The organism is Enterovibrio gelatinilyticus (assembly GCF_028683095.1).
Taxonomy (GTDB): Bacteria; Pseudomonadota; Gammaproteobacteria; order Enterobacterales; family Vibrionaceae; genus Enterovibrio; species Enterovibrio gelatinilyticus.
The window spans coordinates 1-57,671 of sequence record NZ_JAJUBC010000011.1 but is presented as its reverse complement, the minus strand read 5'-3'; the positions used below and the strand labels follow the sequence as shown (position 1 = coordinate 57,671).

Sequence of the window (57,671 nt, the reverse complement as noted above, 5' to 3'; positions counted from 1 at the left end):
CCCATGTAGAAATGTCGTCTTGAGAGCCGTTAAGAATCGTCACTTTTAATTCGGGAAAGTGTTCGGCCAACATAGTAAACAGTATCTCAAATGTCTGCATGGGGACGGCTTCGTCCATGGCAACGGTAAAGGCGACGGGATCTCCCTGTGTGACGGCCATAGCGCGCGAATTCATGCGTTGGCACTGCTGCAGGATGGCTTTTGCATCCACCAACATTTCTTTACCGGCTTCAGTTAGCACTGGAAGCTTTGCGCTGCGGTCGAATAAGTCGAATCCAAGGTCGACTTCCAAGTTTGCGATGGCAGTGCTCACTCGTGATTGTGCCTTACCCAATTTACGTGCGCCCGCCGAGAAAGATCCTGCTTCTGCTGATTCTACAAAGGCTTTGAGCTGTTCAAGTGTCCACTGCATCGTGATGTCCAACCTATCCGTTTTTAGGATTGATTGTAACTTTTATCTATATCAAAACAACGTCAAAATCGCGCCTGTCTCTTTTTCCCTTTTAAAGTAGTCTTTTATGCATGCTATTGAACCAAAACCAAGTGAATCAATCACGAAAACGTTTTGGCGTTTTACTGTTCCTGCTATTGCGGCAATGATCGTTAACGGGCTCTATTATCTCGTTGACGGTATTTTCATTGGTCACTTTGTGGGTGCAGAAGGCTTAGAGGCGGTGAATATCGCATGGCCTGTCATCTCCATTGTGGGCGGCGCAGGCCTGATGATCGGCATGGGCGCAGGGAGTCTTATCTCTCAATATCGCGGTGAAGAAAATTTGGGTGCGGCTAGAAATGCGATGGCGACAGGTTTGTGGTTGACCGCTCTGTTTGGCGCATTGTCTTCGCTGTATATCTTTTTGCTTGGCGAACCGTTGGTTCAACTTCAAGGCGCAACGGGGCTTGCTGAAGGCTATGCCGTAGATTACTTATATACCTTTGCGTTTGGTGCTGTGCTCACGGTGGCGGCTTCTGCTTTACCTTTTTTGATTCGAAATGATGATAGCCCGATCGTCGCGACTGCCATGATGGTGGCTGGTGCACTAAGCAATATTGCGATGAACTATGTCTTCATTGGTGTATTGGGGTGGGGCCTCAAAGGAGCTGCAATGGGAACCATTGCGGCGCAGTTAATCACTGTCGTTATGGCGTTTGTTTATCTGTTTTCCAAGCATTCGGTGCTTTCAATATTTAAGCACCCAGCGAAGGGTAATTTGTCTGATGCGAAACAAACTATCGTGTTGGGTAGCTCGTCGTTGGCGATGTTTATGTATTACGGTGTGCTGGTTGCATTCCATAATAAGCTGTTTGTGATCTATGGTTCAAATGTCAGTGTGGCGGCGTTTGCGGTTGTTGGCTATTTGATGACACTTTACTACGTGGTCGCTGAGGGCATTGCCGAGGGCATGCAACCACAAGTCAGCTTTTATCATGGTGCGAAACAGTACCAAAATATTGCTAAAGTCGCGAAGCTTGCGACTATCGTGTCGTTAGCTGGTGGTGTGGGCTGGTTAGCAGTGCTAAACGTGTTCCCTGATACTGTGATTGGGTGGTTCAATTCAGGTAACACCGCGCTGATTCAAGAGGCGACAACCGGCATTCGTTTGCATCTGTCTGCAATGTATCTGGATGGGCTTATCATTCTCGCATCCATGTACTTCTTGTCTGTCGGAAAAGGCGGAACATCCTTAGCTATCTCCTTGGGCAACATGTTTATTCAACTGCCATTTTTAGCGGTATTGCCAAGAATGTATGGTGTAGAAGGGGTGTGGATGTCAATGCCACTGTCCAACGTGGTGCTCGCATCTGTAGTGATCCCCATTATGTGGCGACATATTCTTAAGCAACAACCTGATAAAGATTTACCCAATTTGGCTGTCGCATAACGACATCGGAAAAATGAAAGGGAGCTGTCGCTCCCTTTTCCTCAATGAGTCATCCTCTTTTCTAAATCAGAATTCTCCCCACTCTATTTCATCGTCATCTTCTTCTTTTTGAACTCGAATTGGCTTTTTGGGGATTGACCTCTTTTTGGTCGATTTGAACGTCGGAGATTTAATCTCTTCTTTCTTGCCTGTGATGGTAAAGAATTCAACGATAGAACTCATATCTTGAGCCTGTGACAGCATACTTTCGCCCGCTGTGGTTGCTTCTTCTACGAGAGCGGCGTTTTGTTGGGTCATGTTGTCCATTCGGGTAACCGCAATATTAACTTGTTCGATGCCTGAACTTTGCTCTTGCGCAGCAGTGCTGATATCAGACATTTTGTTGCTGACTTCTTCGACCATATTGACGATTTCTTGCAAGGTATCCCCTGACTCAATGACCAGCTCGGCCCCATCTTCGACCTTTTTGTTGGTATCACGGATAAGCTCTTTGATTTCTTTTGCCGCTTCTGCAGATCGCTGTGCCAAGCTCCTCACCTCACCTGCAACGACTGCGAAACCACGGCCTTGCTCTCCGGCTCTAGCCGCTTCTACGGCGGCATTGAGCGCGAGTAAATTGGTTTGGAAAGCAATTTCATCAATCACCCCAATGATGTCTGAAATCTTGTTACTCGCACCACTGATCTGGTCCATGGCAGTAATGGTTCTCATGACGACATTGCCGCCTTCTCGGGCTTTGATTCTGGCATCTTCACTGAGTTTGTTCGCCACTACTGCATTTTCAGCACTTTCTTTCACCGTGTCAGTCATGTTTTCCATGCTTGATGCGGTTTCTTGCAATGACGTGGCTTGGTCTTCAGTGCGTTGACTCAAATCGCGATTGCCAGATGCAATCTCATTGGACGAATTTGTAATGGTTTCGGATGCTCGACGAATATCACCAATCACCTGAGTGAGCTTATCAATACTGGTGTTAGCATCGGCTTTTAGCTGCCCAAATCGGCCACTGTAATTTTTCTCGATCCGCTGTGTGAGGTCACCTCTGGCCATTGCTCCCAGCATTCGCTGCATATCTTCCAGCGCCGTATCAGTATTGGTGGTGAGGGCATTGAGACCTTGAGCGAGTTTGAGCGTAAAGCCTGACTTCTCGCCGAGCGATAGCTGCTTGGAGAAATCCCCTTGTGCGGCAGCATCGATCATGGTGTCTATTTCCCGCTCAATAGCAACTTCATCGGTGCGATCTGTCCACTCAATGACAGTGCCTATTCTATCGCCCGTCTCATCGATAATAGGATTGACAGAAATTGCCATCATGCGACTGCCAACCGACAATTCAAGCGAATGTGTGTTGCTTAAATTATCGAGTATTCCACGTTGGTGTGATGGATTTTTGTGGAAAAAATCGATGTTTTTACCGAGTATTTCGTCAGGATTGAAATGGGGGATTACTTGTGTGAAATCGTCCTTTGCTTCAGTGAGCAGCGTTTGGTATGCGCGATTGAGGTAGATAATATTATAATTTTGGTCGGTTATCATGGTGTTGGTTGAGACGTTGTCGAGTGCTTGACGGACACGAGCATTTTCTTCCGCTTGAAGTTTTGTATCTCGTTCCAGTTCAGCTTTCATACGCTCTGAAGCTTCAACGTTTTCCAACGATGTGTTTGTAGCGAGTTTAATAGAGAGTAAATCGCCTTTAAGATCGGACTCTATTCGATGGCTGAAATCACCTTCGGCAAGGCCTTCCATCACTTTTTTGATATCGCAGATGGCTGCCTGCATGCTGTTCATGAGGGTATTGAAGGCACTGGCAGACTGGCCAAGTTCATCCTTGCTCTTCACTTCAACCCTTGACGAAAAGTCGCCTGACAGTGCCACTGCCTCTAAATTCTGCGTCAGGGTGAGTATGGGCATGGTCACTGACCGGGTAACCAAGAGCGCGATCACACTCACTATCATTGCACCGACAAGCAGTGCGATACCAATCATCCACTTAAGCGCAATGATTTGACCGAAAGCTTCATCTTCATCGATTTCTGCGATCAATGCCCAATCATTCTCACCAAACTTGATGGGGGCGTAAGCAGTTAAAACTCGGATGTCTCTGTAGTCCAGAACCACGTCGAAGCCGGTTTCATTGTTGAAGGCTCTTTCGGTTGCTAGTGTTTTCACCGTTCCATTTATAGGGTTAGAAAAGGACGCAATAATTGAGCGAGAAGTGCTGTCCAGATATGAATCAGAACGCATTAAAAAATCAGGGCCCACCAGATAAGTTTCCCCCGATTTGCCCATCCCTGTACGTTGCAGCATGATCTGATTGATCTCATCCATCGACAGTTGAAGTGCAGCGACGGCCAAAACATTGCCGCTCAAGTCGGTTATAGGAGCGCCAATCAGCGCAATCGGCGTATTGTCTTGAGGCTCATAACGCTGATAATCCTGTATAGTCAACGTGTTGTTTGCGACAACATCTTTATACAGCTTTGCCAATGGACTGCTTTTTAATGGGCCAGAGTTGAGGTTGGCGCCTAAGTCACTGTTTCTCTTCGCTGTAAAGACAACATGTCCCGTGTCTGCTTGAATGATAAATACATCTGAATATCCATATAGATTGATGAAATTTGTCAGGGTTTTACCGTTACTCTCCCAGATATCTTGGTATTCATAGGTATCGGTTGGAAACGCTTCGTTTTGTTCTACCTCTTCATCGCTTGCGTAGAATTGAAGTAATTTTTGAATTCTTTTTGTGTCTTCACTTTCTGCTAGAACCTGAGTGTCTTTAATGGCTCTTTCAAAGTAGGAAAGGATTTGATCTTTCTTCACCTCTCGCATACTCACAAGTTGTGCGAAAGCCTGACCTTGTAGCGCAGAACTTGATTGCGAGAGCGCTAAATAACCCACGATCAGTATTGGCAACACACCAATGAGTAAGAAGATCATAAGAAGTTTGATTTTTAGCTTTGAAAACATTCGATACCCTTTCTCACTAAAGAGGGACTGCAAACCGCCGTCCCCGTTTTATCCCATGACTTTTTCAGCCAACAGAATTTTTACTTTGTTGACCAGTGTGTTGGTTTGAGGCTGATTTCCCAAAGTGGAATATTTGCCATTTTGTATGGCGAGTAGTTCACTTGTTTGTTGACGGCTAACACTTTGTTTGGCGTAGGGACAAACAACATGTAGCCATTGTTATAAGCTCTACGCATGATTTTTTCGGAAATAGCGTCAAACTCAGGTGTGCCAACGGACTCTTTGAACATTTGTTCGATGTAATTGTCCATGGTGTTGTCTTGAAAAATCGTGCTCCATGCATTGTGGGTGCGGTAAACGAAGAATGCTGACCACGGGTGGTTGTAGTACCAATCGTCGTCGCCCCACACGAGCAGATCCCAGTCTTCCGTATTTTTTCTTGCATTGGTCGTGAGCAATTGACCAAACACATCTTTTTCACTGTTAGTGATGTTGAATTTGAGTTTGACGCCGACTTTTCTTAGGTCACGGTCGATGCCTTTCCATATGTACATAAACCGATCTTGGGTATATACGTTCAGTTCTAGTCCATCGAGGGTTTTCTTGAGTTCGTCGCGGATGGCTTTTGGATTTTCTACTTCAGAATAAGCTTTGAGGTTCTTCACGACTTTGTCGACGCCGGGGTAGAGCGGAGCTGCCAAAGTTGGGCTGATTTGTCCTTCGCCTTGATAGCTTTTTTCAAGCAGTCTTCTTTGGTCTAGCGCCTTATTGAGTGCAACACGTACTTCTTTGTCTAACAGCCGTTTGTTGCCTGTCCGCATATTGATATGAATAGCGATGTTATTAGTAGAAGGTGCTGATACTAACTTGGCGTATCGGGACTGAAGAACGCGCTCTTTTTCAGAGAAAGGGATTGGCATAATGTCGAGAGCATTGTCTTTGTCGAGAGTCATCTCGAGCGCCTTTTTAGAATCAAGTTCAGTGAAGATAGTCACGGTCTCAATTTTCGGGTATTCGGGGTTCCAATAATTCGGATTTGCCACCAAAACGGCTTTGGGTGTTTGACGATCCCCTTCAATGTAGCCTTCTTTGAGGATGTATGGCCCCAAGCCATAAGGACCAGGCTCAGCGAGATTTGGGCAGGTCGCTTTGCCATTCCAACCAAATTTCTCTAGATAGGTTTCTGTGTAGAACTGAATCCAAATGGCGTCATTGAGGAATTGGCCATACTTTTCTTTCAAATGAAAGCGCACGGTGTAGTTGTCCACCTTCTCAGCTCTGTCGAACACCGTATCTATTTTGGTGAACAAAAACGGCGCTTCCTTGAAGTACTTCATGTTGAGCAAAACTGCATCCGCATTAAATGGGGTACCGTCTTGAAACTTTACGCCTTGGCGAAGCGAAAATTCATAGGTGGTGTCATCCACTTTTCTGTGTGAGACCGCCATGTCGTAGTCCCAGCCGCGGTCATTGTCGGCGGGCCGCAAGAGGGCGCTATTAATTGAGTGAGAGATATACAAATAGGGCAGGCTAGGAATGAATACATTCAACTGTGAACCTATCGTTGGGGCAGACCATGCCAGTGTTGGAACAAACAAAGATAAAAATAGGCTTGTCGTGATGAATGAATGTAGACATTTCATATCAAATACCTGACCAAGGGTTGGGATTAAGCGTTGTTGAACAACGACGATTCTTTAAAAAAGTGTAGTTAATCAATGACTCATTTATGAGGCTCATGACTCAAAATTAGGTGTCTTATTCGTAATGCTCTGAATTTAAACATTTTATTTCCATGTTATTATCGAAGGGTTATGGCGCTAGTGGCTGGCGGATTTCTGTCTGTTTCCGAGTGCATGTTTCGGAGATCTGAAAAGTAATACGAGTAGTAAGTTGCTTAAGCGTTAAGATGAAAATCAACGTAAAAACAATCATTTTGGAGAATGGTATGAAGCTACTGGCTTTCGCGGCATCGAGCAGTAAAAAATCAATCAATAAACAATTGGTAACTCATGCGGTGAGTTTGATTGATGGTGCAGATTCTGAAATCTTGGACATTAACGACTATGAACTTCCGTTGTTTAGTACTGATAGGGAAGAAGAACTCGGTCATCCGGAAAAAGCACAGGAATTTTTCAACAAGATTGGTGAGTGCGATGCGTTGGTTATCTCGTTTGCAGAACACAATGGATCGTATGCGGCGGCATACAAAAACCTGTTTGATTGGGCTTCTCGCATTAACCAAAAAGTGTTTCAAGGCAAGAAAATGGTGTTGCTATCAACCTCTCCAGGGCCTGGCGGTGCGAAGAACGTATTGGCCGCGGCGTCTGCGTCTTGTCCCCATTTTAATGGCGACTTAAAAGCGTCACTTTCCATTCCTTCATTCTTTGATAACTTTGATGGTGAAGCTGGCGTGTTAAGCAACGATGCGTTATCTGCCGAATTAGCCGAAGCGATGAATAGGCTTCGTTAACAGAAAATGATGTACCCAAGCATCTTCAGGTTGTTTGGGTATAGATCTTATCGTTTAAGCTGGCTGGAGTTGTATTTATGTCAGCTTCAATAGGTCATCCCTGCCTCATTTCCCGCACCGCAACTGATTGGTTTATTTTCTAACGTTTTAATCGCAATTTCTTCGCTCATACAGCTAGCAGTAAGGAATGTTTGGCATACTCCTGTCGTCATGTGCATTTTTGTCACACTCGTTACTTTTACGGGACAGGCTGCACATGCTGTTTTGACTCAATAATCCCATTAAAAATAATTCAATTCCTTGTTGGTGTGGCGTGTAGTCAGCGAAAAGGGAAGGAGAGAACCATGATTAAACGGAAGTTATTGCTTCCCGCGCTTATTGGCGCTTCGTTACTTGCTGGATGTGGAGGACAAGAAACGGGTCAAAAAGGCGGTTTTTCACCGTTAGTGACTGCGCAGTCAGCCAAAGTCATCGATTATCAAGCGCAGCAAACCTTTGTTGGTCGTACTGAAGCGGTTGAAGACGTGAGTATCGTTCCGCAAGTGTCAGGCTACCTGACAGCGAGACATTTTAAAGAAGGTGAAATGGTTCAGGCTGGTCAGCCGTTGTTCCAAATTGACCCATCAATTTATGAAGCCAAGATGGCGAGCGCTTCAGCGGCTGTTGCTCAGGCAAACGCGGGTGTGACGAATACAAATCTTGATTTTAAACGCGGCGAAGATTTACTTCCTCGCGGTGGTATTAGCCAATCCGAATTTGACCGCCTCACTGCGGCAAAACTGCAAGCCGAGGCAGCGCTTAAATCTGCGGAAGCTCAACTACAAGCGGCAGAGCTCGATTTGTCCCACACTCAGATTGTGGCTCCTTTTACAGGACGAATCAGTGAAAGTCGCGCCAGTTTGGGCGATTTAGTTTCTCCTTCTACGGGCGTGCTTACCACCATCGTTAGCCTCGACCCAATGCAAGCGTCATTTTCAATGAGTGAGAAGCAACGGTTAAATGCAGGTGCTGACCGTGTCACTGGCGGTGGTCAAGGCAACAGTGGCCGAGTCGAAGTGTTCCTAAGCTTAGGTAAAGGCTACGACTATGAATACCCTGGTAAGTTGGATTACCTCGGTAACCGTATCGACACGAAGACGGGCACTATTGCACTTCGTGCTTCCTTCCCAAACCCTGAGCACCGTTTGCTGCCGGGTCAATATGTTGAAGTTATCGTGAAAGATAAAGAAACGACACCAAGCATTGTTGTGCCGCGTCTTTCTGTTCAAACCGATCTGGAAGGTGACTTCGTGATGGTGTTGCAAGAAGGCAACATTGCTGAGCGTCGTAACGTCAAGTTGGGCCCACAAACAGACCAGGGTGTGATTGTACTGAGTGGACTCAATGATGACGAACAAGTGCTGACTAAAGGTCTGCAACGCGTTCGCAATGGCATGACGGTTCGCCTTCAAGGGCAAGGGGCATAAGCTGATATGTTAAGTCGCTTTTTTATCCAGCGCCCTAAGTTTGCGCTGGTGATATCCATTATTCTGACGCTGGCTGGTTTCATCGCATTGTTGAACCTTCCTGTTGCAGAATATCCGCGGATCAGCCCGCCTTCTGTTAGTGTCAGTGCCGTTTATTCTGGTGCAAGTGCAGAGGTTGTTGAACAAGCCATCGCTGACCCGATTGAAACGTCGGTGAATGGCGTGGAAAACATGATCTACATGTCTTCCAAGAGTGCGAACGACGGCTCTTACAGTCTGAACGTGACCTTCGATATTGGCACTGACCCTGACATGGCGCAGGTCAACGTACAGAACCGTGTTGCTCAAATTGAATCAAAGCTACCGCCTGAGGTTCGTCAGGTGGGTGTGACGGTGAAAAAACGTTCGCCCGATCTGCTGATGGTTCTGAACTTCTACTCACCGGATGGTAAGTATGATGATCAGTTTTTGGTTAACTACATTAACTTGAATGTAAAAGACCAAATCGCCCGTGTGAAAGGCATCAGTGAAGTGAACGTGCTGGGTGGCGGCGAATACGCAATGCGTGTTTGGATGAATCCAGAGAAGATGGCCAACCTTGGTATTACGACCTCTGATGTGCGTTCAGTACTCGCTGAACAAAACGTTCAGGTGGCAGCGGGTGATATCGGTGCGCCACCGTTTAACAACGCACAGGAAATGACCTTTAAATTGGTGACGCAAGGGCGTTTAGGCTCTGCTGAAGAGTTTGAAAATGTTGTTGTTCGTGCGAATGCCGATGGTTCGATGGTCTACCTAAAAGACATTGCTGATGTTTCTTTGGGACGTAAGTTTTACACGGGCAACGGCCAGTTCCGCGATCAGCCAGCTTCTATCGTGATCTTAAACCTGCAATCTGATGCTAACGCTTTAGAAAGTGGTGGTTTAGTGATGGAGCGATTGGAAGAACTGTCTGGGAACTTCCCAGAAGGGATGACTTATGAAACCAGCTACGACACAACGTTGTTCGTGGCTGAGTCTATCAAGGGTGTATTGAAAACCCTGATAGAAGCGGTATTACTGGTTATTGCGGTAACGTATTTGTTCCTAGGTAGTTTCCGTTCGACGTTGATCCCCGTGGTTGCTATCCCTGTGTCGTTGATTGGTACTTTTGCCATCATGCTCGCAGCGGGTTTCACCATCAACACCGTTACCTTGTTTGGCCTGATTTTGGCTATTGGTATTGTGGTCGATGATGCCATCTTGGTGATTGAAAACGTTGATACCAATATGGCAAAAGACCCGTCGTTGACGCCTCGACAAGCAACCTTGCTGGCGATGAAAGAAGTGACCGGTCCTATTATCACGTCTACCTTGGTATTGCTTGCGGTGTTCTTGCCTGTTGCAATGCTGCCGGGTATTACAGGGATCATGTATCGTCAGTTTGCGTTGACCATCTGTATCTCAGTATTGATTTCTTCAATCAACGCATTGACCTTGTCACCAGCGATGTGTGCATTGGTGCTCAAGCAAGGCGCAGATAACCATGCTCGTTGGTTTACAGCGTTTAACCGTGGCCTTGATAAGGTAACCAACAAATATGGTTCTGTTGCAGGCTTCTTGGTACGCAAAACTGCGGTTCTGGGCGTGTTGTTTTTGGTTGCAGTCAGTGCGGCGGGTTACTTTGCGAAAACCACATCGACGGGCTTTGTTCCTCAGGAAGACAAAGGCGTCTTGCTGATCAACATCCAGTTGCCTGATGCGGCATCATTATCACGAACTGAAGAAGTCACCGGCAAGCTGAATGAAATTGTGACACGTGAACCGGGCGTGGAAGGTGCAACCGTTGCGAATGGTTATGCGTTTCTGACTGGTGCAGCGGCATCAAACGGTGCGTCGATGTTTGTGAAGTTGAAAGATTGGGATACGCGCCAGCAACTTGATGGTGACCATTCATCCTTTGATATCATCAACCGCATCAATATGGCTGCTGCAATGCAATTGCCAGAAGCCATTGTGTTCGCGATGGGGCCACCAGCGGTTCCGGGCATGGGCCCTGCTTCCGGTTTCGAGTTTGTGTTGGAAGATACCTTAGGTCGAAGTCGTGGTGACTTAGCGATGGTGATGCAGCAGATGATGGAAGCGGCGAATGAGCAACCAGAAATTGCACGTACGTTCAGTACATTCCGCGCAAACGTTCCTCACTTCTATGTTGATATTGACCGTGAAAAGGCTAAGCAATTAGGGATCCCACTGTCTGAAATATTCACGACACTGCAGGGTAACCTAGCGTCAATGTACGTGAATGACTTCAGCCTGTTTGGTAAGAACTACCGAGTGACCATTCAAGCGGATGCTGACTTCCGTAATGACATTGATTCACTTGGTCGTTTCCACGTGCGTTCAACCTCGGGCGATATGGTTCCACTCAGCACCTTGATTGATGTTGAGCAGGTGTTTGAACCTGATGTTGCGTGGCGCTATAACATGTATCGTTCTGCGGTGATCCAAGGCTCTCCAGCACCAGGTTATTCATCGGGCGATGCGATTGCGGCGATGGAACGTGTTGCTGCTGAAATTCTGCCACAAGGCTACCAATATGAGTGGACAGGTATGGCGTATCAAGAGAAGCAAGCGGGCAATCTTGCCATCTACGCGTTTGCTCTCGCGCTGATCTTTATCTACCTGTTTATGGTTGCGCAATATGAGAGTTGGAGTATTCCACTTGCTATCATATTGGTGGTTCCGGTTGCGACGTTAGGTTCGTTCCTCGCCCTTGCAATGACAGGTACACCGCTTAACTTGTATGCACAAATTGGTTTGGTGTTGTTGATTGCGATGGCGGCGAAGAATGCCATATTGATTGTCGAGTTTGGCAAGAATGAACGCGAGCAGAATGAGCACTCTATCGAGAAAGCGGCGGTAATGGGCGGTAAGCTTCGTTTCCGTGCTGTGAATATGACGTCTTGGTCATTCATTCTCGGTATCATGCCGCTGATATTTGCTAGCGGAGCGGGCCATATAAGCCAGAACTCACTGGGTATCTCGCTAACGGGCGGCCTACTTTGTGTGTTGTTGGCGGGTACGTTCTTGATACCTGGCTTCTTCGCCTTGATCCAGCGACTGCGTGAGAAACATCATGGCGGCTCAACCAAATTGGTGGATCTGGAAGACTAGTTAATACGGTAACTGGACGAACAAAAAGAGGCATCCTTGGATGCCTCTTTTTTATTCTGTTCACCAATAATTAGGTTTGTGGTAAATCGGGTTTGGGTTTTACTCTGATCAAGCCTTCGACAATAGAAATCGCCAGACCTAACCAAATTAGGCCAAAACTGACGGTTTTGACGCTATCAAACGCTTCACCAAACAACACCACGGCCAGAACAAATTGCAGGCTTGGTTCGATGTACTGCATCAGTCCAATCATTGATAACTTTGCATGCTTAAGTGCTTCAGAGAAGAAGAACAGCGGGGCTAGGGTTATCGGAGCGGCGCCAAGGTATAGCAGTAGGGTCGACATGTCACCGGATACAGCGACACTTGTACCTGTTCCAATTTTGTACGCCATATAAACTGCAGCGAAAGGCATCAGTGCAATCGCTTCGACCAACAGGCTAGAGATAGCATCATATTTCACATGGCGTTTGCACCAGCCATATAACGTAAAGAAAACCGCCATCAATACTGCCGCGACGGGCACCTCACCGTATTGCCACACTTGGTAGCTCAAGCCTAAAGCGCCAAATACGACGGCTGCTTTTTGGCCTAAACTCAGTGACTCTTTAAATGCCACCACGCCAAGACCAATAACCAATAATGGATTAATGAAAAAGCCTAGGCTTGCGTCTAATACACGATCATTGGTCATCGCCCATGTAAATGCACTCCATGACACACACATCATTACCGACGCTAGCGAGGCAAACATAAACGAACGTTTGTCTGCGGTGAGGGTTTTCCATGTCGGTGCATTCCCTTTTCTACATTGCAGCATGAGTAATAAGAAAGGTACTGATGCAGCGATTCGCAACGCAAGTAACTCATCCATCGCGGCGTTGGGCATAAATTGATAGTAAAGCGGCATTGCGCCCCACAACAGAAAGGCAACAGCCGCCATCACGTTACCAAAACGTGTCGGATTCATAGAAATATACCGGAATGAAAGTGAGAAAAAGGAGGCGAGATTGTAGGGCGAAAAATAAAATAGTAAACCGAATACGGTCACTAAATGATGGCTTTTCGTTATGACATTATTTTTGCGCCAATGAGAATGTTTGAATCTAAATTATAAGTAATAAAAACAGACAATTAGACGAAACTTGAGTGTATTAAATATGTTGGTGGCTTGTGGTGTTTTTGTGTCTATTTTTATGTTGTTAGATAAATGAAAAATGCCAATAAAAAAACTTGGTTCGGTGAGTATATTCCTTTAACTTTTGCTGCTTAGGATTGTTCTATGATTTTGGATATTCATGCTCGAATTGAAAAACGCTGTGCTCAACTATTTTGAAGAACTGAATTACCGTGTTGTGTCTGAGGTTGGTGGGGTTTACCACGTAAAACAGAACAGAATTGGGCTGGAAGTTGAACTTGATTTCTCAGTGCTTGGCAAAGGGATACTGCCGCGCAATACCGTTTTGTCACACCACAAGAAGCTCATCTTTATGGGTATCAATGATGTTGAAACCGTTGGGTTTGAATCATTAGAACGCTTTGCATCGACCTTGGATCAACACTGCTCACTGACGGTGTTGGAAGACGAGTTTTTCGACCAAACAATGAAAGAAATTTGGATGTTTTTGTCGCAAGATCCGCGCGAGCGAGATGTGTTCAACGACAGCCGATTTTATAAGCCTTAAAGGTGAAAGACCCAAGCAGTGTTGTATTGCTTGGGCCTTGTCTCGTCAAAAATGGTGTTTCAACAAATAGCAATCATGGAAGATTGGCGATCTGCTCACCCATATCTATCAACTTACCTAGAATTCTCTCTCCATCCGCTCGAAGGCCATTGTGTTCATACTCGTTCGTGATCCAAGCGCGACTGTTGGGAATTCCCTTAAGCGTTTCACGTGAATAATCCATTTCGACATACATATCGTCTGCATAAACAGCGCACGTGACGGGTACGGTATTCTTAGCCAATGTTTCTAGGTCATAAAGTGCTGGCCAATCGCTTTTGGATGCAAGAATGTCGGCCGCCGCTTTTAATGGCGTTAAGGTCTTCATTTGGTCGAACATCCACGGATAGACCATTTCACCGGTAAATAAGAAGGGTTTGCCATCTTCGTAGTTGAATGCAGTGAAGTGCTCATTACGCACACGATGGGCAGACCAAGTGGATGCGTCACCTTGGTTGTATATCGGTTCATGTAAGAAGGCGTAAATTGGGTTGGTTTGATGGCTCTGCTCAGTCAGCATGGCATTTAAGAAGGCATAGCTTAGGTATTTTCCCTGGGCTGTTTCAACAAATGCATCTTCTAACAGATAGTACATGGGCAAGTTAGCGCCACTTCGACCTAGGTTGATGCCGATCAGTTGGAACTGCTCTACGGTGAACGTTTGGCCGTTAGGTAAACTGACATCGTTTGCGGCTAAATAATCAGCAATCTCAATACAACGTTGCTGGGCACTTGGGAACTGAGCGAAGAACGCCGTATTCTTGTCCAGCACGCGCTGATAGGTGGCGCGATAAACATCATCTGCAGGACGCTTAAGAGAAGGGACACCGCCTGTGATATAAACGCGAGACAGGCTACTCGGTGCGAAAGACAAGTAAGTGAGCGCGCAAAACCCGCCAAAGCTTTGCCCTAAAATAGACCACGTATCGACGCCGAGCTTTTCGCGAATGGCTTCTGCGTCACGAATAATGTTGTCAGCGCGAAAATGTGAGATGTAATCGGCTTGGGCAGTAGGACTGAAATGCGCAAGGGTTTCGTGAGTAAGGGGGGTGCTAAGGCCTGTACCTCGCTGGTCTAACAAAAGAACACGATATTCTTGCAAGGCACGTTTGAGCCATCCACTTTTTCCTTCGGGGCGCGGAGAAGGGAAGCCTGGACCACCTTGAAAATAAACCAACCAAGGAAGTGAAGCATTGTCACTGTCCAAATTAACCACTTCACGTGCAAATACCTTTATCGTTTTGCCGCTTTTGTTATTGTAATTTAGTGGTAAATCAAAGTGATGCTGACGAAAGAGTAAGCCATCGTCTATGAAAGAATTTTGCATTCTAACTTCCTGTTTTGTGCGTGGATGAGAGTAAAAACGTTAAGCCACGGTAGATATATCGCTAGTCGAGTTTGTTGCATCAAGTTCGGTGGACAAAATGAGCCTAGCAAGCACGTCGCGTGATTGATGGGTTCGTTCATCATTGAATGTTATACCTAACTGAATACCTTCACCACTGCTACTCACAGAGGCGACCGTTCCGTTGAAATAGACAGTTTCATCCAGCAAGTTACTGATGCTAAAACGCACGCTTTCGCCTTTGTCGACAAACTGGCTATTCGATATCCTAATGGCACATCCTCCGAGCGAGAAATCTGCAAGTTTGGCCAATGTATTTCGACCGTTAATGGCAAGTTTGACTATTCGTGACACGGTATAGCGAGCAAATCTTCGCATTCTATGGATGCTAACAGAGCTAGGGATGGCAATGGCGAGCATCTTTTCAGGTCGATGCATTACGCTGAGAATATGGGATCGTAACGCGAAGATCTCGCCATAGCGAGAAGATGAAAGCCCACGAATAACCACTTCCCAATCTGCAGGTTCAAGAAGTAGTTTCCCGAGTTCAGGGTCGGCAGGTGTTTCTAATAGCATGTATTTTTTATCACGATACCCAATGAGACGTGACGTGCCGCCAAACGCTTTATGGTTATCTTTATATCTCAACTCAAACGTGAGTGCCGTGCCTACCGGAATCGTCGGTAAAAAGACGGAAGGAGAAAGAGAATCAGTGGTCTTCATTTGATCTTGAAAATTTGAAGTTGAAGTGAATCGGCAATTTTGAGCGGCAATTAGGCGTGTCTCAAATTTACGACATCTATATTGCTGACGATGGTGCGACTAATTTATCGATTAGTCAATAGAATGATTGTTACCGTAATTGTATGTTTTATCGATGCTAACGGCGGTGAAGGTAGCATTTAGGGGTTGTTGCGGTGTCATTAAATGAATGCTCAGTGACCCATTTATTGGGTTGATGAATTTTGCGTCGCTTTACCGCCAATGTCGCATTTACCTTTTGAGCAGGGCTTGCAGCGAGATTGTCCCGTAAAAAGATAAGAAATGCGGTAACGGTTACGAGCAAAGTACAAATATGCGTGATCGGCAAACCAACGAATAACAGGCCAACGTAACACCGCAATCCAGCGTTTTTTACCCACCAAAGACCACGCTTTGTGGGTGACGTCTAAACCCAGCAGTAACTGACTGTTTTCTTTCGTGAGAGAGTCGTTATCGTGAAGGATGGCGTGAAGAATGTTGCTTGCTGCAGCGGGATCGATAGCTGGATAACGCGATTGAAAATCCGGCGCGAGAATATCTTCAAAACTTAGAAGGTGTTTAGTGTTGAATGTGCGAAGCTGATCCATTTCTGCCACACAAAGTGGGCAACTGCCATCATAGAAAATTGTGAGCGTCATCCAATAAGCTCCTGTAGAGTGCAATAAAAAATGATACGGCGTTGAATTCAATTCGGATTGACAGAATATCACTCGTTGAACAAGAAATAATCATAAGGGGTGACGACATGGAATTTTACCAAGCATTTTTGACGTTAACATTGGTACATTTGTTGGGGGCTGCCTCGCCAGGGCCAGATTTTGTGATGGTGTCTCAGCAGTCGCTGGTGCATGGTCGTCGTGCTGGCTTGCTCGTCAGCCTTGGTATTGCGCTTGGCCTTTCCGTTCACATTATTTATTCCTCCATTGGATTGGCAACAGTGATTAGTGAGTCATCTGCGATTTTATCTGTGATGAAGTATCTGGCAGCTGCTTACTTGATTTATTTAGGCTGGAAAGGCATTCGTAGCAAAGCATCGGTGGGGGATGATGTACAACAGGCCGATGTAAAGCCACGTTCTGCGGGTAAACTGATCTCTATGGGATTTGTGTGCAACGCACTGAACCCGAAAGCGCCTCTCTATTTCCTTTCTGTTTTTACTCTTGTGTTATCACCAAATATGCCAATCATCGAGCTTTCATTGTTGGGTGCGTGGATGATGTTTATCCAGATGGTCTGGTTTGGTTCTGTTGCGCTCGTACTTTCCAAGCCAGCAGTTCAAGCCAAATTCAAAAAAATAGGGCATTGGGTAGATAGGGTGTTGGGGTCAGTGATGTTGGTGTTTGGCCTGAAGCTACTGTTCACCAGCTCAACTAAGTAATGGATGAAGGCGGTCATTGATGCTGCATATTAACAATAAAAAAAGGGGCGCATAGCAGAGCCCCTTTTCTTTGCTTTAAAACGCGTTACGTCATAAATGCAGTTTGAGCGGCATTAATAAGGCGCTGTACCACGGATGGGGTAGTTATTGTCAGGGTTACGAATCCAAGTCAGACCGTTTACTAGGGTCTGTAAATCTGGTCGAGAGAACGGATTGTTGGCAATATCAACGACTTGGACAGTGTCTTGTTGGTTTATCACAAACAGCCCAGGTTCGGCAAAGTTGTGGTCAGTTTCTTGTTCTGAGCGCGGTACTGAAATATACAAGCCTAACTCACGCATTTGCGCTTCGTGTAGGCCAAAAACAAATGGAAATGATACATCCACGCGTGACAGGTGTTCTTCTAGCTGTGCTTTGCTATCGCCGGAAACCGCGAGAATATCTACACCAATATTCGTGAGGGATGACTTGAATGTTTCGAGTTGATTGAGGTACTTGGTACACAAGGGACAATGGCGACCTCGATAGACAACCACCATTTGCCATGTCGCCCCCTCACGCGGTTTGCCCAAGGTGTGTGCATTGCCATCCAGATCTGACAGTGTGATGCTCGGGAATGCACCACCCGCTTGCAGTTTGTTGGTATAGCTCATGGTTATACTCCCAGTTTGTCTCGCTATTGTCGGAATCCTGAGTTTTTGCAGCATGACTTCGTTAGTTTTCAATAGTTACTTTGTTGCCGAATCGAGTCACTGTCAACCAGTATACTTTAAGTAACCTAGTGACTTTTTTTGCCAATTTCTTTGGCTGATCCAAAAGTAATGATTCCCGTCGTTTATTCGCTGTTTCCCTGAATCTTGCATCTTCAGGTTGTTTGGGTACATGTCTGCTTGATAGCCTGTATCCAATAAAAGTCTAAATTAGTTCTTTTTTCATCAGTCCTATTTTTGCTACGACACTTATCTAAAAAAATCGATATAACTCTCTGACTTTATTCGAGCTATCTGGTTTTAGTGCCTATATGGATTAATACAATCTCAAATTGGGTGCGGTTGAAAAATGCGCAGGTGCTTTGTTACCATCAGTTACATATATTTACCAGGTTACTTTAAGTAACTATTTGTTTGGCGAAGCATGAAAGTGACCTTGAAGGTATGCGTGGAAAATGGAAAGCAATAAAACAGCGCCTGCTGCTACAACAGGAAAAAAGAAACTTACCACTTGCTTAGAACCGTGCCCGATAGAGCGTGGCATGCGCATTATCGGTGGAAAATGGAAGGCGTCTATCTTGTGGCATCTAAAAGATGAACCCGTAAGATTTAACGATCTCTGCCGCCAGTTGGGCGGTGCGAGTAAAAAAATGGTCGATCAACGGCTCAAGGAAATGGAGCAATACGGCTTGGTTAATCGAAACGTACTGAGTACACGACCGATTGCTGTGAGCTATGAAATCACGGATTTTGGCCGTTCCGCACTTTGTGTGTTGGAAAAGCTGAGAGACTGGACAGAAGAACATGGGGTTTAGTTAACCCCTGATCACAATGACGACTATTTTTCTTATAAGTAAACCGAGACCAATAGACGTTAAGCGTGATGGAGAAAGGACAAGACATGGAAAACGACAAAAACAATGACGCTAACATCACGCCCAAAAAGGTGCTGGTGCTATTCGCACATCCTTCGCTGCGTCGTTCGGAAGTGAATGCCCCTTTGTTTAATGTTGCAAAGCAGGCAGAAGGCGTAACGGCTGTCGACCTTTACGCCGAATACCCGACGTTGCACATTGATATAGATCGCGAGCAAAAACGCTTGATAGCGAATGACATCGTGATTTTTCAATTTCCATTGTACTGGTATTCGACACCGTCAATTTTGAAAGAGTGGCAGGATCTGGTCTTAGAATACGGTTTTGCTTATGGTTCAAAAGGAACTGCACTTCATGGTAAAACTTTCATGTGCGCAATTTCCGCCGGTGGTAAAGAAGAGTTCTATAAAGCTGACGGCTATAACCACTTTAAAATTCGCGAACTGTTGCATCCCTTAGAGCAAATGTCGAATTTGGTGGGTATGCGTTATATGGCACCGTATTCGCTATTCGGTTCTCGCACAGCGGCGGAAGACGGGAAAGTTACCAGCCATACCGAAGGCTATCGCCAATTGTTAACGGCGTTGGTGAATGACACGCTGGATCTAGATGTTGTCGCGAAACGTGAAAAAGTGACGGCGGCGAACCTCAGCACCATGATGAAAGGAGCGACGTCATGACGGGTATATTTCTACAAGCCTTCATTTACTTGGTCGCTGCTGTTATCGCAGTGCCAATTGCAAAACGTCTTGGCTTAGGCTCAGTGTTGGGTTATCTCATTGCGGGTGTGGTCATTGGCCCTGTTGTTGGCCTTGTCGGTGATGAAACCACGACCATTCAGCATTTCGCGGAATTTGGTGTCGTCATGATGCTGTTTTTGGTCGGCTTGGAGCTTGAGCCAAAAATGCTTTGGGCCATGCGTAATCGCCTAATGGGATTGGGCGGTTTACAAGTGGGTTTAACGACTGTGGCCGTGATGGGCATAGCACTCGCCTTTAGCTTGCAGTGGAGTATCGCACTGGCGATTGGCTTGATCTTCGCGCTTTCTTCAACCGCTATCGTGCTTCAAACCTTTAATGAAAAAGGGCTGACAAAGACAGAAGGCGGACGTAATGCTTTCTCTGTGCTGCTGTTTCAAGATATTGCTGTTATCCCGATGTTAGCGTTTATTCCACTGCTGGCATTGCCTGAGTTAGTGGCAGCTGCGCAATCGGCAGCAGCTAACGCGGCGGAACACCATGAAGAAATGAGCTTAGTGGCGGGCTTGCCGGGCTGGGCGATGGGCCTAGTGATCACGGGTACCATCGCGGGAGTTGTGGTTGGTGGGCATTTCTTGAGCCGTCCATTATTCCGCTTTGTTGCCAGTTCCGGCCTTCGTGAAATCTTCACTGCTACCGCATTAATGCTGGTGATTGGTATCGCCGCGTTGATGAGTCTTGTCGGTTTGTCGCCAGCACTGGGTACATTCCTTGCGGGCGTTATCTTAGCAAACAGCGAATTCCGCCATGAATTGGAATCAAATATCGAGCCGTTTAAAGGCCTGTTGTTGGGGCTTTTCTTTATCACGGTAGGGGCTGGCATCAACTTTGGTATTTTGTTCGAAGACTTCTTGTTGATCATCGGCCTCACTATTGGATTGATGGTACTGAAAGCCCTCATTTTATTGCTACTGAGCTTTATCTTCAAAATCAAAGGTAGCAGCCGTTGGTTGTTCGCGTTAAGCCTTGCACAAGCGGGTGAATTTGGCTTTGTTCTCCTGAGCTTTACGACCCAAAACCATGTGTTACCAATGGACATCGCGCAGTTGCTTTCGCTGGTGGTTGCGATCTCTATGTTCCTAACACCCGGGCTATTTATCTTGTATGACAAAGTAATCTTGCCGCGCTACGAGAAAGCCTCGAATGATCGCGAAGCGGATGAAATTGATGAGCAAGGCACAGCCATTATTGCAGGTGTCGGTCGTTTTGGTCAGGTGGTTAACCGCTTACTAACTGCTAACGGCGTGAAAACTGTTGTTCTTGATTACGAAGCCACACAAGTTGAGAACCTGCGCCAAATCAATATTAAGAGTTACTTTGGAGATGCGACGCGACCTGACTTGCTACATACCGCGGGTATCGAAGAAGCGTCGTTGTTGATTGTTTCAATGGATAATCAAGAAACCACCATTGAGCTGGTGAAGTACGTAAAACATACTTATCCAAACGTGAAGATCATCGCGCGCGCGTTTGACCGTGGGCACGCGTACATGCTGAGAGCGGCAGGTGCGGATTATGTTGAGAAGGAAACCTTCCACTCAGCCCTTGAAGTGGGCGCAACCTCTTTACGTTGTCTGGGTATTCACCCATTCTTGGTGGAGCAGCAAAAAGCGAAGTATCTGCGTCTAGAAGCGAGCAGTTCGGAGATGTTGTATGAGTCTTGGATGGGTGGTGAAGAAACACAAGCTTATGATAACCACTTTCAGCACCTGTTTATTCAGCTGGAAGAAACCATTCGTGATTCCATGGATGAAGACCGAATGGATAAGCATGGTTTGAGTGAACGTGAGTGGACACCACCACCGAAGGACTATCTTGATGACTTTACCGAACATCCGTTAGATGAAGTGGTCGATGATGAGGATGATCTTTCTGGAAGCGAGAAGCCAGCATAATGGAACTTGTGCCGTTTAGTGAAAGCGATGCGGCACAACTTTGTGCATGGATCCCCAATGAAAAAGCGAATTTTCAGTGGGGAGGGCCAACGTTCTCATTCCCACTGACGCCTGAGCAAATCTGCGAGCATATTGCACGTGAAGAAGTAAAACCGTATTTGCTCACACATGATAAAGAGCCTATCGGTTACATAGAACTGTTTCGTGTGTCTGACAGCGAATATCGGCTGTGTCGAGTTTTAGTCGCTTCACCCGCTCACCGAGGCAAAGGTTGGGGATATCGGCTGGTGGAATTGGCGTTGGAACAAGCGCGGATGATCTCGAAAGTCTATAAGGTTTCATTAGCGGTATTTGCACACAATACAGCAGCGATTGCTTGCTATTCCTCGTTGGGTTTTGTTGTGTTGCCTGAACTGACCAAAACACGGTTCTTCAACGGAGAAACGTGGACCTTGTTACGAATGGAAAGGTGGCTATAGTTAGCCACAAGTTAGTGACAGTGTCACTGATTTGGCATTGATAAATAACTAAAGCAACATGAGAAAGCCAGACATTCTGTCCAGTATGTCTGGCTTTTTTGTTTGTAATCAGCGCAGTATGGTTTCTAATCGCATTGTTCGATATGGCATCAATGAGATATTTTATGCCTTAATATTAGTGTGATTTATATCACATATATAGATCTATTAACCCTAACAATACAGGAAAAGATTGTCTCAGCGCATTTTCTGAATACTCTTGCGACCGTTCCACAATTATCGGCAAACTGCTTGAAAAAGCAGGACGCAAAGCTTCCGGTCTAAGGGCAATTACCCAGAAAGAGGTAACAGCTTATGGCAGCGGGGCCGCCATTTTCTTGGCTTATCAAGAGCCAGTGCGCGAATACCTGCTTCTGTGAATAACAGGGCAACGAATCGCGTGCTTGAGGAAATGTTCAATTGCGACGCTTGTCCGTGCTGTGGGTGAATTTATAAACACTCAGGAAGTACAAACATGCTCAAATTACGATCTACACTTCTTCCCCTTGCGGCTGCACTGTTCAGTGCAGGTGCTATGTCTCATGGCTACATCAGTGCGGTTGATAACGGCACTGCAGGTCGCGCTGTTCTGTGCAAATTGAGCACAGAGTCGGGGCAACAAAATACCGATTGCGGTCAAGTGCAATGGGAACCGCAAAGCGTTGAAGGCCCAGAAGGCTTTCCTGAATTCGGCCCTGAAGATGGCAAACTGGCAAGCGCAGGTCTCATTCAGTTTTCTCCCCTAGATGAACAAACGGCATCACGTTGGGTGAAGCGTTCTATTTCAGCAGGTAAGAATGATTTCGAATGGACATTCACTGCGAACCACGTCACTCGCACTTGGAAATATTACATCACCAAACCTGATTGGAATGTAAACCAACCTTTGGCGCGTGCGTCGTTGGATCTGAACCCATTCTGCGTGGTGCAAGGCAACATGGAAAAGCCACCTAAGACCATGGTGCATGCGTGTGATGTACCAGTGCGCGAAGGTTACCATGTCATTCTTGCAGTATGGGATGTGGGTGATACGGCAGCAGCCTTTTATAACGCCATCGATGTGCAATTTGATGGCGATCAACCAGTACTACCTGAATGGCAACAAGCGGGTCAGATTTTCCCTGGGATGAACTTGGCGCAAGGTGATGCCGTATTTACTCGCGTGTTTGATAACGAAGGTGAACGCCCTGAGCTTTCTACGCGTTTGACGATTGAAAGCGATAAGGCCGGTGTAGCAAACACTTGGTCTTATGATCTTGCGACGAAAATCAATCAGGCTCACCGCCAAATTAAAGCGGGTAAACATGTTGACAACGGCGACTTCACGCCGGTGTATGGCGCGAACCCAATTTACTTGAACAAAAACAGTGGTTTAGCGCGTGTTGAAGTAGGCTATGAGATCGCTTCTCCTGAACCTGACTTTGGTGTGACCATTGATGGTTTGGCGGCAGAATACATGATCGTTGACGAAGGCGTTGAACTCGATTTCACCGTGACAGCGTCAGGTGACGTTGGTGTTGAAATGACAGTATATAACCATGCACAAGATGCTTTGGCTTATGAAAAACTGGCATTGTCGGATGGGGTGTCTGAAAGCGTCAGTATGTCGCTGACCAAAGCCAATGCAGGTCACCACATGCTAGTAACACGCGTGAAAGACAGCGAAGGCAACCTTGTAGACCAGCAAACATTCGACTTCCACCTTGTCGAAAAAAGTGACGAGTGTGGCGTCGACCCAGATGCTGTGAATCATCCAAACTGGGAAAGTTCGGTCACTTACACGGGTGGCGAGAACGTCAATTTCAATGGCCTAGTGTGGGAAGCGAAATACTGGGTGAAAGGTGAAGTACCTAGCAACAGCGATGCGTGGAAGCTTATCAGTAAAATGCCAGTGGCTTGGACAGCTGGAAAAGCCTACAACGGTGGAGAAGAAGTGATCTTTGATGGTCGTCTTTATGCCGCGAAGTGGTGGGTAAATAGCAGCCCTGCTTCATCGCCTGAAGCGTGGGAAGACAAAGGCGCGTTTGATTGCGAATAACTGTTCGTTACTGAAATAGCCGAATGCATACTTTGGGTGCAAAAGCTCAACAAATGCTTTTGCACTCAAATAGAAAATGAAAGCCCGTCGCTAACTGTCGCGACGGGCTTTTTAGTTTGGCTGGATGAGACTGTAAACGCGTCGTAGGGTTACCATTCGATATCGATGGGTGTACCTAGTTTGACTAAGCGAAGAAATTCGTCCATTTCTGTATTGGCAATTGCAATGCAGCCGTCTGTCCAATCGGCACCACGTTGCTCGCTTGGGTGGGGGCCATTGCCGTTCTTTTGCCCGTGTATCATGATTTGCCCACCCGGGTCGACGCCCAGCAATTGTGCACGTTTGATGTCTCTATCGTTTGGGTAGTTGATGCGAATAGAGCGATAGAAACGAGACTCTTCGTTTAATAGGTCGAGAGTATATTGGCCTTCTGGTGTGCGTTTATCACCTTCACGAAGCTTGTGCCCTTTGGGGTTTGCACCCAGAGCAATGGAGTAAGACTTCAAAATCCTATCGCCTTGGATTAGGTGCATTTTTCTAGCGGACTTATCGACTTTAACCAAATCAACATCGATGATGCTTATGTTCGTGGAAACGAGGACTGTTTGCTCTCTGGCGATGGCATCTGCCGGAGTCACCAAAAGCAATGAGAGTAACAAGATAAGCAAAGGTTGCATGACGTTGAACTGGCTCCCTGACGTGAGTCGTACTCGATTCAAAATTCTTTGTTAATTATTAGAACAAAATCCCCGCTATGACCTCCCGCGACAGTTATCAAGCCGACATTTCTTCGTCAAATTACTCTGACATGACATCAATACATGCATCCCAAACACCTTCTGACGGGTTTTGAGCCTTGGAGGTATTGTCATAAATGCTGTCGATCACCTCATAAGGGCGAGTGGGCTTGTAGCTGGCAAAGGCGAGATAAGCATCCATTTTTGGCGCGCCGCTTTGCTTTAGCTCATACGTTCCACTCGCTACAATGGATTTTTGTGCGCAGAAATTCGCGACTTTTATTCGAGTTGGGGAGACGTTGACGACTTTCAATGCACATTGCTCAAAGAGGTCCGTAGCATAATCCATGGCACTATCGACACTAATGCTATAAATGCGCTCTACGGCGTTGATATCTATCTGAGCTGTTGCGCCAGTGGTGAAATGATTGATTAACTCCTGCTTGGGCCGGTCATTGAGCTTTGCAGATGCAATGTAGTAAGCCGTGTCCGCCAATTCTGAGCAGTAGGAGAGTTGGATCACTTCCTTTTTTGAATAGAGTTGAATTGGTTTTACGGGTTTTGGGGCAGTGGTACAGGCAACCAAGTTAATTGAAAGTAGCAAAGTGGCCAGAGTCAAACGAGTCGGAGACATCATACATCCTTATTGACAGAAATCAGTTCGAGTCCGTGAGGTAAAAACCAAACATGAGTATACCGCTGTCGGTTTGCTGCTTTTGTTCCCAAATTGAGACCGTTAGTCATGGCTGGTCACGGTTCGATTCTTTGACAAAATGTGTTCTTCTGCACTTATTGCGGCTTTGATTGAATCGAGTGCGCTAAATGATTTTTTTACGCATTAATATGTTTATATTGGTGGAAAATTGAGTGTTAAATGTTCAAGTTTATGATCGTTACTTATTGAAATTAAGCCATTACTGTTAAACATTAGTTTTCGGTTATATGTTGACCACATTAAGTGGTGTTATTGGTTATAACCACAAAAATCTCTGATTGGAGCTGGGTTTGGCGCTTTCGTATACTCGGGGTGTCTATCGGCAAAAGCCGGTGACCATCATTAATATATAAATGCCGTGTAGAGGGCTCCATGATTGATTTTTGGCCATTGATTGGCGTGGTAATAATTACGGTAGGGTTAGCGTTAAAGCTCAACACCTTATTGGTAATATTGGTGGCAGGTGTAGCAACCGGCTTGGTTGCAGACATTGCAGTTATGGATATTCTTTCTACCTTGGGACAATCATTTACCCAAAACCGCTATATGTCCCTGTTTATTCTTATTCTTCCAATGATAGGAATTCTTGAACGCTTTGGACTTCGTCAACGTGCTGAAGCACTGATTGGTTCAATGAAAAAGGCGTCGGTCAGTAAGATTCTAATGACATATTTACTGCTGAGAAAAGTCACAAACGGTATGGGATTGAGCATTGGTGGTCATCCATCCATGATTCGCCCTTTGATTGCACCAATGGCTGAGGCAGCGGCGGAAAAAGACGCGCCAAATCTATCTGATGCAAAACGTCAGTCAATACGTGCGCTTTCTGCAGCCAGTGAAAACTTTGGTAACTTCTTCAGCCAACTACTGTTTATCGGTACTGGTGGCATTCTATTGATCAAGGGTGTGATGGCTGATAACCAACTGGATGTTAAGTTGGAAACGATGGCACTGTGGGCGCTTCCTACCGCCATTGCTTCATTCGTCGTGTTTGTTATTTTCAGTAAGATCATGGAAGCGAGGCTTCTTAAGTCTTCGGTTCAATCTGATGTTAAAGCGTCTGCAAGCGCGAATACGCAGAAAGAAGGAAAGTAACCGATGTTAGAATACATTTACCAAACCACGGGTTTACTGCTTCTCGCTTTTTCTCTCCAAAGTTTCCTCGATAAGGAAAACCCTAAACGTATCGGTAGCGGCCTCTTTTGGCTTATCTACGGTATGACGTTCTTGTTTGGAGCCATTATCCCTCATTGGGTCACTGGCTTGATGGTGCTTGCGCTAACTGCATTGGCAGCAGGCGGCTTTATGGGTGTGGGTAACTATCGCACTACAACAGAAGAAGAGCGTAAACAAACGGCGACGGTGCTGAAAAACAAACTCTTTATTCCCGCTGCAATTGTCCCTGTGGGTACGGTCGCTATCAGTCAGTTGACGTCTCTGGGTGCATTAGTGGGTCTTGGCATTAGTTCGATTGCGTCGATTGCAGTTGCATTGATGATCACCAAAAGTAAACCGATGCATAGCCTCAATGAAGGCCGACGATTAATCGACTCGATCGGCTGGGCTGCCATCTTGTCACAGTTTCTCGCTGCCCTAGGTTATCTTTTCAATCAAGCGGGTGTGGGTGACACCGTTGCGCAGATCGTGAAAATGATGATCCCGGAAAATATGCTTTTGGTGAACGTGATTGCGTACTGTGTGGGCATGACCATTTTCACTGTGGTCATGGGTAATGCATTTGCAGCTTTTGCTGTGATAACAACGGGTATCGGTATTCCATTGTTGGTGCTAGAAAACGGCGGCAACGCGGCGATCATTGGTGTGTTGGGTATGCTTTCCGGTTACTGCGGTACGCTAATGACACCTATGGCTGCCAATTTCAATGTTGTGCCAGCAGCCTTGCTTGAACTCAAAAACAAGCACCATGTTATTTTGATGCAGGTGTTGCCAGGTCTAAGTATTTTAGCCTTCAACATCTTCGTGATGTATAGCTTTGCATTCTGAGAGAAGTGATGAGAAAAGTATTGATTACGGGCTTCGAGCCTTTTGGTGGTGCATCCGTTAACCCAGCGCTTGAAGCGGTACAACGACTGGATGGGCTTAAGTTGAATGGTGGCGAAATTGTCACGTGCGAAGTGCCAGTGACACGGTATGACGCAATTGACGCGGTAACAAAGGCGATTGAGCATCACCAGCCAACATTTGTTATTACCGTGGGACAGGCAGCAGGTCGCAATGCGATTACTCCCGAGCGCATCGCGATTAACATTGATGATTTTCGCATTCCGGACAATGGTGGCAATCAGCCCATTGATGAGCCTATTTTTGACGATGGCCCAGATGCTTACTTCAGTACGCTACCGATTAAAGCGATGACGCAGGCGATGCAGGAAAAAGGGATCCCTTGTACGGTTTCAAATACCGCGGGCACGTTTGTTTGTAACCATGTGTTCTACGGTGTGCAGCACTTTTTGCGTGACACGGATATTGGACATGGATTTATTCACATTCCATTGTTACCTGAGCAAGCGGCAGCGACAGATCAGCCGTCTATGTCTCTTGAAACCATTGTGGAAGGCTTGAAAGTTGCTGCGCAATCTGTACTAGATAACAAGCATGATATCGCTGTTGGTGCTGGTAAAATCTGCTGATTTTACGGTGGCATACTCATCGATTTAGTTGAATCATACTAGGTCGATAAGCAGTCCAGCTAAAGTAATATCTCTTGAGCCCATCTCGGATTTTTTCTGCGATGGGCTTTTTTGCATGCAGACATCCTCAAAGCCTACATGGTGTGCCGTTTTGGTGACGTAAAATCAGGGAGGTTGATGTTTAGCGTTATCGGAGGTGAATTTGTTACCGATAAAAAATTACCCCACGATGCAAGTCGCCAAAAAGACGCTGATGTAAGCAAATATCTGGGTAGCAAGCGGCCACTGGGGTGAATAGAAAACGATCGTTTGAAGCCTTTGCGAAATATATACGCTGATGTTGGGACTTTCACGCAAGATACTACCTATTCTGAAGGTGATAACTAAGTGTTAATTGTGAGACTTATTGTAAAGCATGTGTGTCTAATGGATTGATTTCTAAATTAGTATTTAATGTATTTACCCGCTCGCTCTACATGGAGAAATGGCAACAAAGTCTGCAAATCCACATGCTCTCGTTAATCAATATATCGCGGCAGTTTCACTGGTGTGCACCAGAAAGAAGGGAATCGGTGGATGAGGTCGGCATAAAAAAAACCGCTCTTTTGAGCGGTTTTTGGTATCTGTATAAAATATAGATAGAGGTATGGCGGTGGTTATTCGCCAGTTTTAAGGCGAAGGAAATAATTCTCGTATTTCTCAGTCAATTCGCCAACAGCATCTTGCCACTCACCTCGGTCGATATCTTCTTGTGGTGGGAACAGTGTTGGGTTGTCTTTGTATGCAGAGTTTGATTTCTCAACCGCTGTTAGATAACCCGTATCTGCGCTGATTTTCGCAGCAATCTCTGGACGTAGAAGGAAGTCGATCATTTTATGTGCCGCTTCAACGTTCTTTGCGTTCTTTGGAATAGACAGGCTATCTACCCAGAAAATACCGCCTTCTTCCGGCCACACAAGCTCAATAGGCAAGCCTTCGCGTTGCGCTGCAGCCGCAGAGCCGTTCCACAACATGCCTAGGCCAACTTCACCAGACATGTATGGGTTCGCAGGGTTATCAGAGTTAAACACTAATACGTTTGGCATCAGTTTTTTCAACTCTTCGTACGCTTCGTCGATTTGCTTAGGATCGGTTGAGTTACCCGAGTAACCCAGTTTACGCAATGCAATGTGGAACACCTCACGGGTGTCGTCCATCAGCATGATTTGACCTTCTAGCTCTGGGTTCCACAGGTCAGCCCAGCTTTTGAAGTCGTCAGGATTGTACATATCAGTGTTCACTGCCAGACCCGTCATCGCAATCACGTGAGGGATCGAGTAGTCATTGTTTGGGTCGAATGGCTTGTCGAGGTAGTTTTTGTCTAGCTCGTTGAAGTTATTCAACTTAGAAAGGTCAAGCTTCTGCAACATATCCTCATCGCGCATTTTGGCAACGAAGTAAGTTGATGGCACCACAAGATCATACCCTTCAGGGTGCGTCTTCATTTTTGCATACAGGGTTTCGTTTGACTCATAAGTTGAGTAAATCACCTTGATGCCGGTTTCGCGTGTGAATTGCTCAAGCAACTCGGTGGAGAGGTAAGGTCCCCAATTCGCGAAAATAAGTTGATCGTTTTCTGCTTTCGCAGGTGTGGTGAACATAGCAACTGCACAAGCAGCGCTGGCCAGAATCGCAGACCATTTCTTCATTGGTGTTATCCACTCCAAGTCCCGTGTGTCGGGAGCATTCATACAGCGAAAAGAGAGGTTTCTCCATCACTTAGTGTTTGAAAATGTCAGCCATTTTCGTAGGTTTTTCGGGTGTTAAAACCCTTCGCATCGTAGAGCTGATGGGCGCTTCGGGCGAAAAGTCGCGGGATATTACCCATGAAATACGGTTCAGGCAACACAAAAGCAACAACACAAAGAACAATTTTTAGGGAAATGAAAAAGGGAGACGGATTATTACCAATGAGTAAGGATGATTTGCTGGAATTGCTGATTATCTCGCTGACGAAAAAGACTACAATTTCACCATCAAATTGAAGGGAGGTATCGCTGATGAACCAAGCACGCGCAGAGAACCTATACTACTTCCTGCGAAAACAAAACACGCCTCAGGCTGAAATTAATACCGTTATTGAACGTCTTCTCGATTTACATGGCATTGACCTTAAAAAGTTAGATCTGCATTACCGAATGAGTAGAGGTTATTCCCCAAATCGTTATGACATTAACACCTATGGAGGCGCGGGTTCGCGCACCATGAATCAAACCCGACAGATGCAACGATCGGAGCGCTAAGTTATCGCACCGTGAATGTTGATCCCTCGGTGACAACCAAAATTGGTAAGCGGTACTTCAACCGCTCGTTCTTGTTTGTCGGGTTGAACGGTGCATGTTTGGTTAGTCAGATGTTCATCGCGTAATCACTCTGTGCACAAAATTGACGTTGAAGCCCTCCTTGAGAGGGCTTTTTAGTGCGAGTTGGGTTGAGAAAAAAATTCATGGTTTTCCCTTGGGTTTTTCTTTACCAAACCGACATTACTGTATCAACAGGGAAATCTAGAAATAATTTATTTATAACAGTGAGTTATGTTTTTATGGGCAGTGACTGTGGGCGCTAGCATGAATGACGTAATTACTCTAAATGTAACTATTTTGTAAAATATAACGACATTCATGTTTATTATTTGAGTCAATAATTCTTTAAAGAACACATTTGTCCTTTTAAAAAACAACATTCTGGTCAAAGCTAAAAGCGTAGAAAGAAAACGCGATTATTTAATAGGGTAAATAATCGTATTTATAAAGAACATTAGGTTTCCACTCCTTTCCTGATGTTCTTTATAATTGGCTAGGTTGTCTTTCTACGGGGAATGGCTCTTTTTATTTGGATGAAAGTTTTACATAGAAACACAATAAATATAAATAACAGATAAAATAACATCGTTAACTGGGGAGTGTTTCCCATGCAAATGATAAAATATGCACTAATACCTCTGCTAGGGTTAGCAATTTCTTCTTGTGTAAATCAGGATGGTGTTAAAGAAGCAAAACTAAATGCGACATTGAAAATTGATGGGTATTACTATTCAGAGTTCGACGAAGATACGACGCTGGCGAAGGAAACGCTGCGGTTTGTTGATACGGTGAATCGAAAAGTTGTTGTGTCTAAAGTCGTGATGAAGCCAATGGCGGGGGAGTCGAGACAGTATGTTACTAAGATACGAGAGTTAGGTAATTACCACATCGATTGTCGTCAAGGTCGTAAGTTTTGTTTCTTAACTATCGATGGTGAGTCGGGCGTGGACGAATTTAGATATCGACTAAGCTATAGCGGCGCTTTGGTTAGAGATGATGGTACAAGGAAAAGATTTATCTCTGATACATTAAATAAGAGTTAGAGCATGTAGAGAGGGAATAGTTATCGTATTCAGTTTGGGCAGGTAGACAAAAACAGCAAAATGAAAGACTCCATTTTGCCTGCCCATTTTTATTCTTTAAACGCAGACTGCGTTTAATTTACTAAGTTATCGTTGACATGGATAGTCAGTATGTGTGTTCTCAAAACACATTTGAAATAGGTTTGTCTGAGTGATGAAGTGTAATGTTTCCCTATTTCATCTTTTATATAGAATGTGTGCTCGTCAACAACGAGCAATATAGCCCTCTTTATGAGGGCATTTTTTATTTGGTGTTCCTACATTAATTTGCAACGCCGCCTTTCGTTAGCGTTGTTGGGTCTAGCAAGCGTTCTAGTGTATCTCTGTCTAAGTCAGTCTCTTCTTCCGCCACATCAATGATTGCTCGTCCTTCCTTGTAGGCTTTCTTCGCGATTTTAGCCGCTTTTAAATACCCGATCACCGGGTTTAGTGCCGTGACTAAAATCGGATTCTTTGCCAAGGCTATGTTGAGGTTGTCCTCTCGCACGGTAAAGTTTTTGATGGCTTTGTCGGCGAGCGCGTTTGCGGTGTTTGCCAGTAAGTCGATACTTTCTAGAATGTTATGCGCGATAACCGGTAGCATGACATTGAGCTGGAAATTACCCGATTGACCTGCAATGGTAATGGTCGTGTCGTTACCTATCACTTGTGCTGACGCCATCGCTGCGGCTTCGGGTATGACAGGATTCACTTTCCCCGGCATGATCGACGAACCTGGCTGCAACGCTTGAAGCTCAATTTCACCCAATCCGGCTAACGGGCCTGAGTTCATCCAGCGTAAATCGTTGGCAATCTTCATGATGGCGACAGCGGCGGTTTTTAACTGGCCTGAGAGCGCCACTATGGCGTCTTGACTACTGAGATTAAAGAAGAAATTCACGCTTGGCGTGAAGGAGGTCTTCGTCAGCTGTGACAGGTTATCCGCGAACATCGCGGCAAAACGAGGGTCAGCATTAATACCCGTACCGACGGCTGTAGCACCTTGTGCAAGGGCGCGTACCGCAGGCAAGCTTTGCTCAATAGCGCATTTTGCGTGGTCAATTTGATATTGCCATCCAGCCAGTTCTTGGTCGAAAGTAACGGGCATTGCATCCATTAAATGGGTACGACCCGTTTTTACCGTACGACCAATTTCAATACGCTTTTCGCTCAATGTTGAAATCAAATGCTCTAGGGCAGGCAGTAAACGCTTTTCAACGCTCAATACGCTACTGATTTGAATTGCTGTTGGTATAACATCATTGCTGCTTTGTCCCATATTGACGTGATCATTGGGAGACACGTTGCCACCTAACGATTTACTCGCAAGGGTCGCGATCACTTCATTTGCATTCATGTTTGAACTGGTGCCCGAACCTGTCTGGAACACGTCAATGGGGAACTGATCGAGATGTTGATCATTGATGATGTCTTGTGCAGACTCTGCAATCACTTGTGCAATGTCACCTTCGAGTAAACCAAGCTGGGTATTGGTGAGTGCGGCGGACTGCTTGATGTATGCCAATGCTTTGATAAAAGTGATAGGCATGGTGTGTTTGCTGAATGTGAAGTTGTCGATAGCGCGCTGAGTTTGTGCCTGATACAGGGCATTTTCTGGGACTTTCACGTCGCCCATGCTGTCTGTTTCTGTGCGGAATGTTTGCGTCATATCTGTCCTGTCCTTATGAAATCAATCTAACGGTGCTTGAAGATGTTGTAGCAGCATTTGAAGCTGAATGAATTTTCTGTCACCGTCGGGCACTTGCACGTAGTGTCTTTGCAGTGCATAAAGCGGGCTATGAACCGCATCAAGACATACTCGTCGAAAATGATGGCTTTTGTGGGGGCTTTGAATGGCATCAAGTAGCCTGAAATAGACCTGACGAAGAAAGAGTTCGTTCAAAATGATGTTTTCGTTTTCGGCGCCAAGTTCATGATAGGACGCCAACATTAATCCTGATTGCACAAATCTCTGCACGATATCGGGTTCGAAGCCAAAGGCGATCTTGTCCGCATCGAACCGATCTTTCGCTTTGAAATACGCGTTATAGTGTTGTTGTTCTGCATCCATTCTCAGCCTCAATTCGCCCACCTAAACTGCAATGATAATTATTATCATTTAATGCATCTTATAACAACCCTGCGTTTGATATGTCTTCTGGTTGAAACATGAAAGCGTTAAGGGGGAGGGCCGATGTTGGTTGATATACGGATAAACATGACGCTTTGACGGGTGAAAAGCTGAGTGGCAAGAAAAAAAGGGCACACCGTGCCCTTGTTTCTTGTTTTGTTTCTCATGTGGAGGAACAAAACGGGAGGCGCGTTAACGTCAGATTAAATGGACTGATCTAACCAAGCCGTGAATTCCGACTGCGGCAGCGCACCATTGATTTGGTTCGCCATTTTTCCCTCTTTGAATACCATGATGGTCGGAATACTTCTGATGCGGTATTTCGCTCCCAACTGTTGTTCTTGTTCGGTGTTTACTTTGACGAAGATGACGTCATCGCCTTTGGTAGCTGCTGTGGCTTCAAATATTGGCCCAAAGCTTTGGCAAGGTCCGCACCAAGGTGCCCAGAAGTCAATCACGACAGGTTTTCCTGATGCAATCAGTGCGTCCATGTTGGCTTCGGTACCTTCGATAGGCTTGCCGTTGATCAGTGATGATTTACACACGCCACAACTTGGGTTGTCATCAACACGTTCTGCCGGAATGCGATTCAGTTTTTGGCAGTGGGGGCAACGCACGGTTAATGTACTCATAATCAAACCTTTCCCTTGTTTTGTATTGTTCAGTTTATAGCTGTTTGGCTTATGGTTAGTAGACTAAACCGCTCATAGACAAAACACCATTGGGTTTTGTCTATGACTTTGATAGCTAGCCGCTATTGGTCGGAACTATTGAGCGGAGTTTTTTATCTGGGTTGATGATGATTGCCATGTGGCTCGATGGTGCGCAACGACGAAATACACATTTCGAAGAAGTCATATGCTTGTGGCGAAATGTATCGGTCACGTAAGCGGAATACCCCAATTTGCCTTTCGACATCTGGCGAGGCGAGGGGCAACCAGCAAAGGTGTTCAGAGTATTCAGGAAAGGCCAGCTTGGGGAGTGTGGTGATACCAATGCCTAACTCTAATACCGAAAATAGCGAAGTAATGTTCTCAACACTATAGAGGGCGTTAGCTGCAAGCACATTCGCAGGCGTAGGCTCCAACAGGGAGCAGGTGCCGTTTTTAACAAACGGGAAAGGCGTGAGCGCTTCCCATTCTAAGGGGGCATTTGTTGATGCCAATGTATGGTCGCGAAGGCAAACAACGCCAATAGGATCTTCCATAAGGCGGGTGAATTCGATTCGTTCATCCTGAATGTGCAAACAGTTCCCCAATGCTAAATCAACATCGCCTGCCAGCAAACGTGCTTCGACGCCTGCGGCATTGTCGTCTATCAGGGCTACCTCCACGTTGGGGTGGCTGTCTGTATAGTCAGCCAAAATGCCAGGAATAAGCTTAGCGGCGACTGAGGGCACGCTGGCAATTCGTACTTGCCCTCGTTGTCCTGCAGCGGCAGCGCGTAAATCTGAATTGAGATCATCATAGCGGCTGAGAAACGCGTTGATTTTCGGTAAACAGAACTCCCCAAATGGCGTCAATTTAGCTTTGTGCCCCGAATCAAAAAGCGTTTGCCCAAGAATCCTTTCCAACTCTTTTACTGAAGTCGATAGGGCGGCTTGAGAGCGATTTGCCTTTGATGCGGCAGCCCTAAACCCTCTTTGTTCTGCAACCAACGAGAAATGTTTGAGTTGCTGAAGTTTGATGTCCACGCCCGCCATCCTTTTGCTAATGAGCCTTTTCTATATTGATAAGTAAAACTGAACAATTGTCAAAAATTAACCGTTAGATTTATCAAGCGTTGTGAGGCAGGATTTAACCATGTATTAACAATTGCGCCAAATGATAAGGAAATCCATGTCAGCTTTATCTCTTTCTATGCCTAAGAAGAGGGTTTATCAAACCGAGCTTTTTGCATCCAAAGCTCCTCTTGAGTGGGTCGTCACACATAACGGGACGCTGTATACAGCGCAAATCCCTATTGATGGCGATGGCAACTTGGTGGATGGCGGAATAGAAGCGCAAACCCGCCAAACCATGGGGAATCTCATGCACACGCTTAACGCCGCTGGCGTAGATAGCGATGCCGTATTGCAAGTTCTGATCTACGTAACAGATCGTGATGACCTCCCTCAGGTAAATAAGATCTATGCAGAGTACTTTTCTGCGCCGTTTCCGAACCGAGCGGCAATGGTTGTGGCGGGTTTAGCGCGTGAAGGCATGTTGATTGAATTGGTCGTTTATGCCGCTGTGCCACAATAAATGTATCCAGCTGCTTTTTCGACTTCAGGCGATTAAGCAGCGGAATTTGCAGAGCGATTTTCGCCAAGACATTTGCTAAGGCAAATGTAAAGAGAACGGAATTGAAAAACATAAGGAGCATCATATGACGCACAACACGGAAAGCGCCCTCTATATCGGTGGTGAATGGCAACAAGGTACAAGCACAGTTGCCAATATCAACCCATCAAACATCCGTGAATCCCTCGGAGATTACGCGCAGGCCAGTGAAGCGCAAGTTCAGATGGCAATAGCATGTGCCCGAGAAGCACAGCCAACGTGGGAAAAAACACCGTTGGAGCAAAAGCAAAAAGTGCTGCAAACCATTGGTGACGAGTTGATTGCTCGCTGCGATGAGTTGGGGCGTTTATTGTCTTGTGAAGAGGGCAAGCCGTTTGCGGAAGGGCGTGGTGAAGTGTATCGCGCGGGTCAATTCTTTCAGTATTACGCAGCAGAAGTGTTACGTCAGATGGGTGACATTGCAGAGTCAGTCAGACCGGGTGTGCAAGTCGAAGTAACCCGCGAAGCCGTTGGCGTGGTGGCTATCATCTCTCCGTGGAATTTTCCGACTGCGACAGCGTCTTGGAAAATCGCACCCGCATTGGCGTTTGGCAACAGTGTGATTTGGAAGCCTGCAAACCTGACCCCAGCCAGTGCTGTGGCCTTAGCGGATATTATTCACCGTTCGGGTTTGCCTGCAGGTGCTTTCAATTTGGTTCTGGGTTCTGGCGGCGCAGTGGGCGATAGCCTGATCAATAGCGCTGACATTGATGCAGTGAGCTTCACGGGTTCTGTGGATGTTGGGCGAAAAGTTGCGGCAGCGACAGCGCCAAACTTCGTGCGTTGCCAGTTAGAAATGGGCAGCAAGAACGCTTTGATCATTGCAGACGATGCCGACTTGCAAGTTGCTGTGGAAGCAACCATTGCGGGTTCGTTTTCGGGAGCAGGGCAGAAGTGTACCGCGTCATCGCGCCTTATCGTAATGGATAGCATTCACGATGCTTACGTTGATGCGCTGTCTCAGCGTATGGCTCAGTTAAAAGTGGGGCATGCTTTGGATGAAGGTGTGTTCATGGGACCTGTCGTTGATGAAAAACAGCTGTCATCAAACCTAGCGTGGGTAGACCGTGCTCGTGAACTGGGTGGCGAACTTGTCATTGGTGGGGACCGCTTGTCTCGTGAGCATGACGGCTTCTATATGTCGCCAACCCTGTTTGTTAATACGCAAAACAGCTGGGATGTGAATCAAGAAGAACTGTTTGCGCCTATGGCTTGTGTTCAACGTGTTCATTCCCTTGAAGAAGCCATTGCTAACGCGAATGACACGCGCTTTGGCCTCACCGCAGGTATTGTCACCACCAGTTTGAAAAACAGCGCGTTGTTTAAGCAACAAGCTCAGACAGGGTGTGTGATGGTCAACTTGCCGACAGCGGGTACGGATTATCACGTGCCATTTGGTGGAAGAAAAGAATCGAGCTTTGGTCCAAGAGAGCAAGGCATGTACGCGCGGGATTTTTACACCATTGTGAAAACTGCGTACCAACGCCCGTACTAATCGCGGACACCGTTACTCGTTTCGAGCAAGGAGTTGCCATGTACCAAAATGAAATCATCATCGACGGGTTGCAGTACTGCTATTGGGATCGCTCCTATTTTCAGTCGCTACAGAAAAGCGGGGTAACCACGGTACATGCGACCTTGGTGTATCACGAGAATGCCAGAGAAACCTTGACCCGTTTTGCTGAGTGGAATCTGCTTTTTGAACGCAACGCGGATCTCATCATGCCAGTGATGTCGATGGATGACGTGCGAGAAGCTAAACGCCTTGGCAAAGTCGGTATCTTCTTTGGCGCGCAAAATTGCTCCCCAATTGATGATGAAATCGGGCTGGTTGAAGTGATGCGTAAGCAAGGTCTATTGATCATGCAACTGACTTACAACAACCAAAGCTTGTTGGCGACTGGGTGCTACGAAAAAGATGACGCGGGCATGACGCGATTTGGTAAGCAGGTCATTGAAGAAATGAATCGTGTCGGCATGGTGATTGATATGTCCCATAGCGCGGAACGTTCAACGTTGGAAGCTATTGATCTGTCTTCTCGCCCGATTTGCATCAGTCACGCCAATCCGACAAAAGCGCATGCAGCATTAAGAAACAAATCCGGGGATGTTATTCAGGCGCTCACGGCGCGTGGCGGATTGTTGGGTTTTAGCCTTTATCCGTTTCATTTACCGGATGGGAGCAAGTGTAGCCTAGATACGTTCTGTCAGATGATAGCCGACACCGCTAATGAATTTGGCGTGGAGCATTTGGCAATAGGAAGTGATTTGTGTCTGAACCAACCACAAAGTGTGTTGGATTGGATGCGAAATGGTAAATGGTCGAAAAGCCCCGATTATGGAGAAGGCTCGGCTTCAAATGCTGGGTGGCCAGCGGCACTGCCGTGGTTCCCAGACAGTAGTGGTATGAACAATATTTATCAGGGATTGCGCGATATTGGGTTCAACGAAGCAGAAGTCACCGCGGTGATGGGGCGAAATTGGCTCAATTTCTTGGAAGCGGGTTTAAAACCAACTCACTAACAATCGCAGTGCGGGCTTAGCCCGCTCACAAGGATTAAATACAGTCTGCTAAGACGTGGAGACAGATGATGTCTGATTTACTCAATACCGAGAAGACAACAGAGACACAAAAACAGCAAAGTATTTGGGTCAAATTGGGGTTAGACAACCCCGTACTTTGGCTAAGTGGCGGCTTTCTTACCGCTTTTGTGGTGATGGCGTTGGTCGACAACCAACTGCTTTCCAGCATGGTGAATAGTGGCTTCAGTTGGAGTGTGAGAATATTCGGCCCTTACTGGCAATTATTGCTACTCGCCACCTTTTTGATTGGGATCGCCTTGGCGTTCAATCCTTCTACGGGCAAAGTTCGCCTTGGCGCGATGGATAAGCCTGAATTGGATACGTTCAAGTGGCTAGCCATCATTCTATGTACCTTGCTGGCTGGCGGTGGTGTGTTTTGGGCTGCCGCAGAGCCTATTGCGCACTTTGTGAATCCTCCTCCGCTTTTTGGTGTGCCTGAAGACAACATTCAACGCCAAGCCTTCAATGCACTTGCACAATCCTTTATGCATTGGGGTTTCCTCGCGTGGGCGATTCTTGGCACCTTAACCACCATTGTTCTTATGCACCTGCATTATGACAAAGGCTTGCCGCTTAAACCACGTACCTTGCTGTACCCAGTGTTTGGTGATCGTGCGATGAAAGGTTGGCTCGGTGCAGTGATTGATGCGTGTTGTATCGTTGCTGTGGCGGCGGGCACGATCGGCCCTATTGGCTTTCTAGGCCTACAAATCAGCTATGCCTTGAATGCTTTGTTTGCGTTACCCGATGGCTTTACTACTCAATTTATTATCATTCTGTTCGCCATCGCTATCTATACCATTTCAGCGTTGAGCGGTGTGAACCGTGGTATCCAGATCCTCAGTCGATACAACGTGATTCTTGCTGTGGCGCTCATGGCTTACATTTTATTAGTCGGACCCACTGACTTTATCATCAATGGCTACGTGCAAGGCGTGGGTACCATGATTGATAAGTTTATTCCGATGGCAACGTTCCGTGGAGACATGGGTTGGTTGAGCTGGTGGACCGTGTTTTTCTGGGGCTGGTTCTTGGGTTATGGGCCAATGATGGCGATCTTTATTGCACGTATCTCGCGAGGAAGAACCATACGTCAGTTGATTGTCACCATTAGCATTATTGCTCCCTTGATCACCTTTTTCTGGTTCACCATTGTCGGTGGCTCCGGTTTGGCGTTTGAAATGGCAGAGCCAGGTTCGGTAAGTAAGGCATTTGAAGGCTTTAATCTTCCTGCTTCGCTGTTGGCGATTACGCAACAATTGCCATTCCCAACACTGATTTCGATCTTGTTCTTGATATTGACCACGATATTCATCGTAACAACCGGTGACTCCATGACCTACACCATCAGTGTGGTGATCAGTGGAGATCTGAACCCGAATGGACTGATGCGTACTTTCTGGGGTGTGATGATGGGGGCGGTTGCCATCATTCTTATCTCATTGGGGTCAGGTGGGGTGTCAGCCTTGCAATCATTCATTGTAATTACAGCTGTGCCCGTCTCTTTGATTCTTTTGCCAGCCCTGTGGAATGGGCCGAAAATTGCTCGGCAGATGGCAAAAGCGCAAGGGTTTGATTAACTCCGAACTTGATATCTGATTCGACGCATTATCAGGACAACGCCAATAGGCGTTGTTCTCGATACTCTAGAAAGGCTGAGGAACGGCCTGTTTGTCACGTGATTGAGTATAGGTAAAGTGATGAATACAAATTCTGCCTTGGAAGTTGCAACGGCGCTACGCGATCCTGCGATTGTGATGGATCCGCGTCGACTAGGGGCGATGCACCAAACACGTATCAGCTTTGTGCGTTCGTTACTTCGTAAAATGGCGAACGAGGAATGGACGTTATCGACGAAGCGGTGGGATCTTCAGTCTGACGGCTTAGGTACGGTGATCTACGAATTGACGACGCCGAAACACACGTATCAACTCGTTGTGTTTTGTGATGCGATTGAAGACGAAGAGCGTAACGATCGTGTCATTGCTGAAAAATGGGATGTGACGTTTGCCTTGATCAAAGGGCGCGTGAGTCAAAAAGGGCTCGATCAATTAAGACAAAATGTGCCACTGCAAGAGGCGGGGCGTAACTCACCCAAAGTATTGGTGCTTTCCCGTGCAAACAAAAGTGTTCGAGTGTTTGATTTGGTGATCTCTGCACTGGCAAAGGGTGTTCAGCCGGATCCGTTAGAGATGGCTAAGGTTGGTTACATTCTGCGTACCACTGCCGTCTATGGTAATGGGAAATTTGGGATCGCCGATTTTGAAACCTTACAAGACAATGACGATTTCAATCTGTCTTTTAGTGCCCAGATGTGCGCAGTATATTTATTGCGTCAATTTAGCTTAGATTGGGTGCATTTCATTGCCGCTCAACAAGGTGGCGATCAAGCGACGACGCTAATGCCTGCATTACAACGGTACATAGGTATCGGAAATGCCACAGGCTTAGGTATGGCGCCGTTTCTGATCACGCACCCTCGTGTGGTTGCTCAATGGATCACGCAACGCGAAATTGCGTTTGCAACCATACTGGCTATGCCGATTGACGTTGAACGTTTGCATGGGGTTTGCCAACTGCTCGAAAAAGCAAAAATCCATCTCTGCCAAGTGACGACAATTGATGAGCAGCAAAGAACGCTTAACCAACACAGTGTGTCTGAACTGAATGATCTCATTTTACGGGTTCAAGATAATGCGGAAAGTGCGACTCGATGGTCTGAAATTTATGCTTTGTGTGCCGAGTGTAGCTTTGAAACACAAGAGATATTTTTTAGCAGCATCATGGAGTTACACCCAGAGCAGGTAGATGCGCTTGCTGATGATATGAATTGCGATCCGAGTCTTTCGCTTACACCGGGTGCGACCGTTAGTGAAATGATTTCTTTAATTGAAACTCGCTACCAATGGGCAATTAATATCGATTTCTCGGAGCCTGATAATCAGTACTGGTTTTGGTATCGTTCAGTGGATAAAGAAGAGCCAAGACTTGCTGTTCGAGGAGAAGAGCCCGGCGAGGAAAACGAACTGGCGTTGGACATTGCTCGTCAAGTATCGAGACTGTATAGCACGCTACAGGACAGCAATGGTGAAGGGTCGCTCGCTCAGTTCTTGCTTATTCATCCAAAACTCAGAACCATAGCACGTCGGGTATGGACCTTGGGCAATGTGCCGATGGGCGATATTCAGATTAATGCGCTTGCGCGCGATATGCTGCCTATTCACCTGCTTAGGTGCAAACTTTCGATGTTTGGAGCGACTAAGTTTGATCCTCGCTCCGCGCGTTGGGTTCGTGTCACGCTATTCCAAGGTGCGCCGCTGTTTACTGACTTGAAGCCCAATCATGAGGAAGAGAGTTGGCTGTTTCCTTTGCTACCTAATACGGTTGCGAGCAATGAGGAGCGCTGCCAATGAAAGTGTCACATAACGAACTCGTGAGCTTATGCGCAAAAGCTTATGACAGCTTAAAGCGAGAATGTGGCGAAGCGGAAAACATCGCTAACATGGTCGTCGATTTGGAGATGGCAGGCATGAATGGCGTGTCACTGTTTTTGTCCGCGTTAGCCTCCATTGAACAAGAAGGTGATTTCCCTGTGGCTTCGGTTGTTCAGGACGGAGAGACGATCATCGTTGATTTGTCTGGTGCGAGCTTGCTGTGTCACTTTCCTGCGTTGATTGATGTCGCCGTGGATCAGTTGATTGGCGAGCAGCATGTTCAGCTTCATATCCGCAATTGCCGCAATAGATGGTTTGGGTTTAGCGAACTTCTTAAATTGGCTGGCAAAGGATTATCTGTGAGGGCGCAATGGGTAAACGGCGAATCACCTGAGTTTGTAGATTGTGTTCACAATGCGGGATATCGATACCCTGAGGTTTATTTTAATAAACCTAAGCAGAGTGGGATAAGCGATTTGCCACATCACGACCTGTTGGTTGATATCCAGCTTGCGCCCTTTGAAGACGCCGTATTCGAAGGGGAACCAAGCATCAGTTCAGACATGCTAATGGCAGCTGAAGCGAAAGCATGGAAGAAAGGCATTAATGTGGATGAAAGCCATTGGCATGCGTTGAAGAAATATGTCGCTCGTGGGCTGGTGGAAAACAGTGAACGTTCGCTGCAAGGCGCAGGGGAGTGAGTTGACTTGCCTGATCAAGCTAGCGGCGATTAAGCATAGTCACGTATTAAGCATAGTCACGTACTAAACATAGTCAGTCATTAAATATGCTCAGTCATTAAATATGGCGACTAGACACTCTAGCCAATAAATAGCCTAATCAAAAAAAGCAAAGCCCTGATACCGAACTCATCAAAGAGATGAAAAGGCATCAGGGCTTTTTGTTTGCACTCAAAGACTCTTTCAGTGCAAAAAAATGAGGGCGTAAATTTACGCGCGGCTCATGAACTTGTGTTCAGTGGTGTTAATGCGAATTTTATCGCCAATACCAATGTACTCTGGAACTTGAACGGTCAGGCCAGTAGAAACAGTGGCTGGCTTGGTACGAGCACTTGCTGAAGCCCCTTTGATTGAAGGAGACGTCTCGGTGATCACCATATCAACGGTTGAAGGCAATTCAATTGCTACAGGACGACCGCTAACAGTCAGAACCTGAATACCTTTGGTGTCTTCATTGATGAATAGAAGTTCTTCAGCAATGGTTTCTTTGTTGAAGTGGTAAGGCGTGTAGTCTTCGCTATCCATGAAGATGTACTCGTCACCATCGATGTAAGAGAAATCTGCCGCGTGACGGCTGAAGTCTGCCAGGTTTAGCATGTCATCAGCTTTGAAGCTTTCGTCAACTTTTGCACCTGTCGCTACATCGTAAAGACGCATTCTGTATAGGCTTGTACCTGCACGACCAGCAGGGGTTAGCTTAGAAATGTCTTTAACCGCAAGCACTTTGCCGCCATGTTCGATAACTGCGTTTTTTTTGATTTCACTTGCCTTTGGCATGGTCATTTTTCCAATTTAGAAAATTTGGCAAGAAAATATCATGATTCTAAATTTTCGCAAGTGGATCTATACCAAAACACCTACTCGTGTCTGTGCATGTGAATGTGATTGTGGTACCGAATCTGGAAGGTGAGGATGGACCAATTGTTCCCTGAGGTGCAGGGAAGAAAACGTAACAGAGCTTGAACTGTTGCTTAAAAACAAAGGACTATGCTAAACACAATGCCAGTGCCTATACCCAAACAACTTGAAGATGCAGGATTCAGTAAACTTGCACTGATGGGCTCTGAAATCGAGCATCTTCAGGTGGATTGGGTATATAACAACATGATGGATAGCCCGTGATAAAGAAACTAGAAAGCCACATTGTTTACCAGAACAAATGGATGAGTGTAAGAGAAGATAAAGTGGTGCGAGCCAGTGGAGCTGAGGGTATTTATGGTGTGGTAGATAAACCGGACTGTGCAGCGATTCTCGCTATCGAGAATGGCATGATTCATCTGGTGCAACAATATCGATACACGGTGCAACAACGCTGTTGGGAGATCCCTCAAGGCGCATGGGAATCAAACCCTGATGCCGATCACCTTGAATTAGCGAAAGGAGAATTGCGTGAAGAAACGGGCATGCAGGCAGAATCGATGACCTATCTTGGCGCGCAGTTTGTGGCTTATGGATTTCTTAATCAAACCTGTCACGTCTATTTGGCGACGGGATTAACTGATGTGGGCAAGCAACTCGATACTGAAGAAGAAGACCTGATTTCAGCGGCTTTTCCTATCAGCGAGTTTGAGCAAATGATTATCGGTGGGAAACTGAAAGATACGGTGACTATCGCAGCTTATGGCTTGCTAAAACTTAAGCAGCTTATTTAACAACGTTTGCCTATAAAAAACCTTATAAACACAGTCGATTGGGTCGCAATAAATATGTTGTTTATTGCGTCTATTTCACGAGTTATTGTGTCGAATAACTGTCACTCACCCTCTCTACTCCGTCATATATATGACACCTATTGCTTTCACTCCCAGAACAATTAAAAAATAGCGGATTCATTGAGTTATAGGAGTACGAAATCCAGTTTGTTGCACGTATAATGTATGAAAAAATACACTGTAATCCAACGGCTGATTTTTCATGGTCGAATGCGGAGCAGTCAATACACAATAACGCAGTAAAAATACGCTTCAAGAAGCTTTAGCGTGAATAAAACTGCGACATCCTGGAAGCCCATAATGCTTAAAGCCCGTCTGGCAGTCTCTACTGCTTGTTTAAGCCTACTTATCTCTTCGCCAGTAATTGCTGACGACGAACTTGCCGCGCTGTTAGACATGCCATTGGAATCGCTCAGCGATACCAAAGTTGTTTCCGCCACGCGAACGGCATTGAGCCTGTCCGATGTACCTGCCGCTGTTCATGTTATTACGGCAAAAGAAATTAAGCGCTCAGGCGCACGTTCCGTGGCAGATGTTCTGGTACTAGCGCCAGGTTTGCACGTGGCGAAATATTCTAACTATGACTGGGGTATTGCTGCTCGGTCACCTAATGAAACGCTGAGTAACACCATGCTTGTAATGGTGGATGGGCGCAGTGTATTCAACGGCATGTTTTCTGGCGTGGACTGGGATTTGATCCCCGTAAGCTTGGACAGCATTGAACGTATCGAAGTGGTGATGGGCCCGGTTGGCACGATTTGGGGCGGTAATGCCGTGAATGCTGTTGTCAACGTCATTACCTACGATGCAGAAGACGCGCCACGCAATAAAGTGTCAGCCTCTATTGGTAATTACCATTACAAAGAAGCACGGGTTCACCACGGCGGCCAAGTTACCAATAATCTTTACATGAGTGGGTACGCTGAGCTTGTTGAGCACATGCCTTGGACAAGTGATGAAGACCGTGTTCAACCAATACAGCATTTCCGCGTTCAGACAGAACGTTTCGGCGTGCGAGGCGACTATCAGAAAAACGACCGTGAAGTGTCGTTTCAGCTTGGCGGCATTCGTTCTCGTGAAGACTACAACTGGGGTTCTTATCAACCACACTTTTTGACGCCCGGTGTCGATGGCCCAGATTACGTCAAATACGAAACTGAAATGCTAGCGGAAGAGTATTTTGCTGGTGTTAAGTTCTTGCAAGAATTAGGTGGTTCCAAACAGTGGGAGCAGCAATTCTGGCTAACCTACAGCAGTAGCGATGGCTCGGACCGTAATGCCTATTTCACTCGTATCGACTCGGAAACGCGCTACAGCGACAACAACGTGTTGGGTGGGCAACTGACGGTGGGCTTTGACTATCGTGTGATTGACGAATATTTCCGACCGTATGAGCCGAGTGAAATTTATACCTCTCCGTATGTACGTGTGGCAGACGAAGCCGGTTTTGTGAATCAAAGCGCCGCGGCGTATTTCAACTACACCTATCCGCTGACTGACACCACGTCATTGATGGTGGGTAACCGTTGGCAGTACTTCAATATGGTGAGTGAGACCTTCTCACAGCCTCAGGTGCGTGTCATGCAAGAGGTGGGAGACAATCAGCGAGTGTGGGCTGGTTGGGGTAGGGCGGTGGTGACACCTGCTCGCCAAGGACGCTCGACGGATTTTCACGAAAATGGTTATCAGAGTAATTATTTTGGAAACTATTGCTACGTAGACGAATCTGATGCTTATCAGTGCCTTGAATCAGTAGACTACCTTCAAATTGTCGAATATCTAGGGAATGAGGATCTTCCCGTTCAGACTGTAGATACTTATGAACTGGGTTATCGTCTATGGGAAGGTAATGTTTTCCAGTTTGACGCTAATTTGTTTTACAGCGAAGAAGATGGTATTCCAGCATGGATGCAAATATCGGGTGTACACTTGCCTCCGATAATTGGTAATTCCTCTCCTGATGCAGATGGAACCGTGATCGGATTGTTCCAGTATCAACACATTGCACCACTCAGTTCTCAGACCTACGGTGGTGAGTTGAGCATGAAATGGCAGCCAACTTCCGCGGTACAAGTGAATGCGAGTTACAGCTATCGTGAAATTAAAGCAGACTGTCACGGCGCTATCTGTTCTTCGACGGACGTCCCAATGCGTTCTTACGAAAATGAACCTGTGCATTTAGCCAATGCTCAAATTATGTGGGATATCACACCGCAATGGTGGGTGAGTAACGTCGTTAACTATGTACATGCTAGCAGTCCAGATGACGTGCTTCAGGATGTCGAATACTACGCGTGGCCAGAAGTGTTAACGTGGGATATGGTGATAGGTTGGCAGGCATCTGAACACATGCCGCTAGTTACTTTGAGCGCAGAAAGCTTGTTCAACGACCAAGTGAACGAGTATCCCGAAAGTTACGCTGGGTTTAATAATGGTACGCAATATTGGCTAGAAGTCGATTGGCAATGGAAATAAAAAGAGTCTGATTTGGTAGCGCTTTTGAATGATTGATTTGGCGAAACGAGCTTTTTCGCGACAACTAAACTGGCTATTGTTGGCGACAGTCATCACGGTCAGCTTAGGTGCGCGTGCGAGTGATTTTCGTGATGAGGATTTGAAAGCGGTCTACCTATATCGCTTCGCTTTTTTGATTGATTGGAAAACCCTTCAACCGACATCAGGCCGATATGCGTTTTGTTCAGATAGCGACAACGAAGTCAGTCTTCGATTAAAAGATGTGGTTGCGAGAAAGCCGGATCAAGCGAGCTTTACCGCTATCACACAACAAAGTGAAACTGATATAAACTGCCACATTGTTTATACCGCCAATACTTCTGCGCAGCACATCTCGACTTTACGCACTCAATTTCCCGACGCATTGGTTGTCGGTGAGGGTAATGAGTTCACTGCTAATGGCGGGATGGCGGCTTTTGTCAAAATGAACAACCGAGTTAGACCCCTCATTAATCTTAATAATTTACAGTACGCACCTTTTTCATTGCGTTCTCAGTTGTTATCAATTTCGATCATTGAAGAAGGAGATAACGCATGAACCTTCGTTTTCTCAACAACCTCCCATTAAGAGTGAAATTCATATTCCCAACTTGGGTATTGATGACATTGGGCTTGATCGTGTTAGGCAGCGCAGTTGACCATGCCGTGGTGCGATACCTAGAGAAAAGCCTGATTGATAGCTCGAAAGTGATGGCGATGTCTGCGGCAAGCAACCTCAATGCGGCTGTGGCATTTGGCGATGTAGAAACAGGGCGTGAACAGCTTCATGCGCTGAGTGCGAATCCCGATCTTATCGCAGCGCGTGTACTCACCAATGAACGTTTGGAATTTGCCTCGTTCTCTCGTTTACCTGATGATTGCGCTCGACAAGCGCAACATATCCTCTGTGCCAGCACGGCGGTGGAACGCGTGTCTGCTGAGATTGTTCTCGGCGACGACAAGTTGGGTGATATCTTTCTTACTGTATCGAGAAACAACATAGAGGAAGAACGCCGAGCTTTGTTGATGTATTTAACCGCAGGCACGACCGCGTTATCTATTCTGTCTCTGGTATTTGCTCAAATGCTTCATCGCATTGTTGCCTCTCCGTTGGCATCACTGCACCAATCTATGTCTGCGATTATTAGGCTTGGTGTGGTGAATCGGAGTATTCCAGTAAGACACAACGATGAGTTGGGCCAAGTGACTGCCTGCTTTAACGAAATGGTGACGAACCTTTCTGAGCGTGATGGTCAGTTGAAACAAACGCTACAGGAACTGGAGAATAAGAGCCGATACATCAGTCAGGTGATGGATACCATGGACCAAGGTGTAATGGTTATTGCACCGGGAGACAACGTTACCTATTACAACCCTGCGGCAGAAAGGCAGTTAACCCGTTTTGGATGCACACCCACTCGTCTTGAAAGTTTGTTGGGGGTGTTTGAACCTGCAGACAATATGGTGGCAATCTCCACTGCCATTGATGCGCATCAGCCGATAAAAAATGTAGAGCTTATTCATCCCGAAACGGGTTCTGTGTTTTTGATCAGCACGCATCCGATGGCAACGGCACTTCACTCATTATTGCAGTTTGAAGATGTGACGGCTCAGCGAGAATCTGAACAGCGTCGTAAATTTGCTGAGATGATTTTTGATAAGAGTCAAAACGCCACGTTGGTCTTGTCTCGTGCTCTGAATATTAAAACTCAAAATACGGCGAGTATTCGCTTATTTGGTGAGAATCGTACATGGAGTGAGCTTGACGTTGATAAACGTTTCCGCGCCGCCTTCAGCGAAATTAAAGCGTTAATTTCGACAGGAAGCTATCAATGGCGAGGCATGATGATGTCCGTGGCCGGCGATTGTTTACCGTGCCAAATAACCGCACAAACCTTGGTTAATCACAGAGGAAAAATTGACGGTTATGTCGTGTCCATCGTTGACCAAACTGTGGAGATGGAAATCAAGCGTTTGAATCATATCGCTAATCACGATGTGTTGACGGGCTTACCAAACCGAGCACATGCATTCGATAAACTCAGTCGTGATCATGACAAGGGACACGGTATGCATGTCCTGTTTATCGATTTAGACGGCTTCAAAGCGGTCAACGATCAGTTTGGACACAACATTGGTGATGAGCTATTGAAAGTGGTGGCAAGTCGCATGAAGGCCTGCTTGTCACGGTATGATTTTGTCGCACGTCTTTCAGGTGATGAATTTCTCATCGCGATTCAGGATGCATCTTCAGTGGATGGCATTGTGAGTCGGTTGCTCGAAAGGCTGAGTCAGGAAATGGTGATCAATCATTGCAAACCTCAAGTCAGTGCGAGTATTGGCATTCGACGCTGGGTGGCAAACGATAATGCATCACTGGCGACGGTCATCGAGCAAGCCGACAAAGCCATGTATGGCGCCAAGGCTAACGGCAAGAATGGTTATGCTTTTGCCCAAGAAGGTATGGTGACTGGTGAGTTAGATAGAAAGTTATTCGCTAGAGAATTATCCGCTGAAGAGCTTTGAGCTATTAGCAATGAGCAATGAGCAATGAGCAATGAGCAATGAGCAATGAGCAAAGCGACAAGCTTGTCGATGGTATCTCGCTAATATAATTGGCGGTTATAAACTGTTTTGGGTCATCTTAGCCAGTGCAGAACATTCAGGCGTTTCAACGTCTGATTCGAAAGCCTGGCAAGATAGCGCCGTCATGCTTTTCAAGCAGGCCGTCGCCGCGGTATCGACTTTATTGCTGAGACTCATCACATCGAACTCGCCACGAATCTGCCTACACGCCGCCCCAATCATCTTCTCCACAAAGGCGCTGTTGGCTGTATCAACATTCTCACCACCCAGACTTTCAAGCGCACAAGACTGCATTTTGTCACACAACACAGATATCTGGTTATCTAGGTCAGGACTGATAGCGGATTGAACAGAAAAACACACGAAAAGGAGTAACCCCATTGTTGCTACTACGCCATTTCGGGTGAATGATTCCATCCAATTATTGGCTTCTTTTTTCATGATTCTTTCCTGCCTGAATATCCGCCCGTTACCGTGAAATTAGCAGCGTTTTCGATGCTACAAGCCTCACAAATGTAAGAATCAAATCGCATGACGTCACCATCATAGTTGTCGGTAACCTCAGAAGTTTTTTCATCAACTCTAAAGAGCGTGAACTCATACAAAACTCCTCTCGTCTGTACTCGAACTTTCTGATACTTTCAGTCTGTTGTTAGAAATATCCATAGGAAGAACAATGTCTATCGAAGGGGCGCTGACATTCACGTTGGCCATTTTTATTTTTGTATTGACGCCGGGTCCGGGCATCTTCGCGATTCTTGCTCGCGCGATGGTGAAAGGGGCGAGAGGCTGCACGGCATTGGCTGCCGGAATGGTGGTGAGCGATTTGGTTTATCTCACTTTGGCATGTTTTGGTTTGGCGACGATTGCGGAAAATTACTCTGAATTGTTCACTGTGATTCGCTTTGCAGGTGCAGCGTATTTAATCTATCTCGGCTACAAAATGTTCCGTGCTTTACCACAACTGGCAACAGTAACCGGATCTGCTGAAGAGAAAACAAAGGGGCACATTTCTGCCTTCGTTCAAGGCTTTTTAATCTCAGCATCGAACCCGAAGGTGATTCTGTTCTACATCGCGTTTTTGCCCACTTTTATGGATTTAACTATTCTCAGCATGGCAGATGTGGTGTTAGCCAATGTATTGGCTGCCATTGCATTGATGAGTGGTGCAATGCTGGTGGCCTTTGGTGCCGCGAAAGCGGCTAAGCTGTTGAAAACTGAAAAAGCAGTGAGACGCATGAATCGGGGGGCTGGCTCAATCATGATTGGGGCAGGGGCATACTTGGCTTTGAGCCGTTAACTCGCACTTGGCGCGTTACCAGCTACATAAAAAAGCAGCGAACTCGCTGCTTTTTTTTGTAGCTATCTGAATCACAAATGGTATTCCTTTAGGGCTTTACGATGCCAGTGATGCCACGTTCACGTTACCTTGGTTGGCTAGAAAAGCGTGAGATAATTGTGAAATGATCGACGGTGAAATCAGAGGATGAGAGCGACTTGCCGTCACGACCACAATATCGACAGCAGGTAGAGGAGGAAGGCTTCCGTTTGTGATGATCTGTAAGTCGGGAGGCACACTACCCGATGCCATGGCCGAAATCGCGAGATTTGCGCGTGCTAAGCCGTGCAGAGTGGAAGCACTGGTGGTAAATGCAATCAAATCCACCTCAATGCCAAGCTTGCCTAATCCATCCAATGCCGTGGAGTGAAACTTACAGTTTTTGTCGAACAGTGCGACGGGCATGGGTCTACGATGGGGCAGGTTCACGTCACTGCCGCTGACCCATACCCCTTTATCATGCTTGAGTAACCAGCCTTCGTCAGAATCGGGTGAGCGTGTGAGGATTGCCATGTCTAATTCACCACTGTCTAACCGCTGCCTTAGACGCGTACTGGATGCACACAGAACATCAAATGTTTGGTCGCCAATCAGTGAGCGCAAAGCACTAATAAATTCTGGTAACAAAGATTCAGCATAGTCATCGGGACAACCTAGTCTGATGGGGCGGCTCGTATCGTCGCGTTTGAAAGCATCTAGCGCTTCATCATGCCCAGCAACAAGACGTCGAGCATGGCTGACAAGGCGTTGTCCTGACAAACTCAAGCTGAGCGGACGTTTCTCGCGGTCAAATAGCGGGCTGTCGAGCTCTTCTTCGAGCCGTTTTATCTGCATGCTGATCGCTGATTGCGTGCGATGAATTTGTGCTGCAGCGCGGGTGAAACTCCCTGTGTCTACAATGGCTAAAAAGCTTCTTAGTGAATCAATATCCATGTGTTACCCACTTGCGATTTGTTATCTCGATACTCATAGCATCAACAATTCAAATAATAACTATCAAGACTATGCGTTAGAAACCGCCACCGCAACCTTGCATACTGAATTCGTCCTAACCTATCTCATGCAAAGGAGTGTGTCATGAAACTCATCATCGCAAACAAAAATTATTCGACGTGGTCACTACGTGGCTGGTTGGTATTACGTGGATTCGACATTGCGTTCGACGAAGTGGAGCTTGAACTGTTTACCGAATCTTTCTATGCCGAGATTGCGAAACACTCTGGCGCTGCAAAAGTCCCTGTTTTGGTGGACGGCCCAATAGAAGTGTGGGACTCATTGGCGATTTGCGAATACGTGAATGATCAATATCTAGGTGGAAAGGGCTGGCCTGGAGATATTGCACAACGTGCAAAAGCACGCGCATTTTCAGCAGAAATGCACTCAGGTTTTCAAGCACTTCGTAATGAAATGCCAATGAATATCCGTGGTCGACGCAAAATCTCACCGTCTGAAGCGTGTTTGAAAGATGTGGCACGAATCGATGAAATCTGGGCGGGGCAGAGACAAGAATTCGGCAACAAAGGCGGTTGGCTATTTGGTGAGTTTTCTATTGCTGATGTGATGTACGCCCCAGTTGTATTACGGTTTATTACCTACGGCGTGGCGTTATCACCTGATGCGCAAGCTTATGCCGACCATGTGTTGAACAGCGCGGCGGTTCAGCAGTGGGTTAACGAATCAAAGTCTGACACCTCTGTGGTTGCCGAAGACGAGGCGGGCACAGAAATAAGCTAGGGACAGAAAACGGCATCTATCAAAGATGCCTCCAGTTACCATACTTTTGGCGGGCGTTTGCCCGTCTTTTTTGTTTGTATATATTCCCATCAAATCGAATGTTTCTTTGATGTAACCCATATAAAATGCGCCGCACTTCAGTTTAAGGTGTGTCTTCATCTCGCAGAAAAGAAGTCGCACACCGATGGCAAAGATTAATCAAGAAAGACTGGTTGAGCATTTTATTGAGCTGGTGAAAATTGACAGTGAATCGGGTAACGAAAAAGCTGTTGCCGAAGCTCTGGCAGAACAATTGGGTCACATGGGATTTGCAGTAACAAAATTGCCTGTTCCTGACACCATTTCTAACGGCTTTAATATTTACGGTAAATTGCAAGGGTCATTGGAAGGCAGCATTATTTTCAGCAGCCACATGGACACAGTGACACCGGGCAACGGTATTGAGCCAATCATCGAAGATGGCATTATTCGCTCAAATGGCGAGACCATTTTGGGTGGTGATGATAAATCGGGTATTGCTGCGGTGATGGAAGCGGTTCGTTCCATTCAAGAGAGCGGTGAAGCCCACAAAACGATTGAAGTGGCGTTCACAGTGTACGAAGAACTTGGCCTTGAAGGTGCCAAGCATTTCAACATCAGCATGATCGAATCACAACAAGCTATTGTATTAGATTCAGGTGGCCCGATCGGCACTATTATCACCACTGCGCCTGGCCAACAAAGCCTTAAAGTCACCATTAAAGGTAAACCAGCACACGCGGGTTTGGCACCTGAAACGGGGATAAATGCCTTAACCGTGGCGTCTGATGCGATCAGCAACATGACGCTAAGCCGTATCGATGAAGAAACCACTGCAAATATCGGTGTGGTACGTGGAGGTCAGGCGACGAACATTGTGATGCCTGAGCTTTACATTGAAGCGGAAGCCCGTTCGCTAGACGACAATAAGCTGGCGAAACAAGTTGAGCACATGGTATCAACGTTTGAAGCTGCCGCTGAAAAGCACGGCGCGGGTATCCATATCGAATCAACACGTTCTTACAATGCTTACCGCATTGCTGATGACAACCCACACGTTGTTGCTATTAAAGCGGCTTTTGAAGCAATAGGCATTGAGCCTGTCACCAAACCTACGGGTGGTGGTTCTGACGCGAATGTTTTCAACGAAAAAGGTTTACTGACAGTCAACATGTCGACTGGCATGGCAAAAGTTCATACCACGGAAGAGTTCATTGCCGTGAGTGACCTTGTTTCTATCAGTGAGTTTGTTCGTGCATACGTGACGCGATAAACGCTGATTTGTAGAAAAAAAACCGCCGTTTTCAGGCGGTTTTTTATTTCTAGCTCAAGGCTTATTATATCGATGGCAATCCTAATTTAACCAACGGATAGGTAGGAAAAATTCATTTGAACCACGGCGTATAGACGTTTTGGTGAAAAATATCGATAGCGACAAAGGCCAACATCAGCGCCATTAACACGTTGAATGCGCGAAAATAAATGGGCTGCTGAATTCGACGACCTATCAACCCACCTATGACTGAATAAGAGGTGGGTGCGCCAAAGGCCAATAGGCATAGAACAAAAATCCAGAACAAACTGCTTGCGCCATGAATACCGGCGGCAGGGAATTGAATGGTCACGATAGGTAATGTCGCGATAAACCCTTTGGGGTTGAGTAGTTGCAGTACCAGCCCGTCTTTGAACGACAATGAATCTTCCATTTTCGTGTTATCAATTTGTATGCGAGCGCTGATCAACTTACTGGCAATATATAAGATATAACAGCCTCCCACGGCGCTGACGAAAGGCAATGATTCCTCTGTCACCAAAGAACCCCCAACCACATTCAGCGAAACAAACAGAATGAGCATGGCAATGGCAACCCCCGTAAAATACGGAAGGTTTTGCTTAGTTTTACCCTGGATACCGCCATTTAGCCCCAGTAAATTAACCGGCCCCGGTGAGTACATAATGCCGATGGCGTATGCGAAAAGTTCTAACATAACAATCTAATCTCTATATTCAAGGCGAGCGAAAGGCCTCTTCAGCGTGTGAACTGAAGCCTGAGTGAGTTGGAAATTGGAACACTTCCAGTGATTCCGACGCGCTGGTATTAACGAGCGCTGATTCTAAGAAGTGAGGTTGAGCACTTATTCGAGGTGGGGCGGCGGTAGTGCTCTAACTTGGAGCTGGTATTGTTTTGGTGTCATACCAAATACGCGCTTAAAACGGCGGTTGAAGTGGCTGCTATCGGAGAAGCCAAATGCTTGTGCTACATCACTTGATTGCATACCTGACTCCAAGGCCTTTCTCGCGCCATTGATGCGGCAATTGAGTACGTATTGGTGGGGCGTAATACCAAATTGCGCGCGAAACAGACGGATAAAGTGGAACTTCGACAATGAAGCCGCATTTGCGATGTCATCAATGGAAATATCTTTATCGATGTGCGATTGAATGAAATCTTTGGCACGGAGCAACAGCGTATCTTGCCGGCGGGCTGGCACCACATCCTCAAGAAATTCGGTGCAAGAAACCATGGCATGAGACAGCTGAAACAGTGCGGATTCTTGCTCGATGCGGTTGCTTGCTTGGTCTTTGATAAGGGATGACATGATTAGCGCTTGGTTGCGAAGTGCCATGCTGTCTAATCGGCAGCCTTCTATACGAAGGCTTGAAGGGTTTTTCACTCCTAACGCCTTGAATTGGCTTGCAACGCTGCTTGGGTGAACATACAGCATCAAATACTCAAGATCTTGCTGCCCGCCAGAATGACCATCATGAACATCTTCAGGGTTAAAGAGCAGAACAGCGCCGGCTGGATTCTTATGATACGCACCCTGACAGAAAAAATCTTGCCTACCTCGTAACGTTACCCCGATAGAAAACTCTTCATGAGCGTGTTTGTCGTAGGAAAAATCACGCATGTTTGCGTCAAGCACAGAGACACCATCAAGGTGTTGGCTTTGGGCAAAATGAAAACGATTTTGTGTCGTCACGTCGATTCCCTCAGTGTGCGTTCTCAACATCTTTGCAAAGTATAAGCATCGAAGCTAACCAAAACTTGAACAAAATTGCTTGATTTAAGGCGTGCTGAAAGAGGGTTAGGGGATTAAGGGGCTGAGATTGACTGAGTGTCTTCTCGTGGAATGGCGATTTGACGAAGATGTTGACGGATCTCTTTTGCGGCAGAGTCCGTCAGAATCACATTCATCGCACACAAAAACACGACCGACCCAGCCAGCCCTGCTGAGAAGAATGCGCCAGCACCAAGGAACATGAAGCACTGAATAACAAAGGCGATAGCGCAAAGAAGTTGGCCAGTCTGATTATATGTTACGGCAAGGGTGTCTTTGGCAATGTCGTGCTTAATGGTGATAGGCAATACAGCCCAACCCGAATGCACTCGGACATTGCCGTTTTTCATTGTGGTGTTAAAACCATTGTGATTAAGAAGTTCAGAAAGCGCGTCTAACTGCATTAGATACCACCAATACTGTCTGTGTGCCCAAATGTTGAGCCACAGCAAGTGCACTGTTCATAAGAACTGCCGAGCATTAAATCCATTGAGTTCGAAAGAACAATGGTGGCGCGCTGAAAGAGTGTGCTGTCTGGTGAGACTTTTCTCGGTTCTAGTTGAATGTGAGTGTGCGGCGTTACTCGTCCACAATCCTCACAGTAAAGCGTGTTGTTTTGTTCTGCCATATCGCCCTCCTTGGTTTCCTTGTCAGAATCCCATGCTGCAACTTGAAACGGACTTGCTGGTTTCTGCTGCTTGGGAGGTTTCAGACTACGGTTTGCCGAGTGAATCGGAAGCCTACCAGACAATTTTTGAGATCTTCATCAACTTTTCAGTGCGGATGTGGCGGTGTTTTAACCGCATTGGCTACCCCCAAATGTTGCCCCAATTCTTCAGTGAATCTTCTCAAACAGATTCTCATGAGTGCAAATGAATCCGGCTCCTCGAATATATTTTCTGTATTTCACTCATGAAATTCGATCACTAGAAGATGCATTTAACGTATACATTAATTGAAAACATGAATTGAAATTTACGATTAGATTTAAATCAGAAAAGAAGTCAAATCTAACATTTTGGTGACAAACGTCTCATTTTTCAAATGAAAAATGCCAGTCATTGTTATTAACTTGCGAAATTCTTGGTTTTTAACAAAACTATCAACGTATACGTATTTTTATAGTCGTCATGACGGAATACAAGGTTTTCTGAGGAAACGCATCCTCAACGAATCGTGTGAATGTTAAGGATGGTAATGAGGAAAACGCTGACAGAAACGGCATATCAAGCTGTCAGGCAAATGGTTTTGTCCAATGAACTGGAAGTCGGAAGCTATTATCTCGAAGAGGCGCTAGCACGTCGTATTGACGTTTCGCGTACGCCACTGAGAGAAGCGTGTATTCGGTTGGCTCAAGAAGGCTTGATCGAGCCCGTGCCGAGACGTGGCATTTATATCAAGCCAATTTCTTTGGATGAGCTTCATGAAGTGCTCGAGGTGGTTGCTGCATTAGAGCTTTACGCCATCAGCTATCTCGACATTCAAACGTTGGATGATAAATGCTGGGATACCTTGAAATTTCATCTTCAAATGCTTTATGACGCCCGCGATCAGAAGAACAACACCAAGTGGGTGAAGCATGAGGCGGCTTTTCGACTGTCGTTAATCCGTTTAACGGGTAACAAAACGTTTCTATTACTTATGCAACGAATGATGGATAAATCTCGCCGTGTTCGTGCAATGGTTTCTAAATTGGGTGTTACACCTTGGGAGGCTGTAGATGCGTATTCGCATTTAGTCAGAGCAATAGAATGTGGTGATAAGGAAACGGCGAAACGTTCACATGAAGCGTACTTGCAGCGATCCTCGAGAGAATTAATTTCTTTATTGAAGGGCATCACGGGCTTGATTGAAGCAAGACCGATTCAATAGACGTTACGATATTTTTGGCTGTGGCAATTAACTTGGTTGGAGAAGAGACATGGTAGAGCAGGATAATCTACGGAATCAGATCGTTGATTACTGCCGCGAACTGTTTGCGAACAGGCGAGATACAGAGGATAGCGGTAATATCTCTGTGTTGATGAGTGATAACACAGTGTTAATGACGCCAAACAGTAGCCA

General features: G+C 46.2%; 54 protein-coding genes and 1 riboswitch (1 of these 55 running past the window's edge). Of the genes, 32 read left to right on the top strand and 22 right to left on the bottom strand.

The annotated features are described in order from the left end of the window. Nucleotides 1-412: the 5' end (the start) of a LysR family transcriptional regulator gene (locus LRP50_RS11200; RefSeq protein WP_274164551.1), read on the bottom strand. Its footprint begins 476 nt before the window's first position; 412 of the gene's 888 nt are visible here — the first part of the coding sequence; the start codon lies at nt 410-412; its stop codon lies beyond the left edge, outside the window. A gap of 106 nt (nt 413-518) precedes the next feature. Here LRP50_RS11200 and LRP50_RS11195 point away from each other — a divergent pair, with 106 nt between their 5' ends. Further along, on the top strand, nt 519-1,883 hold the full coding sequence (locus LRP50_RS11195; protein ID WP_274164550.1) for an MATE family efflux transporter: 1,365 nt from the start codon (nt 519-521) through the stop codon (nt 1,881-1,883). 66 nt (nt 1,884-1,949) lie between these two features. Here LRP50_RS11195 and LRP50_RS11190 read toward each other — a convergent pair whose 3' ends face one another. Then, nucleotides 1,950-4,850 carry a methyl-accepting chemotaxis protein gene (locus LRP50_RS11190; protein WP_274164549.1) on the bottom strand — a complete coding sequence of 967 codons (2,901 nt, stop codon included), beginning with the start codon at nt 4,848-4,850 and terminating at the stop codon, nt 1,950-1,952. An 80-nt stretch (nt 4,851-4,930) separates the two neighbouring features. After that, nucleotides 4,931-6,493 (bottom strand): ABC transporter substrate-binding protein, encoded by a 1,563-nt coding sequence (locus LRP50_RS11185; protein WP_274164548.1) that lies wholly within the window; start codon nt 6,491-6,493, stop codon nt 4,931-4,933. Between the two features lie 305 nt (nt 6,494-6,798). Here LRP50_RS11185 and LRP50_RS11180 point away from each other — a divergent pair, with 305 nt between their 5' ends. From LRP50_RS11180 to LRP50_RS11170, 3 genes are all read left to right on the top strand, one after another. Next, nucleotides 6,799-7,323, top strand: a complete 525-nt coding sequence (locus LRP50_RS11180) for an NADPH-dependent FMN reductase (RefSeq protein ID WP_274164547.1) — start codon at nt 6,799-6,801, stop codon at nt 7,321-7,323. Nucleotides 7,324-7,667: 344 nt separating this feature from the next. Further along, nucleotides 7,668-8,789, top strand: a complete 1,122-nt coding sequence (locus LRP50_RS11175; RefSeq protein ID WP_274164546.1) for an efflux RND transporter periplasmic adaptor subunit — start codon at nt 7,668-7,670, stop codon at nt 8,787-8,789. 6 nt (nt 8,790-8,795) lie between these two features. Further along, nucleotides 8,796-11,945: an efflux RND transporter permease subunit gene (locus LRP50_RS11170; protein ID WP_274164545.1), complete on the top strand. Its 3,150-nt coding sequence runs from the start codon at nt 8,796-8,798 to the stop codon at nt 11,943-11,945. Nucleotides 11,946-12,015: 70 nt separating this feature from the next. On the opposite strand, the gene rarD is transcribed toward LRP50_RS11170, so the two are convergent. After that, entirely contained in the window at nt 12,016-12,915 is a 900-nt protein-coding gene (gene rarD / locus LRP50_RS11165; protein ID WP_274164544.1) for an EamA family transporter RarD, read from the bottom strand. A 328-nt stretch (nt 12,916-13,243) separates the two neighbouring features. Between rarD and LRP50_RS11160 the strand changes: the two genes are divergently transcribed. Next, nucleotides 13,244-13,630 (top strand): hypothetical protein, encoded by a 387-nt coding sequence (locus LRP50_RS11160; RefSeq protein WP_274164543.1) that lies wholly within the window; start codon nt 13,244-13,246, stop codon nt 13,628-13,630. 73 nt (nt 13,631-13,703) lie between these two features. On the opposite strand, the gene LRP50_RS11155 is transcribed toward LRP50_RS11160, so the two are convergent. The 3 genes from LRP50_RS11155 to LRP50_RS11145 all read right to left on the bottom strand — a co-directional run bounded on the left by LRP50_RS11155 (nt 13,704) and on the right by LRP50_RS11145 (nt 16,414). Next, complete coding sequence (locus LRP50_RS11155; RefSeq protein WP_274164542.1) at nt 13,704-14,996, bottom strand: alpha/beta fold hydrolase; 1,293 nt, start codon at nt 14,994-14,996, stop codon at nt 13,704-13,706. 39 nt (nt 14,997-15,035) lie between these two features. Next, nucleotides 15,036-15,737: a PilZ domain-containing protein gene (locus LRP50_RS11150; RefSeq protein ID WP_274164541.1), complete on the bottom strand. Its 702-nt coding sequence runs from the start codon at nt 15,735-15,737 to the stop codon at nt 15,036-15,038. Nucleotides 15,738-15,961: 224 nt separating this feature from the next. Next, complete coding sequence (locus tag LRP50_RS11145) at nt 15,962-16,414, bottom strand: thiol-disulfide oxidoreductase DCC family protein (protein ID WP_274164540.1); 453 nt, start codon at nt 16,412-16,414, stop codon at nt 15,962-15,964. A 107-nt stretch (nt 16,415-16,521) separates the two neighbouring features. Between LRP50_RS11145 and LRP50_RS11140 the strand changes: the two genes are divergently transcribed. Continuing rightward, nucleotides 16,522-17,154, top strand: a complete 633-nt coding sequence (locus LRP50_RS11140) for a LysE family translocator (protein WP_274164539.1) — start codon at nt 16,522-16,524, stop codon at nt 17,152-17,154. A 113-nt stretch (nt 17,155-17,267) separates the two neighbouring features. On the opposite strand, the gene LRP50_RS11135 is transcribed toward LRP50_RS11140, so the two are convergent. Next, complete coding sequence (locus tag LRP50_RS11135) at nt 17,268-17,807, bottom strand: redoxin family protein (protein WP_274164538.1); 540 nt, start codon at nt 17,805-17,807, stop codon at nt 17,268-17,270. 512 nt (nt 17,808-18,319) lie between these two features. On the opposite strand from LRP50_RS11135, the gene LRP50_RS11130 reads away from it, so the two are divergent. From LRP50_RS11130 to gbpA, 5 genes are all read left to right on the top strand, one after another. Then, nucleotides 18,320-18,679 (top strand): winged helix-turn-helix transcriptional regulator, encoded by a 360-nt coding sequence (locus LRP50_RS11130; protein ID WP_274164537.1) that lies wholly within the window; start codon nt 18,320-18,322, stop codon nt 18,677-18,679. Nucleotides 18,680-18,765: 86 nt separating this feature from the next. Then, complete coding sequence (locus LRP50_RS11125; RefSeq protein WP_274164536.1) at nt 18,766-19,419, top strand: NAD(P)H-dependent oxidoreductase; 654 nt, start codon at nt 18,766-18,768, stop codon at nt 19,417-19,419. Further along, on the top strand, nt 19,416-21,392 hold the full coding sequence (locus LRP50_RS11120) for a monovalent cation:proton antiporter-2 (CPA2) family protein (RefSeq protein ID WP_274164535.1): 1,977 nt from the start codon (nt 19,416-19,418) through the stop codon (nt 21,390-21,392). The genes LRP50_RS11125 and LRP50_RS11120 overlap by 4 nt, the downstream gene beginning before the upstream one ends. Further along, nucleotides 21,392-21,871 carry a GNAT family N-acetyltransferase gene (locus LRP50_RS11115; protein ID WP_274164534.1) on the top strand — a complete coding sequence of 160 codons (480 nt, stop codon included), beginning with the start codon at nt 21,392-21,394 and terminating at the stop codon, nt 21,869-21,871. Before LRP50_RS11120 ends, LRP50_RS11115 begins: the two co-directional genes overlap by 1 nt. 271 nt (nt 21,872-22,142) lie before the next feature. Further along, a riboswitch (cyclic di-GMP riboswitch) is annotated at nt 22,143-22,245 on the top strand. 140 nt (nt 22,246-22,385) lie between these two features. Continuing rightward, nucleotides 22,386-23,948, top strand: coding sequence for an N-acetylglucosamine-binding protein GbpA (gene gbpA / locus LRP50_RS11110; RefSeq protein WP_274164533.1), 1,563 nt, complete (start codon nt 22,386-22,388; stop codon nt 23,946-23,948). A gap of 149 nt (nt 23,949-24,097) precedes the next feature. On the opposite strand, the gene LRP50_RS11105 is transcribed toward gbpA, so the two are convergent. Both LRP50_RS11105 and LRP50_RS11100 read right to left on the bottom strand, forming a co-directional pair. Then, a complete protein-coding gene (locus tag LRP50_RS11105; protein WP_274164532.1) occupies nt 24,098-24,625 on the bottom strand; it encodes a L,D-transpeptidase family protein in 528 nt (175 codons plus the stop codon). 121 nt (nt 24,626-24,746) lie between these two features. Then, complete coding sequence (locus tag LRP50_RS11100; protein WP_274164531.1) at nt 24,747-25,319, bottom strand: hypothetical protein; 573 nt, start codon at nt 25,317-25,319, stop codon at nt 24,747-24,749. Nucleotides 25,320-25,772: 453 nt separating this feature from the next. Here LRP50_RS11100 and LRP50_RS11095 point away from each other — a divergent pair, with 453 nt between their 5' ends. Genes LRP50_RS11095 through pcp form a run of 3 tightly spaced genes read left to right on the top strand, consistent with a single transcriptional unit; the run spans nt 25,773 to nt 28,051 of the window. After that, on the top strand, nt 25,773-26,495 hold the full coding sequence (locus tag LRP50_RS11095; protein WP_274164530.1) for a DUF969 domain-containing protein: 723 nt from the start codon (nt 25,773-25,775) through the stop codon (nt 26,493-26,495). A 3-nt stretch (nt 26,496-26,498) separates the two neighbouring features. Beyond that, nucleotides 26,499-27,404, top strand: coding sequence for a DUF979 domain-containing protein (locus tag LRP50_RS11090; RefSeq protein ID WP_274164529.1), 906 nt, complete (start codon nt 26,499-26,501; stop codon nt 27,402-27,404). A gap of 8 nt (nt 27,405-27,412) precedes the next feature. Then, entirely contained in the window at nt 27,413-28,051 is a 639-nt protein-coding gene (pcp, locus tag LRP50_RS11085; RefSeq protein WP_274164528.1) for a pyroglutamyl-peptidase I, read from the top strand. A gap of 656 nt (nt 28,052-28,707) precedes the next feature. Here pcp and LRP50_RS11080 read toward each other — a convergent pair. Continuing rightward, nucleotides 28,708-29,739, bottom strand: coding sequence for an extracellular solute-binding protein (locus tag LRP50_RS11080; RefSeq protein ID WP_274164527.1), 1,032 nt, complete (start codon nt 29,737-29,739; stop codon nt 28,708-28,710). A 177-nt stretch (nt 29,740-29,916) separates the two neighbouring features. On the opposite strand from LRP50_RS11080, the gene LRP50_RS11075 reads away from it, so the two are divergent. The 3 genes from LRP50_RS11075 (at nt 29,917) to LRP50_RS11065 (ending at nt 31,436) form a co-directional block, all read left to right on the top strand. After that, nucleotides 29,917-30,075, top strand: coding sequence for a hypothetical protein (locus LRP50_RS11075; RefSeq protein ID WP_274164526.1), 159 nt, complete (start codon nt 29,917-29,919; stop codon nt 30,073-30,075). A 15-nt stretch (nt 30,076-30,090) separates the two neighbouring features. Then, a complete protein-coding gene (locus tag LRP50_RS11070) occupies nt 30,091-30,333 on the top strand; it encodes a hypothetical protein (protein ID WP_274164525.1) in 243 nt (80 codons plus the stop codon). 668 nt (nt 30,334-31,001) lie between these two features. Further along, entirely contained in the window at nt 31,002-31,436 is a 435-nt protein-coding gene (locus LRP50_RS11065; protein ID WP_274164524.1) for a hypothetical protein, read from the top strand. 301 nt (nt 31,437-31,737) lie between these two features. Here LRP50_RS11065 and LRP50_RS11060 read toward each other — a convergent pair whose 3' ends face one another. The 4 genes from LRP50_RS11060 to LRP50_RS11045 form a co-directional block, all read right to left on the bottom strand. Then, nucleotides 31,738-33,123: a class II fumarate hydratase gene (locus LRP50_RS11060; RefSeq protein ID WP_274164523.1), complete on the bottom strand. Its 1,386-nt coding sequence runs from the start codon at nt 33,121-33,123 to the stop codon at nt 31,738-31,740. Nucleotides 33,124-33,144: 21 nt separating this feature from the next. Then, nucleotides 33,145-33,525, bottom strand: coding sequence for a hypothetical protein (locus LRP50_RS11055; RefSeq protein ID WP_274164522.1), 381 nt, complete (start codon nt 33,523-33,525; stop codon nt 33,145-33,147). Between the two features lie 263 nt (nt 33,526-33,788). Further along, a complete protein-coding gene (gene trxC / locus LRP50_RS11050) occupies nt 33,789-34,217 on the bottom strand; it encodes a thioredoxin TrxC (RefSeq protein ID WP_274164521.1) in 429 nt (142 codons plus the stop codon). 152 nt (nt 34,218-34,369) lie between these two features. Beyond that, nucleotides 34,370-35,278, bottom strand: coding sequence for a LysR family transcriptional regulator (locus tag LRP50_RS11045; protein WP_274164520.1), 909 nt, complete (start codon nt 35,276-35,278; stop codon nt 34,370-34,372). Nucleotides 35,279-35,423: 145 nt separating this feature from the next. Here LRP50_RS11045 and LRP50_RS11040 point away from each other — a divergent pair, with 145 nt between their 5' ends. From LRP50_RS11040 to LRP50_RS11015, 6 genes are all read left to right on the top strand, one after another. Next, on the top strand, nt 35,424-35,828 hold the full coding sequence (locus tag LRP50_RS11040; protein ID WP_274164519.1) for a RidA family protein: 405 nt from the start codon (nt 35,424-35,426) through the stop codon (nt 35,826-35,828). Nucleotides 35,829-35,952: 124 nt separating this feature from the next. Continuing rightward, on the top strand, nt 35,953-37,401 hold the full coding sequence (locus LRP50_RS11035; RefSeq protein ID WP_274164518.1) for an aldehyde dehydrogenase family protein: 1,449 nt from the start codon (nt 35,953-35,955) through the stop codon (nt 37,399-37,401). 38 nt (nt 37,402-37,439) lie between these two features. Next, nucleotides 37,440-38,429 (top strand): membrane dipeptidase, encoded by a 990-nt coding sequence (locus LRP50_RS11030; protein ID WP_274164517.1) that lies wholly within the window; start codon nt 37,440-37,442, stop codon nt 38,427-38,429. Nucleotides 38,430-38,497: 68 nt separating this feature from the next. After that, nucleotides 38,498-40,069 (top strand): BCCT family transporter, encoded by a 1,572-nt coding sequence (locus LRP50_RS11025; RefSeq protein ID WP_274164516.1) that lies wholly within the window; start codon nt 38,498-38,500, stop codon nt 40,067-40,069. A gap of 120 nt (nt 40,070-40,189) precedes the next feature. Beyond that, nucleotides 40,190-41,902, top strand: coding sequence for a hypothetical protein (locus LRP50_RS11020; RefSeq protein WP_274164515.1), 1,713 nt, complete (start codon nt 40,190-40,192; stop codon nt 41,900-41,902). Next, entirely contained in the window at nt 41,899-42,624 is a 726-nt protein-coding gene (locus LRP50_RS11015; protein WP_274164514.1) for a DUF3726 domain-containing protein, read from the top strand. Before LRP50_RS11020 ends, LRP50_RS11015 begins: the two co-directional genes overlap by 4 nt. Before the next feature lie 249 nt (nt 42,625-42,873). On the opposite strand, the gene efpL is transcribed toward LRP50_RS11015, so the two are convergent. Continuing rightward, a complete protein-coding gene (gene efpL / locus LRP50_RS11010) occupies nt 42,874-43,440 on the bottom strand; it encodes an elongation factor P-like protein EfpL (RefSeq protein WP_274164513.1) in 567 nt (188 codons plus the stop codon). A 222-nt stretch (nt 43,441-43,662) separates the two neighbouring features. Between efpL and LRP50_RS11005 the strand changes: the two genes are divergently transcribed. From LRP50_RS11005 to LRP50_RS10985, 5 genes are all read left to right on the top strand, one after another. Then, nucleotides 43,663-43,785, top strand: coding sequence for a hypothetical protein (locus LRP50_RS11005; protein ID WP_274164512.1), 123 nt, complete (start codon nt 43,663-43,665; stop codon nt 43,783-43,785). A 41-nt stretch (nt 43,786-43,826) separates the two neighbouring features. Further along, entirely contained in the window at nt 43,827-44,315 is a 489-nt protein-coding gene (locus LRP50_RS11000) for an NUDIX domain-containing protein (RefSeq protein ID WP_274164649.1), read from the top strand. Nucleotides 44,316-44,675: 360 nt separating this feature from the next. Further along, nucleotides 44,676-46,850, top strand: coding sequence for a TonB-dependent receptor plug domain-containing protein (locus LRP50_RS10995; protein WP_274164511.1), 2,175 nt, complete (start codon nt 44,676-44,678; stop codon nt 46,848-46,850). Nucleotides 46,851-46,878: 28 nt separating this feature from the next. Beyond that, nucleotides 46,879-47,427 carry a YfiR family protein gene (locus LRP50_RS10990; protein WP_274164510.1) on the top strand — a complete coding sequence of 183 codons (549 nt, stop codon included), beginning with the start codon at nt 46,879-46,881 and terminating at the stop codon, nt 47,425-47,427. Then, entirely contained in the window at nt 47,424-49,394 is a 1,971-nt protein-coding gene (locus tag LRP50_RS10985) for a diguanylate cyclase domain-containing protein (RefSeq protein ID WP_274164509.1), read from the top strand. The genes LRP50_RS10990 and LRP50_RS10985 overlap by 4 nt, the downstream gene beginning before the upstream one ends. Nucleotides 49,395-49,490: 96 nt before the next feature. On the opposite strand, the gene LRP50_RS10980 is transcribed toward LRP50_RS10985, so the two are convergent. Then, nucleotides 49,491-49,895, bottom strand: coding sequence for a hypothetical protein (locus LRP50_RS10980; RefSeq protein WP_274164508.1), 405 nt, complete (start codon nt 49,893-49,895; stop codon nt 49,491-49,493). A gap of 235 nt (nt 49,896-50,130) precedes the next feature. Between LRP50_RS10980 and LRP50_RS10975 the strand changes: the two genes are divergently transcribed. After that, a complete protein-coding gene (locus tag LRP50_RS10975; protein WP_274164507.1) occupies nt 50,131-50,754 on the top strand; it encodes a LysE family translocator in 624 nt (207 codons plus the stop codon). A 96-nt stretch (nt 50,755-50,850) separates the two neighbouring features. Here the strand turns inward: LRP50_RS10975 and LRP50_RS10970 are convergent, their stop codons facing one another. Then, nucleotides 50,851-51,726: a LysR family transcriptional regulator gene (locus LRP50_RS10970; RefSeq protein ID WP_274164506.1), complete on the bottom strand. Its 876-nt coding sequence runs from the start codon at nt 51,724-51,726 to the stop codon at nt 50,851-50,853. 144 nt (nt 51,727-51,870) lie between these two features. Between LRP50_RS10970 and LRP50_RS10965 the strand changes: the two genes are divergently transcribed. Then, the gene (locus LRP50_RS10965; RefSeq protein WP_274164505.1) at nt 51,871-52,527 is read left to right on the top strand and encodes a glutathione S-transferase family protein; all 657 of its coding nucleotides are present in this window, start codon (nt 51,871-51,873) and stop codon (nt 52,525-52,527) included. Nucleotides 52,528-52,711: 184 nt separating this feature from the next. Next, a complete protein-coding gene (locus LRP50_RS10960; protein ID WP_274164504.1) occupies nt 52,712-53,818 on the top strand; it encodes a M20/M25/M40 family metallo-hydrolase in 1,107 nt (368 codons plus the stop codon). A 112-nt stretch (nt 53,819-53,930) separates the two neighbouring features. On the opposite strand, the gene LRP50_RS10955 is transcribed toward LRP50_RS10960, so the two are convergent. The 4 genes from LRP50_RS10955 to LRP50_RS10940 all read right to left on the bottom strand — a co-directional run bounded on the left by LRP50_RS10955 (nt 53,931) and on the right by LRP50_RS10940 (nt 56,235). Continuing rightward, the gene (locus LRP50_RS10955; RefSeq protein ID WP_274164503.1) at nt 53,931-54,533 is read right to left on the bottom strand and encodes a LysE family translocator; all 603 of its coding nucleotides are present in this window, start codon (nt 54,531-54,533) and stop codon (nt 53,931-53,933) included. Nucleotides 54,534-54,680: 147 nt separating this feature from the next. Then, complete coding sequence (locus LRP50_RS10950) at nt 54,681-55,529, bottom strand: AraC family transcriptional regulator (protein ID WP_274164502.1); 849 nt, start codon at nt 55,527-55,529, stop codon at nt 54,681-54,683. Between the two features lie 113 nt (nt 55,530-55,642). Further along, entirely contained in the window at nt 55,643-56,011 is a 369-nt protein-coding gene (locus LRP50_RS10945; RefSeq protein WP_274164501.1) for a hypothetical protein, read from the bottom strand. After that, on the bottom strand, nt 56,011-56,235 hold the full coding sequence (locus LRP50_RS10940; protein WP_274164500.1) for a hypothetical protein: 225 nt from the start codon (nt 56,233-56,235) through the stop codon (nt 56,011-56,013). Before LRP50_RS10940 ends, LRP50_RS10945 begins: the two co-directional genes overlap by 1 nt. Nucleotides 56,236-56,804: 569 nt before the next feature. Here LRP50_RS10940 and LRP50_RS10935 point away from each other — a divergent pair. Continuing rightward, nucleotides 56,805-57,479: a GntR family transcriptional regulator gene (locus LRP50_RS10935; protein ID WP_274164499.1), complete on the top strand. Its 675-nt coding sequence runs from the start codon at nt 56,805-56,807 to the stop codon at nt 57,477-57,479. The last annotated feature ends 192 nt before the right edge of the window (nt 57,480-57,671 follow it).

Excerpts from the sequence above, each read along its gene's own strand:
- LRP50_RS10955 (WP_274164503.1), bottom strand. The coding sequence starts at position 54,533 with ATGTTAGAACTTTTCGCATACGCCATCGGCATTATGTACTCACCGGGG.
- LRP50_RS11000 (WP_274164649.1), top strand. The coding sequence starts at position 43,827 with ATGAGTGTAAGAGAAGATAAAGTGGTGCGAGCCAGTGGAGCTGAGGGT.
- LRP50_RS11095 (WP_274164530.1), top strand. The coding sequence starts at position 25,773 with ATGATTGATTTTTGGCCATTGATTGGCGTGGTAATAATTACGGTAGGG.
- LRP50_RS10935 (WP_274164499.1), top strand. The coding sequence starts at position 56,805 with ATGAGGAAAACGCTGACAGAAACGGCATATCAAGCTGTCAGGCAAATG.
- LRP50_RS11075 (WP_274164526.1), top strand. The coding sequence starts at position 29,917 with ATGAAATACGGTTCAGGCAACACAAAAGCAACAACACAAAGAACAATT.
- LRP50_RS11155 (WP_274164542.1), bottom strand. The coding sequence starts at position 14,996 with ATGCAAAATTCTTTCATAGACGATGGCTTACTCTTTCGTCAGCATCAC.
- LRP50_RS11190 (WP_274164549.1), bottom strand. The coding sequence starts at position 4,850 with ATGTTTTCAAAGCTAAAAATCAAACTTCTTATGATCTTCTTACTCATT.
- LRP50_RS11105 (WP_274164532.1), bottom strand. The coding sequence starts at position 24,625 with ATGCAACCTTTGCTTATCTTGTTACTCTCATTGCTTTTGGTGACTCCG.
- LRP50_RS11065 (WP_274164524.1), top strand. The coding sequence starts at position 31,002 with ATGCAAATGATAAAATATGCACTAATACCTCTGCTAGGGTTAGCAATT.
- LRP50_RS11135 (WP_274164538.1), bottom strand. The coding sequence starts at position 17,807 with ATGAGCTATACCAACAAACTGCAAGCGGGTGGTGCATTCCCGAGCATC.
- LRP50_RS10985 (WP_274164509.1), top strand. The coding sequence starts at position 47,424 with ATGAACCTTCGTTTTCTCAACAACCTCCCATTAAGAGTGAAATTCATA.
- LRP50_RS11160 (WP_274164543.1), top strand. The coding sequence starts at position 13,244 with ATGCTCGAATTGAAAAACGCTGTGCTCAACTATTTTGAAGAACTGAAT.
- LRP50_RS11020 (WP_274164515.1), top strand. The coding sequence starts at position 40,190 with ATGAATACAAATTCTGCCTTGGAAGTTGCAACGGCGCTACGCGATCCT.
- trxC (WP_274164521.1), bottom strand. The coding sequence starts at position 34,217 with ATGAGTACATTAACCGTGCGTTGCCCCCACTGCCAAAAACTGAATCGC.
- LRP50_RS11060 (WP_274164523.1), bottom strand. The coding sequence starts at position 33,123 with ATGACGCAAACATTCCGCACAGAAACAGACAGCATGGGCGACGTGAAA.
- LRP50_RS10995 (WP_274164511.1), top strand. The coding sequence starts at position 44,676 with ATGCTTAAAGCCCGTCTGGCAGTCTCTACTGCTTGTTTAAGCCTACTT.
- LRP50_RS11015 (WP_274164514.1), top strand. The coding sequence starts at position 41,899 with ATGAAAGTGTCACATAACGAACTCGTGAGCTTATGCGCAAAAGCTTAT.
- LRP50_RS11175 (WP_274164546.1), top strand. The coding sequence starts at position 7,668 with ATGATTAAACGGAAGTTATTGCTTCCCGCGCTTATTGGCGCTTCGTTA.
- LRP50_RS11030 (WP_274164517.1), top strand. The coding sequence starts at position 37,440 with ATGTACCAAAATGAAATCATCATCGACGGGTTGCAGTACTGCTATTGG.
- LRP50_RS10965 (WP_274164505.1), top strand. The coding sequence starts at position 51,871 with ATGAAACTCATCATCGCAAACAAAAATTATTCGACGTGGTCACTACGT.
- LRP50_RS11115 (WP_274164534.1), top strand. The coding sequence starts at position 21,392 with ATGGAACTTGTGCCGTTTAGTGAAAGCGATGCGGCACAACTTTGTGCA.
- LRP50_RS11185 (WP_274164548.1), bottom strand. The coding sequence starts at position 6,493 with ATGAAATGTCTACATTCATTCATCACGACAAGCCTATTTTTATCTTTG.
- LRP50_RS10940 (WP_274164500.1), bottom strand. The coding sequence starts at position 56,235 with ATGGCAGAACAAAACAACACGCTTTACTGTGAGGATTGTGGACGAGTA.
- LRP50_RS10970 (WP_274164506.1), bottom strand. The coding sequence starts at position 51,726 with ATGGATATTGATTCACTAAGAAGCTTTTTAGCCATTGTAGACACAGGG.
- LRP50_RS11090 (WP_274164529.1), top strand. The coding sequence starts at position 26,499 with ATGTTAGAATACATTTACCAAACCACGGGTTTACTGCTTCTCGCTTTT.
- gbpA (WP_274164533.1), top strand. The coding sequence starts at position 22,386 with ATGCTCAAATTACGATCTACACTTCTTCCCCTTGCGGCTGCACTGTTC.
- LRP50_RS11055 (WP_274164522.1), bottom strand. The coding sequence starts at position 33,525 with ATGGATGCAGAACAACAACACTATAACGCGTATTTCAAAGCGAAAGAT.
- LRP50_RS11100 (WP_274164531.1), bottom strand. The coding sequence starts at position 25,319 with ATGTCTCCGACTCGTTTGACTCTGGCCACTTTGCTACTTTCAATTAAC.
- LRP50_RS11195 (WP_274164550.1), top strand. The coding sequence starts at position 519 with ATGCATGCTATTGAACCAAAACCAAGTGAATCAATCACGAAAACGTTT.
- LRP50_RS11005 (WP_274164512.1), top strand. The coding sequence starts at position 43,663 with ATGCCAGTGCCTATACCCAAACAACTTGAAGATGCAGGATTCAGTAAA.
- LRP50_RS11150 (WP_274164541.1), bottom strand. The coding sequence starts at position 15,737 with ATGAAGACCACTGATTCTCTTTCTCCTTCCGTCTTTTTACCGACGATT.
- LRP50_RS10960 (WP_274164504.1), top strand. The coding sequence starts at position 52,712 with ATGGCAAAGATTAATCAAGAAAGACTGGTTGAGCATTTTATTGAGCTG.
- efpL (WP_274164513.1), bottom strand. The coding sequence starts at position 43,440 with ATGCCAAAGGCAAGTGAAATCAAAAAAAACGCAGTTATCGAACATGGC.
- LRP50_RS11070 (WP_274164525.1), top strand. The coding sequence starts at position 30,091 with ATGAACCAAGCACGCGCAGAGAACCTATACTACTTCCTGCGAAAACAA.
- LRP50_RS10945 (WP_274164501.1), bottom strand. The coding sequence starts at position 56,011 with ATGCAGTTAGACGCGCTTTCTGAACTTCTTAATCACAATGGTTTTAAC.
- rarD (WP_274164544.1), bottom strand. The coding sequence starts at position 12,915 with ATGAATCCGACACGTTTTGGTAACGTGATGGCGGCTGTTGCCTTTCTG.
- LRP50_RS11130 (WP_274164537.1), top strand. The coding sequence starts at position 18,320 with ATGGAAAGCAATAAAACAGCGCCTGCTGCTACAACAGGAAAAAAGAAA.
- LRP50_RS11120 (WP_274164535.1), top strand. The coding sequence starts at position 19,416 with ATGACGGGTATATTTCTACAAGCCTTCATTTACTTGGTCGCTGCTGTT.
- LRP50_RS10975 (WP_274164507.1), top strand. The coding sequence starts at position 50,131 with ATGTCTATCGAAGGGGCGCTGACATTCACGTTGGCCATTTTTATTTTT.
- LRP50_RS11035 (WP_274164518.1), top strand. The coding sequence starts at position 35,953 with ATGACGCACAACACGGAAAGCGCCCTCTATATCGGTGGTGAATGGCAA.
- LRP50_RS10980 (WP_274164508.1), bottom strand. The coding sequence starts at position 49,895 with ATGAAAAAAGAAGCCAATAATTGGATGGAATCATTCACCCGAAATGGC.
- LRP50_RS11025 (WP_274164516.1), top strand. The coding sequence starts at position 38,498 with ATGTCTGATTTACTCAATACCGAGAAGACAACAGAGACACAAAAACAG.
- LRP50_RS11080 (WP_274164527.1), bottom strand. The coding sequence starts at position 29,739 with ATGAAGAAATGGTCTGCGATTCTGGCCAGCGCTGCTTGTGCAGTTGCT.
- LRP50_RS11170 (WP_274164545.1), top strand. The coding sequence starts at position 8,796 with ATGTTAAGTCGCTTTTTTATCCAGCGCCCTAAGTTTGCGCTGGTGATA.
- LRP50_RS11145 (WP_274164540.1), bottom strand. The coding sequence starts at position 16,414 with ATGACGCTCACAATTTTCTATGATGGCAGTTGCCCACTTTGTGTGGCA.
- pcp (WP_274164528.1), top strand. The coding sequence starts at position 27,413 with ATGAGAAAAGTATTGATTACGGGCTTCGAGCCTTTTGGTGGTGCATCC.
- LRP50_RS11180 (WP_274164547.1), top strand. The coding sequence starts at position 6,799 with ATGAAGCTACTGGCTTTCGCGGCATCGAGCAGTAAAAAATCAATCAAT.
- LRP50_RS11040 (WP_274164519.1), top strand. The coding sequence starts at position 35,424 with ATGTCAGCTTTATCTCTTTCTATGCCTAAGAAGAGGGTTTATCAAACC.
- LRP50_RS11125 (WP_274164536.1), top strand. The coding sequence starts at position 18,766 with ATGGAAAACGACAAAAACAATGACGCTAACATCACGCCCAAAAAGGTG.
- LRP50_RS10990 (WP_274164510.1), top strand. The coding sequence starts at position 46,879 with ATGATTGATTTGGCGAAACGAGCTTTTTCGCGACAACTAAACTGGCTA.
- LRP50_RS11140 (WP_274164539.1), top strand. The coding sequence starts at position 16,522 with ATGGAATTTTACCAAGCATTTTTGACGTTAACATTGGTACATTTGTTG.